Here is a 57671-nt window from a genome sequence, read left to right on the forward strand (position 1 = left end):
TTCTGCGCCTGAAACACATCTAACAGCGAATGTTGACGCTTTATTGGCCTGTGTCACCGCTAAGACAAAACTCCTTTTCTTGGCCAATCCGAATAATCCCACAGGCACCTATTTGCCCTACGCCCAGATTAAACGCCTTCACGCCGACTTGCCCGAACATGTGCTCCTTGTTCTTGATGCGGCTTATAGTGAATATGTTCTTAGCAATGATTATGCATCGGGGTTGGAGCTGGCAGGTGAGGCCAACAATGTATTGATGACGCGTACCTTTTCCAAAATCCATGGTTTGGCCGCGGCCCGTGTGGGCTGGTGTTATGGACCCCAAATTGTCATTGATGCACTCAACCGCGTGCGGGGGCCATTCAATGTAAGTGCGCCTGGCCTAGCTGCCGCAGAAGCAGCAATTTTGGACCATGCATTTTGCAATCAAAGCATCGCGTTCAATAGCCAGTGGCTGGACTGGATGAGTCGTCATATCGCAGAAATTGGTTTGGATGTTGTACCCAGTGTTGGCAATTTTATATTGGTGAAATTTCCAAGCCAAAGCTCTAAATCCGCGTCCATGGCAGACAGCTTTCTGCGTTCACGCGGGGTGATTGTCAGGCCAGTGCGTGCCTATGGGCTTGATGATTATCTGCGCATTTCTATAGGCCTTGAAACCCCCAACCGCTTGGTGGTCTCTAGTCTTGAAGAATTTATGGGCCAGCCATGAAACTTGATGCCAAGGTGAATATGGCCATCATAGGCATAGGTCTTATCGGATCCTCCTTGGCTAGAGCCGTTCATCATTATGATCTTGCTGAACGTGTTGCCCTATATGATTTGGATCCTTTAGTACGTCAGCGCGCCCAAGAGCTTGGGTTGGGGATGGTGTGTGAAACCGTGGTCCAAGCAGTTAAAGACGCCGAGCTTGTTGTCTTGTGCACCCCACCTAGTAGCATTGCAGAGATTGGAAGCCAAATTGTCGGGGCCCTAAAGCTGGGGGCCATCTTAACCGATGTTAGCTCTGTCAAAGTTGCGATGATTGATCAATTGGCACCAATCGTACCTGACCATTGTTTTTTTGTGCCAGGACATCCGATAGCAGGAGCGGAGAGGTCGGGCCCCGATGCTGGCTTTGCCAGTTTGTTTGTCAATCGTTGGGCGATTTTAACCCCGCTTAACGATAGTCGCCATGGCTATGGTGAAGCGGTGGTGCGTCTTTCACGTTTGTGGGAAGCTATGGGCGCTAAGGTCGAATTAATGGACCCTATGCGCCATGATCAGGTGCTGGCAATGACCAGCCACTTACCCCATCTGATCGCCTTTTGTTTGGTCGCGACGGCGCAGGATATGGAAACACTTACCGATAGCGAAGTGGTTAAGTATTCCGCCGGCGGATTTCGTGACTTCACAAGGATTGCCGCTTCTGACCCAACCATGTGGCGGGATGTTTTTTTATTGAACAAAGATGCGATCTTAGATCTATTGGGACGCTTTTCAGAAGATTTAACAGCCCTGCGGCGCGCAATCCGGTGGAGCGATGGGGCGACCTTGTTTTCGACATTTGAACGCGCCCGCAAAATGCGCCGAGATGTTATTGATGCCGGACAAGATGTTGATGCCCCCAATTTTGGACGCGATCGCCGCTGATTTGGTGCTGGTTTTGATCAAATGGATCCATCATGGCATTTGGAATCCTATTGCCTAGTCTTAAGCTAGGTGCCCCAAGCCTTATGGCAAAGATAGCAAAATAAACCAATCATTAACCAGTTCAGTCTTGATGTTGAAAGGTCATTCTAGCACTTTCGGGAGAAACCCGTGCAAGCCCTAGTTCACATCTTCATATTTTTGATCTACGCCATAGCGGGCATTGGACTTGGCGCTTATTCGCATTTTGTCGCTGAAGTCAGCACGGCGGTGAGTGTGTGTATGGGTGGGCTGCTATGCGTGGCTTCTGGGCTTTTTCATCTGGCTTTTGCACCACGAAGGTCGAACTTGTCTAAGGAAGAGCGGCTCGGTCTTGATCGTGAGTTACAGGCAATTAAGGACAGCCAAACGGCCACCCATCAGGAAATCGAAGCGCTAAAGACCCATGTCGTTGAAGATGCGACTACGCGCGAAGCCAAATTTACCCGCGAAGTACAACAGCTAGCTACCTTGCTCAATCATTATATTCAAGGCGGCGAGAAAAGATCCAACCCTTCTGGTCAAGACAATCCTGCCACTGCCCCCCAACGTTCAGATCAAAGCTTGCTTTCAGCGATACGCTCTGCGCTGGAAGAAAACCGGGTTGAGCTGCATTTGCAACCTATCGTGGCGCTACCTCAACGCAAAATCGTCTATTATGAGGGTTTTACACGCCTGCGCGACCCATCTGGCGCTGTTATTCTTCCAAGTGAATTCATGCGTGTTGCCGAACCATCCGGCTTGGTTGGGGAGATTGATAACATGCTTCTTTTACGCTGTGTGCAAATTGCGCGCCGTTTAATCAAGCATGATCGTCGCATGGCCATCTTTTGCAATATTTCAACCACCAGTCTGGCAGATGAGACCTTCTTTCCCCAATTCATGACGTTTTTGCGCGACAATCGAGACCTTGCAGGTTCGATAATCTTTGAACTGTCCCGTCATTCCTTTGAAAAAATTGCAATGGTGGCAGAGCGAAATATGGGCCGCTTGTTTGACTTAGGGTTCCGCTTTTCCCTTGACCGTTGTGACACGATCGATCTTGATTTGCGCAAACTAGAACGAATGGGCGTTCGCTATGTGAAAATCTCTGGCGAAAAATTAGTCCAACAATTGGTAGAAACCAAAACATTACCAGTCACTGGGCTTAATAGAGAGTTTGACCCTGCCGACGTTTCAGCAGTTTTCTCACGCTATGGTGTTGAATTAATTGCTGATCGCGTGGAATCAGAGCGTACCATTGTTGAGATCTTAGAACTTGACATTACCCACGCCCAAGGAAATTTGTTCGGCCGGCCGCGATCAAGCACAGATGTTCTCAATGCTGCAAACGAAGCACCGCGCCTTCGCATGGTGAGTTAGCCCCCTAGGCACTTGCCTAGGAGTGACCTCAAGGCAATTAAGCCTGCTTTCTGACAATGTAACGCAATCTTGCTGCTGGAATGGCTGAGGTGCCTTAGACCAAGTCTAACCGCTATTTCATTTCAGTCTAAGGATTGCGCAAGAACTGTCTGCTTGCATCAGGGCCAGTGGGCAACAAGTCAGTAAGTCACAACGGTGTTTGCTTTGCGCTTTGAAGCAAAAGCCCCTCTGCACTTGCCCCAAGACATGCGCGCCAGCCTATTGGCGCAGCTGGATCACTCCGGAGAAGATGTGTTAGACAGCTTCGCGCAAGTTTATCGAACTCAATTACATAAACACCCCGTGAAAGCAAATGCAAGATGCCCGTACCCGGCTACACAAATTGCTTGATAGCGCCAGCAAGCCGCCACCGCGCAAGAAAACCAGACCCAGCCGCGCAACCTTTAAAATGCGCTTAGACTATAAAATCTAGCACGGTAGCGTTAAACAGCTGCGTGGTAGGAGCGAGTATCAATAAAGGATGGGGCTATCTTTTACCTCGAACGTCGATACCGCCACCGATCCTGATTTATTTATAGGAGCTGGAGTTCAGAAGCTGCTGTCTTACCGCGCTCGGTCTTCAGCTCGAAACTAATTTTTTGGCCGTCATTGAGACCATTAAGCCCTGATTGCTCTACCGCACTGATGTGCACAAACACATCGCCGCCACCCCCGTCAGGTTGTATAAAGCCATAGCCTTTGGTTGCGTTAAACCACTTAACAACTCCGGTCGCCATCATGGGACCCTTTCCTTCTGTCGGGCCGCATCGCTTGCTTACAGCCACTGTGACCATGCGATATCCGGCACGGCATTCGGCATCTTAGAAGCATGGAAGGACGCCAAGATGGCCCCAATTTGGGGTAGATTCTAGGCGACGATGGTACCAGGTTCGTCGATCACAGTCTGATTAGCATAGTCAACATAATGAGACAAACTAAAAACGATCCCACTTGATCAAGTTAGTTTGAACAAGCAAATAAGCAAAGACAAACCAGATGAAACCATGTTGCAGTCTGTTTCCATATACACCCATTTTGCTTTCGTATTTGAGAAGACTAATTATCGAGGAAGCTACGAAGTTTACGCGACCTAGAAGGGTGCTTAAGCTTGCGCAACGCCTTGGCTTCGATTTGTCGGATGCGTTCGCGTGTTACACTGAACTGCTGGCCGACTTCTTCAAGCGTATGATCGGTGTTCATCCCAATGCCAAAGCGCATCCGAAGCACGCGTTCTTCGCGCGGGGTCAAACTTGCTAATACACGCGTTGTGGTCTCACGTAGATTGGACTGAATGGCAGCTTCCACTGGCAAAATCGCATTCTTATCTTCGATGAAATCGCCCAAATGGCTGTCTTCCTCATCACCGATGGGCGTTTCAAGGCTGATGGGCTCCTTAGCGATTTTCATCACCTTGCGGACTTTTTCTAGCGGCAAGCCGAGCTTTTCGGATAATTCTTCTGGCGTAGGTTCGCGGCCGATCTCATGGAGCATTTGGCGAGACGTACGCACCAACTTATTGATCGTCTCAATCATATGCACCGGGATACGAATGGTGCGCGCTTGGTCCGCAATCGAGCGGGTAATGGCTTGGCGGATCCACCAAGTGGCGTAGGTGGAGAATTTATAGCCACGGCGATATTCAAACTTATCCACTGCCTTCATCAAGCCAATATTGCCTTCTTGGATCAGGTCCAAGAATTGCAAACCTCGGTTGGTATATTTCTTCGCAATCGAGATCACCAGACGCAGATTGGCTTCTACCATTTCCTTTTTTGCTTGACGCGCCTCACGTTCGCCCTTTTGCACGGTTTGGACGATTCGTCGGAATTCATCGATGGGTACACCTGTTTCTTGCGCCAGCGCATAGATTTCAGAGCGGATTTCTTCCACACGATCGCGCTGGTCGACACCAAAACGTGTCCAGGTCTTCGATTTATCCTTGACCCTATCGGTCCAGTTAGGGTCCATCTCGTGACCTTGATACTCATGGGCAAAATCAGGGCGCGCGACGCCACAACTTTCTGCCAAACGCATCAACTTGCCTTCAAGACCGATGGAGCGTTTGTTGATCGTATAGAGTTGCTCAACAAGTGCCTCGATACGTGCATTATTGAGTTTAAGGCTTTTTAGTTCTTCGATGATGCTATTTTGCAATACGTCCATGGCGATCATGTCATCTTGGGTGATAGAGACACCACGGATACGCGCATCCAATGAGCGATCTTTGAGGGCGCGGAAAGCGTCAAAATGGGCAGCCACCGTGTCCAAAATGGTCATAATGCCTTCGCGCAATTCGCCTTCCATCGCCGACATCGAGAGAGCAGCACCCTCATCATCTTCTGCCTCTGAGCGGGCGACGCGGGCCGCACGGGCGGCGTCTTCATCCTCTTCATCTTCATTGCTGACGATGATTTCTTCTTCTTCTTCTTCCTCTTCATCAACCACAGGGGGCGCATTTTCGGCACCATAGGTTGCTTCCAAGTCGATGATTTCACGCAACAACACCCGTCCAGTTTGCAACTCATCGCGCCATACCATGATGGCTTCAAAGGTTAGCGGGCTTTCGCATAGGCCGCGGATCATCGCATCGCGACCGGCCTCGATCCTTTTGGCGATGGCGATTTCACCCTCGCGCGATAAAAGCTCAACCGCACCCATTTCGCGTAAATACATGCGGACGGGATCGTCGGTGCGATCTTGGCCTTCTTTGGTATTGCCGGTTTGTATCACGATAGCTGAACTGGACGAGGACACAGTTGTCACTTCGCCACTGTCATCTTGGCTATCATCTTCAGCTTCAATCAGATTAACGCCCATCTCACTGAGCTGGGCCATCACATCTTCAATCTGCTCAGAGGTGAAATCTTCTGAAGGCAAGATTTTATTAAGCTCATCGACTGTGACCCAGCCACGCAGCTTACCCGCCTTGATGAATTTCTTTACCGCCGCATTGTTTAAGTCCAGAAGTGGCGCATCGGGGGCCTCTGCTGATTGCGCTTCTTCAACTTTTTCTACCATGAATGTGCCGCCTCTTGGTTTCGCCATGTCGTCACATGACGCACCTAATTGCTGAAAAGGGCTTTGCTGGTTAGACATCCATCATCCAGCACGAACCCATTTTGCGCCCATCGCCGACCTCCTGCTAAGGCCCGCTTGTGGGTGCTATAAAGTGCTGCCTTAACCACAGCTATGTTGTTTGCGAACGCTCTTCGCGCCATCCATCCCATTAATCAACTGCGGGCAAATCAAGCCCGACTAAATCTGTCGCCACCCCAGAACTGTTGGCCTCTTGCGCACGTAAGGCACGACGCTCATCCACCAGTCGCTTCAGACGCGCGAATGCAGCTTCGTCGCCACCTCCCGCCGCTGAAACAGCCTCAGCAGCATCATCTGCCAATGCACGCTGAGTCTCTAACCGCTGTAAAGCCATTAGCCATGAATTTTTTGCTTCCTCGCCTCCGACGTTTGGCCGAACGTGAGGATTGATCGGGCTGGTACGTGCTTCGTCAACCAAGCGCACGCATTCGCCACGACCCAAATGTTCCAAATGGCGACGAACGCTGTCAAAATCAATAGGCGTACCCGCAAGATGCAGGTCCAAAAGGCTGTGACGCAGCACATCCAGCTCTGGATTGTCAATAAACAGTCCAGCAAAGGCTTCTTCATTGGCGTCAAGTAGCTCAGGCCGGCGCAAAGGGGCGGTTACAATGTCCACCAATGCTCGCTTCGGCCTCGAATTACCCGACTTGATCTTGAGACGCAGTTCAGAAGTTGCGGTCCCGATAGGGGCACCATCCCCCGCCTTGCCACGAAGCTTAGGAACAAAAGCTGGGCGAGCAGTCGTCGCGAAGAGTGCTTCGAGACTGCGGCGCATCTCCTCATTTAGCTCGCGCTGTAAATCGGGATCAGTCACTTGGGCGGTCAAGGCACGCAATCTTTTACGCAATCCTGCGCGCGCTTCTGCGGTCGCCAGGGGGTCGCGGTCTTGTTCGCGCTGGAACAAAAAGGTACCGAGGGAAAGCGCATGCGCCAAAACGGCCTCAACCCCAACCGCACCCTTCGACTTGATCAAATCATCTGGGTCTTGGCCTTCAGGCAAAAAACCAAACGCCAAAGTCTTTTCAGCTGAAACCAAAGGCAAAGCGCGGTCCAATGCCCGCTCTGCCGCCTTTAGGCCCGCTTTGTCGCCATCAAAGCATAAAATGGGCCGCTTACTGGCCTTCCAAATCAGGCCCAATTGATCTTCGGTTAAAGCCGTACCCAAAGGTGCCACCCCGGCAAAACCCGCGCGCTCAAGCGCGATGACATCCATATAGCCTTCCGCCACCACAATGGGCTTTTCCTTGGCAGCGACGCGGGCTTGAGCATAGCGATAGAGATTGCGGCTTTTGCTGAAAACCGGACTATCGGGGCCATTGAGATATTTGGGCTGGCCATCGGGCTCTAGGGTGCGAGCGCCAAAGGAAACCGGGCGGTCGCGGCCATCGGCAATGGTGAACATCACCCGGCCACGGAAAAAATCAAACGGCGCGCCGCCATCATCGGGGGCTTTTAATAGGCCTGCGTCCACAAGATCGGCTAAACTATGCCCGCCTTGGGTCAAACGATCCTTCAGCCACGTGCGGCTATTGGGGGCATAGCCTAAACCAAAGCGATCCCAATCGGCTTGGGATAGCCCCCGCTTGGTCAGATACTCCCTCGCTTTTGCGCCTGCTGAACTGCGCAGCGCTTGGGCAAAAGCGGCGCTGGCGGCTTCGAGCGCATGGTGAAGGCGTTTGGCTTGATCATCCTTCGCGCCAGCCTCTGGATCCCGCTCTGGTAAAGCAAGGCCTAGATCGCGCGCTAAGCTTTCCACAGCTTCAGGAAACGGCACATTCTGGGTCGCCATCACAAAGTCGATGGCATTGCCGTGCTGGCCGCAGCCAAAGCAATGATAAGTACCCTTCGCTTCGGTGGCATGAAAACTGGGTGTGGCCTCATTATGAAACGGGCAACAGGCCCACATATCGCCGCGCGCCAGATTGGATTTGCGCTTATCCCAAGACACTTTGCGCCCCACCACATCCAAAATGGAGGCGCGGTTGAGCACTTCATCGATAAAGGAACGGTCAAAACGAGACATGATGCCTAACAATGGGCCCAGATGGCTCAATCATCAAGCCCATCGCACGCGCGCGACTTTTCCTGATTGCGGCGAGACGCTATAATCAAGTTTTCATCGTCTTATTTGAATGTGACCATGCGCCCTGACCTCCTATCCATGACCACTTGGCTTATTGTGCTTGTGTGTGCCACTCCCGCTTTCGCTAAGGATCTCATCGGCACAAAATGGGTGACCGCCAATGGCAGCGGTATCATTCGGCTGGAGCCATGCGGCCCAAAACTATGCGGAAAGATCATTGGTCCTGGCCCAAAGGCCGACAAGAATGGCGCGCAAACGGACGTGAAAAATCCAAATCCGGCTTTACGGTCGCGGCCCATTGTCGGCCTAGCCATCCTGACGGGCTTTAGCGATCAGGGTAAAGGCAAGCTGACCGGTGGGCAGATTTATGACCCAATTGAGGGCAAAACCTATCGCAGTGAAGTGCGCTTAAAGCTCGATGGCAAGCTGGAAGTGAAGGGGTGCATTGGGCCGATCTGCGTCAGCCAAATCTGGACACCCCTTCCCTGACGTCCGAACCGATCGCTTAGATATGCTCGAGCATATATTCAGCGCTGGACACCTTGTATTCGGCTGGTGCCTCGACAAATAAGTGGGTGACTACGCCATTGTCGGCGACCAAGGAAAAGCGCTGTGCACGTGTACCCATGCCAAACTTGGAGGCATCCATCTCAAGGCCAATCGCTTTGGCAAAGTTACCACTACCATCAGCCAGCATGATGATGTCATCGCTCACACCTTGATCCTTTGCCCAAGCCGACAAAACAAAAACATCATTGACCGACAAACAAGCTATCGCGTCCACGCCTTTGGCAGCCAGTTCAGCAGCCTTTTCTTTATAAGACGGCAAATGCTTGGCAGAGCAGGTTGGCGTAAAAGCCCCTGGGACGGCAAATAAAGCAACTTTTTTGCCGCCAAAAATCTCAGCTGTGGTCTTGGCAGCAGGGCCGTCCTTGGTTGGGACCATGAATGTCGCTTCGGGGAGGCTTTCGCCTACTTTTAGTGTCATCTTTCTACTCCATAAAATAGCTGATAATCGCGAAGGTATCTCTAGTCCACAGGACTTCACAAACAAAGTAATATTTACCAAAATGCATGTGTTAATTTTCTTTTTGTTTGCAGTGCAGACCAAATTCTTCTAGCCTCAATCAAGGCTGGACAGATCCGCAATTTCGCAACACCATGAGCCCCATGAAAGATTATCTGGTCGGTCGATTTTTAATTGCTAGCCCTTCCATCCGGGATCGGCGCTTTAAGCGCGCTGTGATATTGATATGTGATCATGATGATACACATGCCATGGGTCTTGTGATCAACCGCGCTATGCCACAACTTACCTTACCCACCCTGTTGGACCGATTGGGGATCGATTGCGCGCTAGGACTACCGATCGCGCCGGTATTGGACGGCGGTCCTTGTCAACGAGACCGTGGTTTTGTTCTTCATAGCGATGATTGGGAAGGCGATGAAAGTACTCAAGCAATTGTACATGGTCTCAGAATGACCGCGACCCGCGACGTCTTACAAGCGATTGCCCATGGCAATAAGCCTAATCGTGCAACTTTGGTATTGGGCTATGCTGGCTGGGATGCAGGGCAATTAGAGGCGGAAATTTGCGACAATGCTTGGTTGGTTGCCGACGCCGACATTGAAGCCGTTTTTACAACCACAAATCTAGATGAAAAATGGGTCGATGCGATCAGCCGTTTAGGGTTAGAACCTTGGCAAATTTCCCAAACCGCCGGGCAGGCGTAAACCCTGTTTCTAAGTTTGGTGGTCGTGCGCCAAAATGGCGTAGAGTACGTGATCTTTCCAAGTGCCATTAATTTTTAGATAGCCCCGCGCCAAACCCTCTTCATGAAAACCTATACTTTCAAGAAGTTTGCGCGATCGGTAATTGGAGGGAATACAGGCCGCCTGGATGCGGTGCAGGCCTAATCGGCCAAAGGCATATGCGATTACAGTCTGAACGGCTGCGCGCGTGAGGCCTTGACGGGCATAGGGTTCACCCACCCAATAGCCCAGGGTACAATCTTGCGCGACACCGCGGCGAATATTGGAGATATTTACCCCACCGACCAAAATATCATCCTTAGCCCGAAATACTAAAAAAGGTGCCGCTAAGCCCAATTTCTTATCCTGGTGCCAGCCTTGCAGCCGCCATAAGTAGCAAGCGCGCGACAATTCATCAAAACGCCATTCTGGTTCCCACGGGACCAACCAAGATTGGCTCTTCTGGCGTAGATCAGCCCAAGCTTGATAGTCATTCTTAGTGGCTTCGCGCAGATATACGCCCTGCCCTTCAAGGCGAAGCCGGCTTTCAGATTGGCCTGTCAGACTTAAAAATGCCAAGGCGATGCCCCCAAATGATCTTAGCGAAAGCTTGCCGCAAAAACCTCTGCGGCGCCAAGCCCTAAAGTGGGGCCAATTGCTGCAGCGGCACCAAAGCCAGCCTGCCCACCAACGATAGCTGATGTCGCCACAGCTTGCACGTGCTCTGTTGTGACAGAACGTATACGAGACGCCACCTCGAACAAGGCCAAAGGACGACCATAAAGCAGGGTTTGACTAACCGCTACTTCACACCGGGCTGGAGGGCTTTCTGCTGCCATCATCATGCTAGCTTCTAGAATACGCAAGGCGCGCTTGAGCTCTTTTTCGCTTGGCCCCTTTTGGGCCAAATCTACCAAATGTTGGGCGCTACGGCGCGCCACTTCTTCACCAACATTAGGCGTACAGCCGGCTGATACACAGATGCGCCCGCCATCTTCATAAAGATCGCTAAAAGCTTCGACCGAATAAACGAGCCCACGTGTCTCGCGCAGGTCTTGAAAGAGGCGCGACGCCATGCCGCCGCCTAAAATCTCGCACATCACGCGCGCAGCAATAGCCTGCTGGCTACCCAGATTGGGACCGGGGAGTGAAAATGTTAAGTGAATTTGTTCAGCGTCGCGCACTTCGCTCAAAGCCTGACCGCCCAGGCTAACAGGAGCCAAAGCAGGGGCCGTAAAAGGGGCAAGGCCACCAAAGGCCTGTTCAACTTGGTCTTGGATCGCAGAAGCTTCAAACGCACCAGATACCGCGACAATCATCTGGGACGGGGCATACGTGCGCGCGCGAAAGGCTGCAATCGCAGCGTGATCAATCCCCGCCAAACTGGCTTCATCCCCTAAAATGGGTCGGCCAAGGGCATGATCGGGGAAGGCCGCTTGTTGGTGAAGGACACCACAACGGTCCTCTGGATCATCAAAAGCTTCACCGATTTCTTGCAAAATCACATGTTTTTCAAGCTCTAAATCTTCGGCGCGCAAATGGGGCTTTAACACCAAATCGGCCGTCAAACTCAAAGCAAAACCAGCATCTTCAGCTAAACAACGCGCAAAAAAGCCAGTCCGCTCATAGCCAGTTGCAGCATTGAGATAGACACCTTGACCTTCAGCGTCTTCTGCCAGTGCCCGCGCATCGCGCCCGCCAGCCCCTTTAAACACCAAATGCTCCAACAGATGAGCGCTGCCATTTTCGGCTAGGGTCTCAGCACGCGCACCGACTTTTACCCAGACCCCTACGGAGGTACTGGCCAAACCCGATATCGGATCCATGAGCAAACGCACGCCATTGGATAAGTGATGCAGGGTAGTGTCACTCATGCAGCTACACCAAGATGGCCTCGGATATAGGCTTTCACCGCTTCGATAGTGGCTGGCATATCGATGCGCACTTCTTGGCGGGCAAACAAATCGGCGCAATGGGGTGGCAAGCTGGGCACTTGGCCTAAAATCGCCTCAACCGTCTCTGGAAACTTGGCACTATGGGCAGTGGCCAACAGTACACGCGCACCCTCGCACTCACCCTGGCCATAGCGGGCGCGCCAACCTACGGCTGTATGCGGGCATAAAACTTCGCCCGTTTGTTCAAAGCAATCGGCCAAGGCCCAACGGGTTTCCTGATCATCAACGCCAAAAGCGTCATAATGGCTCCTCAAAAAGGCTTGAGCTTCGTTTGGCAAATCAAATGAGCCAATGGCACCAAACTGATCATAGAGTTGCTTAAGTAGCCCTTGCTCACGTCCTGTGGCCTCAAAAACGATGCGCTCAAAATTGCTGGCCACGGCAATGTCCATGGCAGGGCTTAAAGTCGTAATGCTGGCGGCTGACTTGGTATAAGTCCCGGTTTCAAAAGCTTGGGCAATGCCATCATTGGCATTGGTGGCGATCATGATCCGGCCAATGGGAGCACCCAGCATTTTGGCGACATAGCCTGATAAAGCATCACCAAAATTGCCCGTAGGAACGGTAAAATGTACAAGACTGCCAGCTGACAAAGCGCAAGCCGTCACGACATAATAGACGCTCTGGGCCATGATCCGGGCCCAGTTGATCGAGTTGACGGGCGAGAGGGTGACTTCCTGACTAAAGGCTTGATCGGCTAAAAGCGCTTTGACCAAGGCTTGGGCGGCATCAAAATCACCTTCGATATCGAGGGCATGCACATTGGGGGCACCCGACGCGGTCATAAAGCGGCGCTGAACTTCTGACACCCGCCCCTTTGGCATCAAGACAAAAAGGTCAACCCGATCGGTTTGTTTCAGCGCTTCGACCGCCGCCCCGCCTGTATCGCCAGAGGTCGCGCACACAATTGTCAAGCGCGCGTCGCGGCGCTCTAAAATATGGCTATAGAGCCCCGCCAAAAGCTGCATGGCAACGTCTTTAAAGGCCAAAGAAGGCCCGTGAAACAATTCTAAAAGATAGTCACCGGGGCCAATTTGTTGAACCGGCGTGATCGCAGGATTGGCCCATTGGCTGCCATAGGCTTCCTCGGTCAGACCCAAAGCATCGTCTGCACTCAAATCATCGCCCGCAAACACGGATAGGATTGCCGCAGCAGTCTCTGCATAAGGCACAAAAGCGGCATTGCGCAGTACCTGCTCAGAAAGCCTGGGCCAGCTCTGGGGCATATAGAGCCCGCCATCGGGAGCGAGCCCGGTTAAAATCGCATCAAAAAACGAAACAGAAGGAGACCCGCCACGGGTCGAGAGATAGCGCATGATCCAGCTTTATAATGAGTTGGTTTTAAAGAGAGCGACGCACAAAACGTAAGCGGCCCGTACGCAGATGCAACCCCGTATAAACCCCGATGAGCGCGAAGCCAAACCCCCACCATGTTAAAGCATAACCCAAGTGACGTTCAGGTGGGATTTGATTGGCACCCTTTGGATCGGCCCAAGGATTGGCTTGGAGCTGCCCCTTATTGAGGGGATCGACTTGGCTTATCGCGATGTAAAAGGGTGCGATATCGGCAGGCAGGTTGAGTGACCCAGCCATGGCCGCCAGATCAGGCCAAAACCACATTTGCTTGGTAGGATCATTTTCAGGGGTAAAGCTATTGGCCTTGGCCCCTTTGCGCAGCACACCGCGATACGATCTTGGACCTGCGACAACAGGGACTTTAGCCAGATCAGCTTCTGCTACAAAGCCAAGGTCAATAAAAATCCAACGGCCATTGCTTTGCATGGGCGAAAACAAGCGCCGCCCACTGACGCCATCGTGCAATGCGCGCACCCCGATCACGCGTGGATCCAAAGTTCCTTTAGCCTCCACCACTTGATACTCAAAGGGCGCGCTCGAAAAAGCAGCCTGGATTGAGACTGGCTTCGCCGCCGCGCTAACCGCCGGGGCAGCCGATTTTTCCACAAATTTGACCCATTGCCAGTGCCCCAATTGATAGAGCAGCACCAGACACAGGATGGAGATTACGGTCAAAGCCGGCATGGGCTTAAAGCCCGTTTGCCCCGATAATGGATCGGCAATTGGCTTTTGAGTGGTGGTGTTTTGCTTAGACATGGGTGTGATCAACCCTGTGGCGCCAATGCATGACAAACAGCATCGCCTTAAATGGTCGCAAAAGGGCGACGCACACCCCCGCTGTCAGGGGCAAAGCAAATAACGCCATCGCCCAGATCGGGGGATGCAGGGCAAGTTGGGCCACCAGAATAACTGGCACGCAAATCGCGCCAGCCACCAGAATCACAAACACCGCTGGCCCATCGCCACTATCTTGGCCGGAAAAATCAGCGCGGCAGTTGGGGCAGCTCTGCTTGATGGTCAAAAGCCCGTCAAACAAAGGTGCGCGCCCACAATTGGGGCAAAGGCTTAAAAGCCCCGCTTTCCAGAAACTCACACCCATTGGCCCACTCCTCGTCCTGCAAAGTGTGGACAAGCCACGAAAGCCTACATGACAAGGGCGGAAGACCAGCCCCCACCCACACCCCTTTGTTAAGGCGGGTCGCCCTTAGCTGAAAGCCACATAGATAAAGGCAAAAAGAAATAGCCAAACGACATCCACAAAGTGCCAATACCAAGCCGCAGCTTCAAAACCAAAATGTTGCTTGGGTGTGAAATGCCCAGCCATCAGGCGGAACAAGCAAACCGCCAAGAAGAGAGTACCGATCACCACATGTGCGCCGTGAAATCCTGTCGCCATGAAGAAAGACGAGCCATAAACACCAACGGTCTCACCGCCAAAGCCAAAATAATCTTCATGCAAAGCATGGTGATATTCAATGACTTGCAAGCCTGTAAAGCTGAGCCCCAAGAGAACCGTGATGATCAAGCCCAATTGCGCGCTCTTTCGATTACCTTCTTGCAAGGCATGGTGGGCCCAAGTGACCGTTGTACCCGAAAGCAGCAAGATCAGCGTATTCATCAAAGGCAAATGGAAGGCATCCAGGGTTTCAACCCCTTCTGGTGGCCATTTTGCCCAAGCGGTAGCAACTTCTGGAATGGTTGAAAGTGTGCGCGCTTCGTTGAAGAGACCAATGTCAAAAAACATCCAGAACCAAGCGACAAAGAACATCACTTCTGAAGCGATGAACAAAATCATGCCATAGCGCAGACCAATGCCAACAACGGGGGTATGATCGCCTTTATGGGCTTCCTTGATCACGTCACCCCACCAAGAAGCCATGCAATAAATGGTGAATAAGAAACCGCCTACCAGAATGATCGGGTCACCCTTACCCAGTAACCAATGCCATTGTTGGGCGGTCTTAAAATCGGCGATCGCCTTGGCTTGCAAGCTTGGGTCCAAGCCTTGGAAACCAGAATTGGCCACTAACCCAGCTTCCACCGCTTTCCAACCCCCAGCCATGGCGGCTCTGGCTGCTTCTTCATTGGCGAAATAACCCGAGATCAGGGATAGAGGATCATCGACAAAGCCCTTCATGAAAATGACAGCACCTATCGCCAAAATGAAAAGTGCAAGCGAAGAGACGACCGGCCATGGGCTTGGATCGACTAGGTGGTAATCATGTTTAACGGCGGCGTGACCCATGTTTTGGCCCTGTAGGTTGTCCGAACGCGAGGGGCGTTGGAATCTCAAAAAACTCTTGTCGTTTAGCGCGTTCTTGGCTGCTGAAGCAACCTCGCAGTGCGGTCTTAGCTCACAAGTATTGACACATTTCTTACATCTTGTTCTTACGGGTTTGCCACCGGGGGCGCAGTTAGATCCCCTTGGCTTGCTTGAATGGCTTTATCGCCGACGGCAAAAAAGGTGTAGGACAAGGTCACTTCGGTGACTTCATCGACATTACGGTCGGTCGCAAGCGCTGGATCGACATAGAAAATCACTGGCAATTCCATGCTTTCGCCGGGCTGCAAGGTCCGGTCTTGAAAGCAAAAGCACTCCAGCTTTTGAAAATAGGGGCCCACCTTGTGCGGGGTGACATTATAGGTCGCGACCGCGGTTACCGGGCGATCCGACTCATTCTTGACCGTGTAGAAGGCCAAGCCATTCTCACCCAATTTAAGCGAAACAACGGGCTTCTCAGGTTTGAAGCTCCAAGGCACGCCAGGGGCGACGTTGGCGTCAAAGCGCACTTGAATGGTGCGGCTCAGGACAGTGCTAGCAGCAGCGGTCGCGACTTGGGTGGTGCCGCCATAGCCCGTCACTTGGCAGAAGAGTTGGTAGAGCGGCACGGCTGCATAAGAAGCACCAAGCATCGCAAGCGGCACAAAAGCGGCGATTAGTCCAAAGCGTGTGGTTTTGGTCATCACCATAGCGATCCCCTAAAACGGCTTGTTAAGCGCATGACCTTGCAAGCGCACAATGGTCACTAAAAAGACGATGGCGACAAAGGCAAATAGACATAGCCCAATCGCCAAGCTGCGGCGGTTGCGCGCTGTTGTCTCATCAAGGGGTAGTTTTTCTTTCATCAAGGTCGCCTTAAGCGCATAGAGGAAGCGGGGGAAATCAGGGTCTGAACTAAGATTTTAGCCCAGCACCGAGTGATGCATATGAAACCCATGCTCAACAAGCAATGCGGCAAATAGCGCAGTCAGATATAAGAGCGAGAACGCAAACAAATCCCGCGCTGGGCGGTTATCAATCTGCTTATCTGAATAAAGTGCGCGGCCTTCTTCGCGCCCGTCTTGATCGCCGGCTCTGGAGCGATGGACCCGCCAAGCCAGAAGCAAAAACACTAGCCCAGTGGACAAAGAAACCCAAGCGTAAATCTGCCCGCCAAGCCCGCTATAACTCGGTAAAACACCAACTAGAACAAGGGCGATGGAATATATAAAGATTTGTAGCCGCGTTGAAGCTGCCCCCTTGGCAACCGGCATCATGGGTATGTTGGCGGAGGCATAGTCGCCCGCCTTATAGAGCGCCAAAGCCCAGGAATGGGGTGGGGTCCACAAAAAGATAATGCCGACTAAAAGCCAAGCATCCAAAGCCATATCCCCGGTTGCCGCTGCCCAAGCCACCAGCGGCGGCAAAGCCCCTGCAAGGCCACCAATCACAATATTTTGCGGGGTCGAGCGTTTGAGCCACATCGAATAAACCACCGCATAAAAGAAGATGGTGAAGGCAAGTAAGCTTGCCGCCAAATAGCCTTTGGCGGTTAGGGCCAGCAAAAGGACGGACAAAAAGCTCATCACAATGCCCATGGCCAAGGCTTCATCCTTATGCACAATGCCTGCTGGCACCGGGCGCATCCGCGTGCGCTTCATCAGGCCATCAATGTCGGCATCATACCACATATTGAGCGCGCCAGCGGCCCCTGCACCCATGGCAATCGCGAAAATCGACAAGGCCGCTAAAACGGGGTTATGCTCACCCGGCGCGCATAAATAGCCGACAATGGCGGTAAAAATCGCCAAGGACATGACGCGCGGCTTCATCAAAGCCAGATAGTCTGACCAATCGGCGATCCGCCGTTTAGGTTCTGAGCTCGTAAAGTGGTCAGCAGGTACTTCGGTCATGATGGCTTTCTACGCAACACGCCCCCGAAGTGGACTTCGGGAGCGTGTAATTTCACGGGTTTTACGCAGCAGATCAATGGTGATCTTTAGCTTCAACCTTAGGCAATTCAGAGAATTGGTGGAATGGCGGTGGGGAGGACAAGGTCCACTCCAACGTGGTGGCTGCAGGCCCCCAGGGGTTAGCTCCTGCTGGGCGACGGCGCAGAACGAACATGTCCAACAACATCACAAAGAAAATAGCCATGCCCGCGATTGTGATGAAATAGCCATAGGACGAGACCTTATTGAAGAAGGCCAAGGCTTCTGGATAATCGACATAGCGCCGTGGCATTTGTTGCAGGCCCAAGAAATGCTGTGGGAAGAAGATCAAATTCACACCGACAAACATCACCCAGAAATGCGCATTACCCAGCACTTCTGAATATTTCAGGCCACTCATCTTCGGGATCCAGTAATAGAAGCCCGCAAAGATCGCAAACACCGCACCCAAGGACAACACATAGTGGAAGTGTGCGACCACATAATAAGTGTCGTGTAAGACGGTATCCACGCCTGCGTTGGCAAGCACCACGCCCGTGACACCACCGACGGTGAACAGGAAGATAAAGCCAATCGCCCATAGCATCGGGGTTTTGAAATCCAAGGAGCCGCCCCACATGGTGGCGATCCACGAAAAGATCTTAATCCCGGTTGGTACCGCAATAATCATGGTTGCGGCCACAAAATAGGCCTTAAGGTCCACATCCATCCCGACCGTATACATGTGGTGGGCCCATACGATAAAGCCGATAAAGCCGATCGCCACCATGGCATAAGCCATCGCAAGATAGCCAAACACGGGCTTTTTGGAGAAGGTGGCGACAATGTGGCTGATGATGCCAAAGCCTGGCAGGATCAAAATATACACCTCTGGGTGACCAAAGAACCAGAACAAGTGCTGGTACATGATGGGGTCGCCACCTTGGGCCGGATCAAAGAAGCCCGTGCCAAAGTTTCGGTCTGTTAAAAGCATGGTGATCGCACCTGCCAAAACAGGCAAGGACAACAACAACAACCAAACTGTGACCAAAACCGACCATACGAACAAGGGCATTTTGTGCAAAGTTATGCCCGGTGCGCGCATGTTGAAAATGGTGGTGATGAAATTGATCGCACCCAAAATCGAGCTGATGCCTGCAATGTGAAGCGATAAGATCAACAAATCCATCGAAGGCCCATTATGGCCTGAGGTTGACAAGGGTGGATAAAGAACCCAGCCCCCGCCAAAGCCTGGATCTGCCCCTTGACCTGGCACAATCATGGAAAGCGCGCCCAAAGCAAAGGAGAAAGGCAAAAGCCAGAACGAGATGTTGTTCATCCGTGGGAAGGCCATATCGGGCGCACCAATATGTAAAGGCACAAACCAATTGCCAAAGCCGCCAATCATGGCAGGCATGACCATGAAGAAGATCATGATCAACCCATGCATGGTGACCACCACATTGTAATTGTGTGCGTTGCCCCAAGGCCCTTGGGCTGTTGGATCGCCGGTGACGCCAAAAAATTGCAGGCCGGGCTCCATCAACTCCATCCGGATCATTCCAGATAAGGCACCACCAAAAATGCCTGCGAAAATCGCAAACACCAGATACATGGTGCCAATGTCTTTGTGGTTGGTCGACAAAAGCCAACGGAGAGGATTGTAGACCGAAGGGCGGTCCGTCAAATCCGCCATCGCGGGGGCTTCAAGATGCGCAGCAGTGCTTGCCATGTTCACTATGTCCCTGAGATTTAATTGGCTTGGGCCGATATGGCCGTAGAAGGTGCATTTGCAGCAAACTGGGCCGCTGTAGGATTGGTTGCGCCAGTAGCAGCTGATTTTTGTGACGCGACCCAAGCATCAAACTCAGCTTGGGGAACGGCTTTGATTTCAATCGGCATATAAGCGTGCTTTACGCCGCAGATTTCAGAACATTGACCAAAATAGGTGCCAGGCTTTTCAACCTTGAACCAAGCTTCGTTCAAACGGCCTGGAACTGCGTCCATCTTCACACCAAAGGAAGACATCGACCACGAATGAATAACATCAGAAGCGGTAACTTGAACGCGCACGGTTTTATTGACTGGCACTATTACAGCATTATCGGTGCCCAAAAGATATGGCTTGCCAGCGGCTGTTGCCTCGTCCTTGGCCAAAATATTGGCATCAAACCCAATGCCATCATAGTCTGGATACTCATAGCTCCAATACCATTGGTGGCCGGTCACCTTTAGCGTCATGTCATATTTAGCGGGGGTTTGATCTTCTTTGTAGAGAAGCGGGAAGGAAAAAAGTGAGATACCGACCAGAATCAAAACCGGGATAAAAGTCCAAACCACTTCAATCGTGGTGTTATGGGTGAATTTTGCTGGAACAGGATTCGCGCGCTTGTTGAAGCGGATGATGCAATAGGCCAACAGCCCTGCAACAAAAACCGAAATCGCAACAATGACCGGCAACAATACCAGATTGTGGAAAAACGTAATATCGCGGGCCACTTCGGTAACAGGCGGCTGTAAACCTAAACCCTTATCAACCGGTTGATCGGCCCATGCTGCCTGCACGATTGTGGCCGCGCCCATAAGTGCAGCCAATCCCGCTGTTTGCCAACGTCGCATGTCATAACTCCCTTATTGCACCCATTCTACAGCGCGACTGATTGACGCTTAATTAGCGCGCATAGACCAAAAGTCACGCGTGATTGTGCGCACACTTTGTCGCAGGGCAAATCTATCCTTGCCTCAATCCGCCAAGCGCATAACACGCCACCCCCCTTCGGGGAAAGGTGGCCAACTCACAGGAAACAGGATTGCATTCAGTAGGGCATCTTTGGTGTGCTTGCTTGAGGCTGTGCTTGGCATTTGCATTGAGGCCAACAAGGCTTAATCTTAAAGGCCTACAAAAGGAAATCGCATGACCGATCAAGCCTTGGCACCCTTAAGCGAGCTGGCATTTGCTGCTGGCTCTGAAGCCATTTTAAAGGATGGCTTGCATCACGCGGACGATGGCGAACTCTTTTTAGAACGCGCGCGCGGGGAAAGCTTTGTTTGGGATGATGGGCGCTTAAAATCAGCAAGCTATGATTCCGATGGGGGCTTCGGACTGCGCGTCGTGGCGGGAGAGGCCGCAGGCTATGCCCACGCCAATGAAATCTCATCAGCTTCCCTGACGCGGGCATCCAAAGCGGCCAGCATCGCCAAACGCGGCCATAGCGGTACTTTGGCCCTGCCCCCGGTGCGCACCAATGCAAAACTGTATAGCGATGCTGACCCATTAGCGGCACCAGCCTTTGAAGCCAAAATCGCGACCTTGGCGCAAATTGATTATTATTTGCGCGAAAAAGACCCCCGCGTCGTACAGGTGTCGGTATCCTTGGCCGCCTCACGCAAAGAGATCGCGATTATGCGCCCAGATGGCGATATTCGCACCGATATCCGCCCCTTGGTGCGGGTCAATGTCTCGGTCACCGCAGAAAAATATGGGCGGCGCGAAACAGGTTCTGCCGGGGCAGGTGGGCGCACGGACTATAGCCAATGGATCGAAGCGGGCCATCTTAAAGCCTTAGCCGATGAAGCGTTACGCATTGCTCTGGTTAATCTAGACGCAGTCCCGGCACCTGTGGGTGAGATGGATGTGGTCTTAGGCCCAGGCTGGCCTGGTATCTTACTCCATGAAGCAGTGGGGCATGGCCTTGAAGGGGACTTTAACCGCAAAGGAACCAGTGCCTTTTCGGGCAAAATTGGCCAACGCGTCGCCTCGCCCGGCGTGACAGTGGTAGATGATGGCACATTGGCGGATCGGCGTGGTTCTTTGACCATTGATGATGAAGGCACGCCCACCCAGCGCACGGTTTTGATCGAGGATGGGATATTGGTCGGCTATCTGCAGGACCGCATGAATGCCCGCTTGATGGGCGTTGTGCCGACCGGCAATGGACGGCGCGAAAGCTATGCCCATAGCCCGATGCCGCGCATGACCAATACGATGATGGAATCAGGTGCGCTTGATCCAAACGAAATTATCACAAGCTTAAAGCGCGGCATTTACGCCACCCATTTTGGCGGTGGCTCGGTCGATATTACATCCGGCAAGTTCGTGTTTCAATGCACGGAGGCCTATTTGGTTGAAAATGGCAAGATCATCGCCCCGGTTAAAGGGGCGAGCCTGATAGGCGACGGGCCAACTTCGCTGACAAAAATCTCTATGATTGGCAATGACGCCACCCTCGACCATGGCGTGGGAACCTGCGGCAAAGCGGGCCAATCCGTCCCCGTCGGCGTTGGCCAACCGACCCTGCGCATTGGCGGCTTGACTGTGGGTGGCGCGGGGTAGGGTTTGGGTTGATTTGTGTACACAAATAAGATACACAAAATCAGATGCAGCATTTCTAATCGCCGGAGTTAATTGACTGAAGCGAACCACGCAGAACATCCAAGAACGCATCGTCTTTCAATGGGACGAAAAAAAGCGAGATCGGGTTCTCAAGGAACACAGCGTAGACTTGTTATATGCAGCCCTGATTTTTGAAGGCCCCATCCTTACAAAAATCGACAACAGAAAAGATTACGGCGAAGTGCGCTGGATAGCGATTGGTAAAGTGGAATTAGATTATTTCACACTTATCTACACGATCCGAGACGGCAAATACCGCCTGATCACGGCTTGGAGGTCAGGACGACGTGAAAGGGAACACTATGAAAGAAGCAACACTGGATGACCTCAAATCCATGCGCGCACGCGGGCAATTGTTGCATGATCCCGAAGCGCCAGACGGACCTGATCTTGGCTCGGCGTTTTGGGCAGACGCTGTTATACAAGAGCCGACACCACGTAAGTCTGTGCACCTGCGGCTCAATTCAGAAGTCTATGATTTCTTTCTTAAGCAGAGCGACGGCAAGGGCCATATCAAGAAAATGCAACAAGTCCTCAAAGCTTATGCTGATGCGCATAAGTAACGCGCATTCGGCCAATCCCTGAGATAGCCGCCCCCACCGTTTATCTCCAGCTATGAAATGACATGCCCCCAATGAACCAGATCGAAACCTATCTACTGCCGATGGCCCTATCCGTGGGCATGAAATTATTGGGCGCGATTGCGTTATGGGTGGGCGGTCGCTTTGTCATTGGCCTCCTCCAAAAGGCGGTGCGGCGCGCCTTGGTGCTGAACCCAATGGACCCCACGATCAAGATGTGGATCGGGGCGATTATCTCTATTGGGCTCAATATTTTTTTGGTTATCGCGATCCTCAATGTGTTTGGGATCGAAACCACAAGTCTGGCCGCTTTGGTGGCGGCAGCGGGCTTGGCAATTGGGGCAGCGTGGTCTGGACTATTGGCCAACTTCGCGGCTGGGGTTTTTTTGATCCTGTTTAAGCCATTTAAAGTTGGCGATGTTGTGACCGTTAATGGGATCACCGGCACCGTCCTTGAAATCGGCGTCTTTTCGACCACCCTTAATTCGACCGAGCATGTGCGAACCATCATTGGCAACAATGCGGTTTCTACCGCCATCATCCAAAACTACTCAGCCAATCCATACCGGGCAGTTGAAATGCGCGCTCAATTGCCAGCCACCCTTGAACCCGACAGCGCGATCACCTTGCTGCGCGCGACCCTTTTAGCCATACCCAATGTGTGTGCAGAGCCCGCCCCGACCCTTGAGGTGATTGAATTTAGTGAAGCAGGCCCCAAGCTGATCGTGCGGCCTTTTTGCCACCATGATCATTATTGGCAGGTGATTTATGACAGCCAAAAAGCCATTGCCAAAGCCTTTAGCCAAGCAGGCCTTCCCCAGCCCTTGATCACATTGGTGCCAAAAACCGCTTAAACGATCGCCTCATCCAATAATAAAGCGCGGGCATAGCGTACAGGCGGGGAACCAAAGCTTAAAATCCCATCATGATAGGCCTTAAGCGAGAAAGCACTGCCCTGCTTGGCTTTAGCCGCGGCGCGCGCCTCCATATGTTCACTAAAGCCGACAAAATAGGTCGACAATTGGGTTATGGACAGCTGGGCACGCCGCCACTTGCCCGCAGCTTCGCGTTCTTCTTGGAAGGCGGTCTGCGTCAGGAAAGTCATGACTTGGGCCTCACTCCACCCATCGACATGAATGGCTTGATCGATAATGGCATTGGAAATAGCGCGCAGAAGGATTTTTAATTGGGTGAGGTGGTAGAGGGGGTCGTCCGCCATAAAGCCTTCCTCTACCATCATCGTTTCCCCATAAACCGCCCAGCCTTCGACAAAGGAGCCAGAGCTTAAAACCGCGCGCAGGATTGAGGGATAGGCATTGGCATGGAAAATCTGCACATAATGGCCAGGCATGGCTTCGTGGACCGCAATATCTTGAATGGCCCGGCGATTATATTCGCGCGTGAAGGAGATCGCTTGCTCTTCACTCCACTCATCAGGGATGGGGGAGACGGCATAAAACGTGTCCAAATGCTTTTCGAGTGGGCCTGGGCTATCGCAATAAGCAACGGCAAAGCCACGCTGAAACTCTGGCATCAAAATGATGCGAACCGGTCCTTCGGGCAGCGTGATCAAATCCTTAGCAACAACAAATTCGCGCGCAATCTGGGTCGCTTTGGTCGAGGTTTCCACCAATGCATGACGCGCGGGCCGATCGGCTGCTGCGAGGTCAAGGGCGGCGCGAATGGCATTTTGGCGTTGCGCATCAGTTGGATTGGCAGGCGTTGGTGGCGCATCGGCGACCCCTTTGAGCGCCATGCATGCGGCATGGTACATCTTTGCACGCACCTCAATCACCGCCGCTTCGGCGCGGGTGCGAATGTCTTGACGGCTTAAGGGCGACAGCAAAGTATAGCGTAATTGTTGATCAAACCGCGCGGCCCCGGCACGAAACTCACCTTGTGCGGCAGGAACCAAAACCGTCTCAATCCAGCTTTGGTGGCTATCAATGGCCGCGCTAAACACCGCCATGGCCGCTTCCAAAGCCGCGCGATCTTTGCCTTCCAACGCCGACAAATTTGGTGTGATCATTTCTGAAAGGATCGATTTCAGCCCCTTGTTTTGCGCGGCATAGGTCACCGCATGGGGCATTGGCACGCGTGCTGGCACCAACGAAGCGCGGGTTTCTGCCAAAAACGCGGGTATGGCGTTCATGCGTGCCGTTGCACGGATGAGGCGGGTGGGCAAGGGCGCAAACTCACGCGCCATCAAGCTATAAATCGCCCCGCCTGCGACTTCCTGCCAAACCAGTGGGTTCCAAGCCCAGTCCTGACCAATTTCAGTGGTCCAAATCTGCGACTCCAAAGCATTTGCCAACATAGAGGCATCGACTTGATTGGCCCGTGACAACGATTCTGAGTCAATTGCTTTGAGCGCTCGAAGCGTCGTTTTGGCAAAATCGAGCGCGGCGGCGCGCCCCTTGGGGCTAAAGTCGGTCATTAAGGCATCAAAGCGGTGATCACCAATGGCAGTTGCCGCAACGGGATTAAACCGCATGGATTGGTCGAGCCAGCTCACTGCAAGTTTTGAAAAGGCTTGATCCGCAGCGCTTAGCGCGCCACCCATCGCATTGCCCACCACAATTGGAAGAGAGAAGCCACCCAGCCCGCCAACCAAACCACCCAAAAGCGTTCTGCGTGAATAAGCCATTGTGAAATCATCCCTCTACCAATCAATAGGCTTAACTTTATATGGTTTTACTAAGCTAGCCAACCTTGGCCAGCCAACCTTGCCTAGCGATTATAACGAAATCAATTGGGCGGTAACATCGCATGCTTGCCAGCCTTATTGGGATTACCGCCGCAATTGTCGTTTCGGTATTTTCCCTTTATGGCCTCCTCACTGCAAGCGGCATAGATAAACCGACCATCGGAATCGCAGGCATATTGAAGTACATCATCCATATCGCGTTCCCCAGCACGCCCCGTTGAAGAACCACACTCCCAAGATTTGTCTTTACTGTTGAACACGCAAAGGTGCATCCGTAGGGTTTGAGGACATATATTTTTGATTTTGACCAACAGAGAATTAGGTCGCCCGCATTCCTGGCCACGGGTTTGTTCTATAACTCGCAAACAATCGTTCCTGTCGGGAATTGGAAAATCTTGAACGCTTGAATCCGTTGAGCTACTGGTGGACGAAGCAGACGTGTCATGACCTGCAGTCGTTAATGTAGGGGATGATCCCGAGGCGCTGCCCATTGGTGGAGCCCCACTAACAGCACTTGGATTACCGCCATATCCAATCATTTTGTTAGCGCCGGCAATATAGGCGGCTGCTTCTGGATGACCGGCACAGCGGCCTTGGAATAAATCGCGCTGCATCAAGCCCAGTCGTGCCGATATGTCATTAACATTGCCGGACCATTTCTGGGAACTCAATTGTAGCTGGGTTGCCTCTTTGGTGCAGGCGGCGATCTTGTCACCTTGGTCATTCGGTGATGACTGCGAAGCGGCAATTGAAGTCAAAGGCACGATTGGCGAACAATCAGACGGGTTGCTCGACAGTTGGCGGCACATCTGCACGGAATTCTTGAAATATTCTTCAAATTCAGCTTTTGTGGAAGCATATATCGTCCCCAGACACGCGCGGTGCAGCTCGATCTGCTTGAGGTATGTCGAGGATAAGTGCATAAAAAACTGAGTTTCTGCGAGGGACGTGACGGCGTCTACTCCACCCATGGCCGGCGGCGTGATTGAGTTCTGGCGCAAGTAATCGTCCACCTCTTTTCTGACGCGTTCAAGGGTGGCGTCAGGCGAATCCGCGCACGCAGAATCGCCGCCAGAACCAGCGCCCGATTGAGCGCTTGAACCGGTGCTGATCTTTGGCGTTAAAGATACCTGTTGGGTGCCAAACGGTGTGAACGCAACCCCATCCTTCTTTGCTACCCAGATTCGCGCCAAACAGACTTGCATATACTGCTTAGCGAAATCTGGGTGCCCATTTTTGCGTTCTGCTTCGGTCGGAAGATCAAATTCCCCAGCTGCCGTTCTTCGGTTTAACGCCTCGGCATCGGGAGTATCCAGATTAAGATCAGCTGTATCGGTTTTGTAGCTGTAGCAAGGGTAAGACGACGTCTGACAATCGTCATCATCGTGATCATTCCCTCTGATGTACCATGCCATATCGCTGGTGCCGGCGGACAGATTGGCCTTGTCGGTCAGCTCACGGCATCTTGGTGCATAAAGCGAATTATCCCTCGCCTTGGCGCAAATTTCGTCCGCCGACTTTTGGCGGTAACGAATGTCTGCCCGATGAAATTCAGCGATCTCAGAACTGCACAATGCCAGGTCCTCGACAGTAATCCGTGGCTGTGCTTGAGGAGCGAGACCAGAAGTCATCAGCCAAGCTGAAGCAGCAAGAGCTGCACGCATTAACTTTCCGTTGCGTTTCATCGACATTTCCCTCCTGTCTCTATGGTTAAGCTGGTTTTCTATACTCTATTACGCAATGCGGCTCGCCTGCGCGGGCAAGTTTCTTGGTAAACCATAAGCCCATTTTGTAACAATCTACTCATTGTGTCATACATCAATACTCTTGTAGGAATTCTCTTGGATCTTCAGTTGTGATCAGGTTTTGTTACAAGAACGTGACTATAGTTGAGCACCTCATGTCGGGCTCCTAATATGTCAGATTTTTTTGCCAGAGATTATTTTTGCCAGAGATTTTCTGACTAAAAATTTTTGGAAATGCTAAAACCCGATTGGCATCGGTTTCCTATGACCCCTCAGGAAACAATGATCCCCCTTTTTTGCCAAGACCTATGGCATCTAATTAATGGCACCTTTAAATGGCGCCAATCATTGGGCGCTAATTCCTAGCGCTTATCATCGCGCGCCCAACTGGGAGATGGCTTAAGTTCTTTATTGATAGCGATCACAAATATGTTATTGTGTCAAGATAAATTGGGAATCTAATCCTCATTTTTCGTGCAAACGACACTTTACAAGTTTCGTGCAAACGACACCTTACAAGGTTTTAACTGGTCAGCCATGGCTGCATCTGGCACCATGATTTGGTTTGTCGCACCGTGGCGGATGAAGTTGTTTTTACAAGGTGATGTTATGATTAAAAAACTGAATAGGGCGTTTGTTTTTGCCCTTGCTTTGACGAGTGTTTTGGCAGGATGCATCAGCATAGATGTCAATGAGGCCGAAGTAAAAGCTGAAATCGCCCCCACTCCATCAAGCTTGATTGGCTCTTGGGACGTGTCTTTGTTTTCTCAAGCCAATAGTGAGCCGAGCAAAACCCAATTTGTGGTCAGCGAAGTAACGGCAGGCACGTTCAAAGGCACCTTTTATGGCAGCGAGATCCAGAATGGACGCTATATCGTCAAAGGCAATGATTTGATTTTTGCAGGGCGAACTTCTGATCAATCGGGGACCTATTGGCATTCCGGCCGGATCCGAAACAATTCCTTGATCCAAGGGCAAACCTTGTCGGACGGGCGTAACTTTCTAATGGCTTGGAGCGCGAAGCGAAACTAAGGTTCGGCATGATTGCATTACAAACTTGACTAAGTAGGTCAGTCAATCATGGTTGATGCTTTGTCTTTTAAAACTTAGCCCATCTTTGGGCTTGTAATGCTTGTAGCCTGATGACTTGAGATAGCTAAACACTGCCAAAATTCATGCAATTTAGGCGCAAGCATCGCCAAGCGAACAAAGCAAGTATGCATACTATCTTGGTTTTTGGACCAATCTTGACCGATACTGAGTTGTTTAAGCCAGTTTGGCATTCAAGTGGTTCACGATGGTGATCTGAATGAACAGTACCAAAAACTGTCAAATTCGTCGGCTTATATCCAATTCAATCAGTTAATTTAACGGGGTGATAACCACACTAACCCTTTGTATCTCTAAATCACAAGCCTCCAAAGGGCGTAAAGAAAAAGATCATCGGGAATAGATGGGGATAGATCATGGGCGCACGCTTGCGGATGAAAACGGAAGGCATTGGGTGGCTTCATCGCATAAGGCGCGATGTTCTGCTTGGCGCTGGGGTTTTGGGTGGTTCTGTCCTCAGTGTGGCGGCGATGACTTTCAACGCCCGTGACCCAAGCTGGAATGTTTCAGGTGCCAAAGAGCCCACCAATTGGTTAGGCCAACCCGGTGCAATCCTAGCCGACTTTGTGCTCCAGGTGTTGGGTATCGCACTTATTCCTGCTTTGCTGGCTTTGATCGCATTATGCCTCCTTGCGATACTCAAAGGGCCTGGTGGGGTTGCGCACATTAGATTGCGGAGTTGGCTCGCGGGCCTTGGTGTTTTTTTGTTTGCTGCGGCAGTTTCTGGCTTGCCTAATGCTCAAGGTTGGCCAATGCGCGCAGGCCTTGGGGGCCTGATTGGTGATTGGCTGTTAGATCTGCTGGCTTTGCCCTTTTCAGGGACACAAGGTGGCCAAGGATTTGGCGCGGTGTTAGCGCTTGTGGGCGCTTTGGTGTGTGGCGGGGTAGCCTTACAGCTCAAGCGGTCTGATTTTAATGCGGTGGTTGAAGCCTTATCATCCTTATGGGCTAGCCTACTGGTCGGTCTTAATACACTCGCGCGAAGCCTAACGAGCTCTAAACGCACCACAGCCCAGCAGCGAATAAACGCGCTCTCATCGCGCTTTGAACCGACAGATCCAAACGATATCGCAGCCATTGCCGCCCGCTTTGCTCCCCCAAATGCTAGATCAAGCCTTGCCCGTGATAAATGGCGCGGGCCTGAAGTCCATGGCGCAAGTTCCAAACAGGTTGGTCCTTTATCCGCAGATTTTCTCGATGAGGATATTCCAGTTGAACTCCCTAAAAGCCCTAAGCAATCACCACGTGCCATACGCGAGGCGCAAGGCGAATTGCCCATATATACTACTGGACCCAAGTTCCAGCTGCCACGCCTTGATCTATTGGCCAAGCCCAAGCCACGCGTTACCCATCATGATGAAGCGGGGCTGAAACAAAATGCCCGCCTGTTGATGACGGTTTTAAGCGATTTTGGCGTCAAAGGTGAGATATTAAACGTACGTCCGGGCCCAGTTGTGACGCTTTATGAATTAGAACCAGCAGCTGGGGTTAAATCAGCGCGCGTGATTGGGCTGGCCGATGATGTTGCGCGCTCCATGTCCGTGCAAGCATGCCGAATTGCCGTGGTTCCTGGCCGCAACGCGATTGGGATTGAGCTACCCAATGCACGGCGTGAAACGGTCTATCTGCGCGAATTGCTCTCGACCCATGATTATGAGAATGGCCGTCAAGAATTGCCTTTGGCTTTAGGCGAAACCATCGGTGGGGAACCTTCAGTTGCTGATCTTGCCCGCATGCCGCATTTATTGATTGCAGGGACCACAGGATCTGGCAAGTCGGTCGGGATCAATGCCATGATCTTGTCGCTTCTTTATAAGATGACGCCCCAACAATGCCGCTTCATCATGATTGATCCTAAGATGTTGGAGCTTTCGGTCTATGACGGCATCCCCCATCTGTTGGCCCCGGTTGTGACCGATCCCAAGAAAGCGGTCGCAGCCCTTAAATGGGCGGTGCGCGAGATGGAAGATCGCTACCGTAAAATGTCAAAGATCGGCGTGCGCAACATTGCGGGCTATAATCAACGCGCCGCCGAAGCCTTGGCCAATCAAGAAACCTTTTCACGCACGATGCAGACCGGCTGGGACCGCGAAACCGGCAAGCCGATCTATGAGACTGAGACCTTTGAGCTTGACCATATGCCCTATATCGTCGTGGTGATCGACGAGATGGCCGATTTGATGCTGGTGGCTGGCAAGGATATTGAAGGGGCCGTACAACGCTTGGCGCAAATGGCGCGCGCTGCGGGTATTCATCTCATCATGGCCACCCAACGTCCTTCGGTGGATGTCATCACCGGCACGATTAAAGCCAATTTTCCAACCCGTATCTCTTACTCGGTCACTTCCAAGATCGACAGCCGCACCATTTTGGGTGAGCAGGGCGCAGAGCAATTATTGGGTCAAGGCGATTTACTTTACATGGCCCAAGGCGGAAAAATGCGCCGCCTGCATGGCCCGTTTGTGGCCGATCAAGAGGTGGAAGAAATTGTCGCAAGCTTGAAAGCGCAAGGCGCACCGGAATATTTTGACGAAATCACGGCCGACGCCGATGAAGATGGCCCTTATGGCGATGGCGGTGAATTTGAGGGTCTGGCGGGATCAAATGATCTTTTTGACCGCGCAGTCGCCATCGTGGCGCGCGACCGTAAAGCCTCCACGTCCTATCTGCAACGGCGTCTCTCTTTGGGTTATAATCGCGCAGCAAGCCTGATTGAACGCATGGAGCAAGAAGGCATGATCAGCCAACCCAATCATGCGGGCAAACGCGAAATTCTATTGCCTGATCATGGGTGAATGCCGAAGCGGTGTTAGCCTTACATTTGCCGTAAGACCAGCCCAAGGTTCAACCATGCATAGACGATCATTACTCGTGGCAGCAGCCACTTTATTGCTGCCCCATGGCGCGCAAGCCCAAGCCATTGGTGCCGATCAACGTAGCGCGGTGATCGTGCGGCTGAGCCAATCGATCAATGCGATCACCCGTCTTTCTGGCAGGTTTCGTCAAACCAACCCGGATGGCAGCTTGGTGGCAGGCCGTTTCTGGTTACAGCGCCCGGGCAAAGTGCGGTTTGAATATGATGCGCCTTCACCCTTATTACTGATCAGCGATGGCAGCACCGTTAGCCTGCAAGACCGTAAGCTGCGCACAACCGATCGCTATCCCCTGCGCAAAACCCCGCTTTATTTTTTGCTCAAGTCCAATGTGAATTTAGAACAAGATGTGGCGTTAACAGGACTTGTGCGTCAGGGCAGCCTGTTGAAGGTGACGTTGCGCGACAAGGCACGCCAAGCCGATGGTGAATTGACCGTGATCTATGATGAGGCCAACGAGAGCTTGCGGGAATGGACCATCACCGACCGCCAAGGCCGTGTGACACAGGTGACTTTGTTAGATCCACAGTCCAAAGGCCCGATCGATGGCAGCTTATTTCAAGCCCCAGGTCCACAAAAACGATATGATCCGAAGAATTAGTGTTTTTGGGCAAAGATTATCATGTCGAAGTTTGAGGCTTCCTAAACCCAAGAGACTTAGACGCGCTTTTGGTGCCCATTGTGGCCCAAAACCGCTTAACAAGCATGACCGGGCGTTTTGTCGCGTCAAGTCCAGCTTTCCTTTGGAAAGCTGCCGCCCTAGGTCCGCTTCTTTTCTACTTAAAAGACGCGGACCTAAATTCTTAATTTTAACGCGCAACTTGGTTCTAAAGAACCAAACCCGCGTCAGGGGCGCGAAGCGGACTTGACCCGTCAAATCGCCCACAAATAATGGAGCTAGGCCTTTGGGGAAGGCAGGGCCTGCACCAAAGCCGTCCCAGACGAATTGGCTCCCTTGACGTCATCTCAATTCTTTAAAACTTACCCGCCAAATACCAAACCCGTGATTTGTTGTGATAAATGCATCACACGCAAGAATTAATTACTTTTAATCTTGCTTTTCTTTTTTATTGTGTCTATTGTATCACTCATGGACGTAAGATACTGGATCGGCGTCGTCCCCCCGCCTGCAGATCCAGTATTTGTTCAATTCGCTGGTTTAGTCTCCGGCTCAGACACGATGCCTTGTGCATACATTGTCTGAACGCCCGGTCCCTGGGACCGGGCGTTTGACGTTTGGGTATATTCGACTGGGTCTATTCGACAAGTGCCCCGATGGTGATTTGAAATGGATGGATCACTTGGCTTTCGAACAAACCAACTAAAGCATAGGGGTCTTGTTGCGCGAAAGCTTTCGCTTCTTCCAGATCGGCCACATCCACTATAAAGTGCGAGCCAATGGGCCTTCTTTCAGGATCCGATAGGATTGGTCCTGCCAATTTCACCCCTTGGCCACATCGTCTTATATAGGCTAAATGGTCGGGGCGGGTTGCGAGGCGAAGCTCCAGGGAGCTGGGCTTGTCCAAGCAGGTTACGATAAAGAGCGCCATTAATCTGTCTCATGCTTAAAGGGTCGCGATAGTAATTGACCAATGGCTTGGCCAACATCGACTTGACCAGACAAGACCGCAGCCACAGCTTCACATATCGGCATCGAAGTTTGGTAGCTGGAAGCAAGATCAAGCAAGGCAGGAGCCGTGGCCGCACCTTCAGCAACACTTTGCTTGCCTGCTAAGGCCGCTTGGAGTGAGTGGCCCTGCCCAAGTGCTAATCCGAGCGCAAAATTGCGTGAGTTGGTGCTGGAACACGTTAAAACCAGATCGCCAAGTCCACATAGTCCAGCTAAGGTTCGCGTGTCTGCCCCCATCGCCACGCCCAATCGGGTCATTTCGGCAAAGCCGCGCGTGATCAATGCAGCCCGCGCACTTTCACCTAAGCCTTTACCTTGCGCCATACCACACCCTATTGCCAACACATTTTTAACTGCTCCACCTATTTCTGCACCAATCAGATCAAGCGATAAATAAGGTCTAAAAGTTGCGATGCCGATCATGCGCACTAGATCGGCTCCGATCTTGGGATTTTGACAGGCCAATGTTACAGCTGTCGGCAAGCCAATGGCCACATCCTTGGCAAAGCTTGGCCCCGATAAAACTGCCCCACAAGCTTGGGGAAAAACATCCTCCAACACTTGAGTCATCAGCTTGTGAGTGCCTTGCTCTATTCCTTTGGAGCATAAGATTATAGGGAGATCAGGACGTACAAAGCCTTGCAATTCTATCAGAGCTTGGCGCATGAATTGCGCGGGAACCACCGCTAAAATTAGCTCGGCGTTTCTCAGATCGGCCAGAGTTCCTGTTGCGCTTATGGCCGATGATAAGCCAATATTGGGCAGAAACATCTGATTGGTTTGCGTGGAATTCACACTGGCCACCACCTCTGCCTCACGCGCCCAAAGCGTAACATCATGACCGGCTTGCGCAGCAACTTGCGCTAAAGCGGTCCCCCAAGCCCCTCCACCAACAATCCCAATCTTCGCCATTTAAGTCCCTATTTCGAAGTATATTTGACGCTGGCGTCACTTTTGTAAAAACTGAACATTTTGTTGATTGTTCATCATTTTAAGTCTAGACTATGGATATGGACGATAAAGAGCAGACCCGGCAAAAAATTTTAGCAGCTGCTGGGCGACGTTTCCAGCATTATGGCTATGCCAAGACGACTATGTCTGAGATCGCAGCTGATCTTAAAATGTCTACTGGCAATCTCTATCGATTTTTCCCTTCTAAACTTGACATTGCTGAAGCTTATGCCTTGGCCCATGAATCTGATGAAGAAGCGATGATGGCGTCTATTGGCGCTTTGCCAAAATCGGCAGCTGAGCGATTGATTGAGCATCACCGTGCACTTTTAGATTATACTTTCACCATGATTGACGAGAGCCAAAAGATTTTTGAGCTTGCCCAAGCCATTGGGCGAGAGCGGCCATCTTATGTCAATCGCAGGCTGGCGAATGAACGTGTGTATTTGTCAAGCATTTTGAAAGACGGCATTGAAGATGGTTTATTTGCGCCCAATGAAGATATCAACAGGCTTGCAGAGATGATACAATGCGCAACTATGAAGTTCCGCTATCCACAATTGCATAATTGCTTTTCTCTTGACACATTGCGACGTGAATTGGAAGGCACGATGGATCTGATCTTTAAGGGCCTGATCAAGCGCTAATTCCTCCAGAATATCGCCAGAGTATGAAAGCAGGTCTGCTGGCAACGGGCTTGACTGATAAATAATGAATAATATGCAAATCATTCATTGACAAGCATATTGTGTGCACTTATATAAAACAATAAGAAACAAAGAAACGGAACCTCTCCATGACCTCTCATGATTCTTTTCCATCTGCTTGGAGCCTAATCCTAGCCAGCCTTTGTGTGGCGGTGGTATTGACGCCAATCAGCCAATTAGCTGTTCGTGTTGCCGGCTATTAAGCCTATGCAATTCAAAGACTCTACCCCAAGATAGACGTAACCCAGTGCCGCCAGAACTCCCCCTCTGGCGGCATTTTTTTTGAATTCGACACCAAAGTGGCCGCAGGTCTGACGTTTCAAGATGCCTGCGGCTAAAATCTGTGTGACGGTCTTAAGTTAAAGAGCTAGAACCCGCCATAACGATCATGGACAAGTTCTATCCACGCTTGGCCATGCAAAAGGATGCAGCAACGCAATGTCTATGGCCTGATCGAAGGCCATATGGATAGGAAAGTGCGCCTGTTTGAGCAATCCTATTTGGCATTTATGGCTCCCCTCTCGTCCCCAACTATTCTCCATCTCGTCCCCTTGTGGGCACCTCACTATCGCCCTCTGAAAGACAATAAGCAACAATAGCATTGGCATGGCCATGTCCCATTCCGTATTGCTCCTTCAACATGGAGACAAGTTGCATGTGCTTGGCTGGGCGTGCAGCCCGCACCAGAGACTTCCATTCAGCAATGGGGCGCCCATATTGCTTCTCAATAGCGGGAAAGTAAGACGCAGGGCCTTTGATCTTAGCTTCATTCATCGCTAAGAAATATCATAAGTAAGAAATATCATAAAGTCGAAACCCTGAGTCAACGTGTTTTAAACTTTTGGGCCTTTACGACCCGTTTTAAACTTAGGTGCAGCATGGGCAGCATCGCCGTCGAGCGGCCAGCGTGAGCGCGCGTGTACGCCTAGGCCATCCGATAAACCAAGGGCCAAGCGCTCTGCCCCTGCCAAAGCGATCATAGCAGCATTATCCCCGCAATAATCCAACGCAGGGGCAAAGAAAGACCAGCCTTGTTCGTCACATAGTTCCTTTAAGCGCGCACGCACCGTTTCATTGGCCGCAACCCCGCCTGCCACAACAAACCGACCAGGCACTTCTGCTGGCAGAGGCAAAGACGCCATCGCTTGACGGGTTCGATCAACCAGCACGTCACCAATTGCAGCTTGAAAACTGGCGCACATATCATTGATGTCTTGCGCGCTTAAAGGCGAAAGGATTGCAGCCGCGCGTGCAACCGCAGTTTTGAGGCCTGCAAAAGAAAAGTCACATCCAGGGCGCCCTTTAAGTGGCCTTGGTAGGTCAAATCGCTTTGGGTCGCCCGATTGGGCCGCATGTTCAACCGCTGGTCCACCCGGATAAGCAAGGCCAAGAATCTTAGCGGTTTTGTCAAAAGCTTCGCCAACTGCATCATCAATGGTGGATCCTAAACGCTGATAATCCCCAACCCCTTTCACCGCCAATAATTGACAATGCCCACCTGAAACCAAGAGCAAGAGATAAGGGAATGGAACGTCAGCTTCCAGACGCGGTGATAAAGCGTGCCCCTCCAAATGATTGACCCCCACCATCGGCAGACCCTGTGCAAGGGCTATGGCTTTAGCCGTCAAAAGGCCAACCATGACGCCTCCGATCAGTCCAGGGCCTGCGGTTGCAGCGACACCTGTTAAATCAGTAAAGCCAAGCTGTGCTTGCTCTAAGGCTTTAAGGACGGTTTGATCCATGATCGCCACATGGGCGCGCGCAGCAATTTCAGGAACGACTCCGCCATAGGGGGCATGGGCTTCAATCTGACTGGCGATGATGCTAGAGGCAACGTACGCGTGCCCAGCCTCAAAGACCACCACCGCTGCAGCTGTTTCATCGCAACTGCTTTCTAATCCCAATATGATTTGGCGATCTTTGTATAAAACGGAGTGCGGCACGGTGATTTAACGCCTGATTACGATGGCCTTGAACCTAGGTGAACGCTCTAAGGTGACTGGTTCATGGAACTGGTTGCGCGTCTAGATAAATGATTTAGGGTCACATGCAACGCTTAACACTGGAACTTATCATGCGCATTGGTGCTCGTGGCTCTCCGCTTTCCTTGGCCCAGACAGGCCAGCTTCGTGCTCTATTGGCAGCTTCCATGGGCATAGAGGACGATCAGATTGAAGCCCGCCTACCCATCATTGCGATCACCACCACAGGGGATCGAATTCAGGATCGGCCTTTAAGCGAGGCAGGTGGGAAAGGCCTGTTCACTAAAGAGCTAGACGATGCTTTATTGGACGGGCGGATCGATTGCGCCATTCACTCACTTAAGGACGTACCCACCCAAGTCCCAGAGGGTATTGTGCTGCTGCCTGGACCAAAGCGAGAGGATCGTCGCGATGCTTTGGTTACCTTGACTGGATCGCGCCTTGAAGACTTGAAACAAGGGGCAGTGATTGGTTCTGCCAGCTTGCGCCGCGCTGCACAGCTTTTGCATGCACGCCCAGATTTGACCATTGTGAGTTTACGCGGCAACGTAGGGACACGCTTAGACAAACTCAAATCTGGTCATTGCGATGCAACCTTGTTGGCAGCAGCTGGTTTAAACCGGTTAGGTTATGACCAAACGCCCCATATATTACTGGACCCGCACATCATGCCCCCCGCTATTGGCCAAGGGGCCTTGGCGATCACGGCGCGAACTGGGGACATAACCACGGCCGCGGCCTTTGCCCAGATTGCTGACCCAATTACCGCCGTGGAAGTGGCGGCTGAACGGGCATTTCTAACGGCTTTGGATGGATCGTGCCGGACCGCTATTGGCGCTTTGGCTCAAGTGGATCATCATGGGCAGCTCAGCTTCGTGGGCGAGGCCCTGAGTGAAGACGGCAAATGCCGGTGGCGCAGCGATGGCAGCATAAAGCAGGCCAATGTGGAGCAGGCTGAAGATTTGGGACGTGAACTTGGTCTTAAAGTGAAAGCCATGGCCGGGTATGGCTTTGCTGGGGCGATGTCATGAAATGACAGTTTGTTTGATCACAAGGACACTGCCCGGAGCTAACACGACGGCACAAATGGTGCGCACCTTGGGGTTTGAACCGATCATAGTTCCCGCAGCACATATAGAATATACACCCAAAGACATTGATTTGGATGGTGTACAAGCCCTTTTAATGACCAGTGCAGCAGCAGCTCGGGCGCTGGTCATGACCCAAGCCCTTCAAGTCATTCCTCTTTATGCCGTTGGCGATGCCACCGCCCAAGCCGCAATATCGGCTGGGTTTCAAAACGTAATCTCAGCGGGGGGAGATGGCGCGAATTTAGCGGTGTTGGCCGCCGACAGACTCAATCCGCGCAACGGCGCTTTGGTGCATGTGCGTGGCCGCGAAGTCGCAGGGGATGTCACAGGGATGTTGCAGGCTTGTGGTTTTGAAGCCCGCCATCTTGAAGTCTATGTTACCCATGATCACCCCGAATTTAAACCACGCGTGACCGATTGCATTAGGTCAAAGGTGGGCTATGTCCTCATCCATTCCCCAGCGGGAGCCCGCCGGTTCTGCGCAGCTGTAACAAACCCCAAGTTAGATTTATCGGGCTGGAACGTGGTTGGAATGTCGCAAGCTTGTCTTAAATTATTGGATAATTTGAATTTTAAGTCATTTATTCGTGCTGATAGCCCCGATGATGCAGCCCTTCATGCTGCTTTGGTGCATCATTATGAACACCAAGGTCTTGAGTGAAATCCCATTGCAGAGTTTAACAAGATATGGCCGAAAACATTACTTCTACAACCTCAGCTGATTCGCCTGATAGGGTGTCAACCAAAACCGATCAATCACCTGCCACCGATCCTTTTTTGGACGCACAATTGCGTGCGGCTACCGCCCCTATTTGGAGTACAAGCCCCACCAACCAAAGTTCGACACATGTGCGGGTTAGGCGGGGCATTGGCTTTGGCACAGCCTTAAGCTTATCAATCGCCGCCAGTTTCTGTGGTGCTGGTGTGACCTTAAGCGCGTTGAGCCACCCACACTGGATGCGTGCACTTGGGCTTGATGCACTTATACCCCCCATTTTCTCGACGACGGCTAATACCAAGGTCGAATTGTCGATCGTTCAAGCGCGCCTGGTTGCCTTAGAAAATCGTGTGCAGGCCCTGACCCAATTTGAGCCCTTGCTGAGCTCAGGTGACGCTAAAGCCGAACCTCCCGAGACCGTTGATCGTGTCATCAACCAAATAAAGGGGATCGCTGGGCGGGTTACGGCCATTGAAACCCGTTTGGCTGCTTTGGATCCAACTGGGGCTGGGGGCGCGATTATTGCTGGCTTGCAAGCTGAAATCGCCAGTTTAAAAGTAATGGTTCAAGCACTCCAGACCCAAGCGGCCCTAACCCCCTCTGCCGGGGTTACATTCGCGGTTGTCAATTTGGTAGAAGCAGCAAACCGTCCAGGCCCCTTCTGGCCAGAGTTTGAAACCGTGCGCGCAGCTTTGCCAGGGGTTAGCGAAGTTGAAGCACTTGAGCCTTTTGCACGCACCGGCGTTCCAACCAGGGCATTGCTGCAAGAGCGCTTCGCGACTTTACCCGCAGCCTTAGCCGCGAGCAATCAAAAAGCTACCAAAGCAAAGGGAATTCTCGAATGGTTAAAAGCCTTGTTTGCCGATATGATCAAGGTAGAACGCGTCACGACAGCCAATGATACCAGTGCCGAGGCTAATCTTTTGCGTGCCAAAAGCAACTTGGATCAAGGCGATCTGGCAGCAGCACTTGAAGAAGTTAAAGCCATTAATCCAGCTCCTGAACTTATCGCCCAATGGATCAAAGGGGCCCAAGATCGGCTGACCCTTGAAAGTCGGCTCGCAGCGATACGCGGGGCTGTTGAGCGCGGCTCTAGGCCCCCTCAATCTGTCACCAACCCTACCAGCCCTACCAAGGGGCAATATCCCAACGTCGCAATACCTGCTAACCCACCTGCCATTCAAAAGGCCACACCATGAGAATGCTACGCCTAATCACTTTGATCGTTATGGGTTTGGCCTTGTTGGGCGGCTTTCTGTTTATAGCAGTTCAGCCTGGGGATATTATGTATTCCGATGGCGTTATGAAGACCACCATTAGCCCAGTTGTCGCTGCAGCGATCTTGTTGGTGACCACGGTCTTATTGGTTGCCTTATGGAGTCTTATCGCTTGGCTATTAGGTCTACCTGGACGCATGCGCCGCGCCAAGCAAGATAATGCGCGTAAAAAATGCCTAGAAGCACTTGGCCAATCCTTAGCCGCTTTTGAAAGTGGCGAAATCTCCGAAGCCCGCCGTCAAGCCCAAAAAGCATTAGGATTCGCCCCTGATACGCCTGTGGCCAAGTTTATAGCGGCAAAAGCAGCTGTGGTAGCAGGGGATGGTTCAGCAGGGGAGCGCCTCTATGGCGAGTTAACACAGAGTACCGGCTATCAAGTTGCAGCACGACGTGGACTGGCAGAATTAGCATTAAGACGGGGCAATATGGCCGCCGCGATTTCCCACGCAGAAACCGCACTTCAGTCTTCAAGAAAAGCACCTTGGCCGGCGGAATTTCTCTTTAGCCAAAGGGTTCAAGCAGCAGATTGGGATGGCGCGTTAGGGGCACTCGATGACGCTGAAAGACGTGGTCTCATGGGTCAAAAAACAGCTATGCGCCGTCGTAGCGTGGTCTTAACCGCTGCCGCGCAGCGTGCAGAGCGCCTGATGGACCCCGCAACCGCATTAGAATTAGCCCAACGGGCGGTCAAATATACACCGGGATTTGCACCCGCCGCCGTGATGGCTGCACGGCTTTTGTCCAGCGCCGGCAAACAATGGCAGGCCGCAGGGATTTTGGAGGCGGCCTGGGAAGCAACCCCCCATCCGGCCTTGGCCATCGCCTACCGGGACTTGAAAATACAGGAAGATGATGCGGCTCAGACCCGCTGGCTCGACGGCCTGATACGTCTTAATCCAGAGCACCGAGAAAGCCGCATTTTAGCAGTCGAGCAGGCCTTGTTGAGTCAAGATCATGGCGCGGCCATACAAGGGCTTGAGCCTTTGTTGGCAGAGAGGCCAACAACGCGGATTGTAAGTCTAAGGGCGGCGGCTGCCAAAGCTGCTGGCGACGAGGCTGGGGCGCGTGAATGGATGGCTAAGGGCGTTAACGCCCCACGTGAACCTGACTGGTCCGATCTTGACCCAGATGGAACGGCATTTACCTATGAGGATGCCGATTGGATACGTTTGATTGAATCCTATGGTGACCGTGGCGTTTTGGTGCATCCAAGATTAGAACGTTCTGATGGTGAGCGCCTTGCCGCTCCACAATTGGCCAGCTTAACCCAAAGCGCCATCCATTATCCGTACAATGACCAGCACGGTGTTCACCCCGTCGTACCTGATGATCCTGGCATTGGTTATGATGCGGGTTTAGACATGGATGATGAGGCCCAAGAAAGCCAAACGAAGAAGTCTTGGCTTAATTTTTAAGATTTATAATGCGTTCACGCCTGTTTCTCGGCATTTACCTGATCCAATTAGACAGCGGCTTGGATGGCTTCCAAACGGTCAAGCTTGCGCTGGGCCAAATCCTTCCCATAGCTATCCTTGGCGTCACGGAGGTCTTCGCGGGCATTGTGCAGGTCTCTTTCTAGAGCCTTCGTATCAAGGCTGGACAAATCAACCGCATCTTCGGCCAAAATGGTGAGACCTTGTGCGGATACATCCGCAAATCCCCCGCCAACATAAATACGCCGCTCATCAGCCCCATCCAAAATAAGTATTGCCCCCGATTTAATGACGGTCATAAAGGGGGCATGCAGGCTCAATGCACCAAATTGACCATCCACACCAGGAACCACCACTTGGTCAACTTCACCCGAATACAAAGAGCGTTCTGGTGAAACGAGGGAAAAGTGTAGTTTGCCTTGAGAGGCCATGATTTAACTCGCCAAATCAAAATAAGTGATAAGAGTTTAGCATGACATATATGGTTTGCAAACCATGACCAGAATCTAAGCACGTTAATGCCTAGAATTAGGGCTGCTGCCAAAATGGAGTGGGCAGAAGGGTGCAGAGGGTCGCGATTAGGCGACCTCCGCCGCCATTTTTTGCGCTTTGGCGATCGCTTCATCCATATTGCCGACCATATAGAAAGCCTGCTCTGGCAGATGGTCATAATCACCATTGACCAAGCCCTTAAAGCCACGAATGGTGTCTTCCAAGGACACTAGCTTGCCAGGTGAGCCAGTAAAGACTTCAGCAACATGGAAGGGTTGAGACAAGAAACGCTCAACCTTGCGGGCACGGGAGACCACCAATTTGTCATCCTCTGATAATTCATCCATGCCCAAAATCGCAATGATATCTTGCAACGCTTTATATTGTTGCAGGATTTCTTGAACCCGTCGGGCGGTTTGATAATGCTCTTCGCCCACTATGCGGGGTTCGAGAATACGCGAGGTGGAATCCAAAGGATCTACAGCTGGATAGATGCCCTTTTCGGCGATTGAGCGGTTCAAAACAGTGGTTGCATCCAAGTGAGCAAACGAAGCTGCAGGGGCTGGGTCGGTTAAGTCGTCGGCTGGCACGTAAATAGCTTGCACCGAAGTGATGGAGCCTTTGACGGTTGAGGTGATGCGCTCTTGCAAGCCGCCCATATCGGTCGCCAAAGTTGGTTGATAGCCCACAGCTGAAGGAATACGCCCCAAAAGGGCCGAAACTTCAGAGCCTGCTTGGGTGAAACGGAAAATGTTGTCGACGAAGAACAATACATCTTTGCCTTCTTCATCGCGAAAATATTCGCACTGGGCAAGGCCAGTCAACGCAACGCGTGCGCGTGCACCAGGGGGCTCATTCATCTGACCATAAACCAAGGTGCAGCGCGAACCTTCGGAAGAACCGTTATTCTTCTTAGGGTCAACATTCACTTTAGATTCGATCATTTCATAGTACAGATCGTTGCCTTCCCGGGTCCGTTCACCCACACCTGCCAAAACAGAATAGCCACCATAGGCTTTTGCGATGTTGTTAATCAGTTCTTGGATCAAAACGGTTTTGCCAACGCCAGCACCACCAAAGAGGCCAATCTTACCACCTTTTGCATAGGGGCAGAGCAAGTCCACAACCTTGATGCCAGTGGCGAGCACTTCTGGTGCTGGCTTTTGATCGACAAAGGCAGGCGCTGCTTGATGGATCGAGCGTTTGCCTTGAGCTGAAACAATCGGACCTGCTTCATCAATCGGCTCTCCAATCACATTGATGATCCGGCCAAGGGTGGCAGGACCAACTGGAACCATGATGGGATTGCCGGTGTCAGTAACTTCTTGGCCACGTACCAAGCCTTCGGTAGCGTCCATGGCGATGGTGCGCACGGTCTTCTCGCCCAGATGTTGGGCAACTTCTAGTATAAGGCGCTTGCCATGGTTGCTGGTTTCCAAAGCGTTGAGGATGCTTGGCAATTTGCCATCAAACTCAACGTCGACAACTGCGCCGATCACTTGGGCGATCTTGCCTTTGACATGGATAGACATAATGGGCTCCTTGGTCATTTCTGGTGTATGGCTTATCGCAGGTCTGAACTGGATAAGACTAGAATTATTTGATCGTCTGTTGGTTTAAGAACCTAATGTTACGCGATTAAGGCGTTTATAGATCGCCCGTAATCTCGTGCTAAGTGTTAGATGGTCCCCTGGTCGAAGCACAGGCTGAGCAAATTGGCCCGTGCGAATATCGTGAGGAAGGCGAATTCTGCGCTTGTTACCGCGTTGATACATCAAGGTATGATACGTGCAGTCTTCAAAGAAAAAATGGGTCACTTGGCTGTAGCGTGTTTTGAGTTCGTCGCTTCTGGGTGCACCACCATGAACCAGATTGGCAACCCAAACTATGGCTTGGCCTTTTTTGATCAATCCATGGCGCGCAGAGATTTTATTGCGAGCAATTTGAGCCGCCATCGCAGGTTCATAAAGGGTTTTATAGCTTGTTTCAGGGCTTTGATTGGGCGGCGCACCAACATCATGCAAAGTGACAACAGGCCATTTGTGGCTGCCTGGAAAATACTCTAGTGGACCTGCTTCTTCATGCACATCTTCCAAAGCCAACCACACTCCACACATGAACTCAATCGGATCAGGCGTGAAGTGCATCAGATCGGAGTGGGCTGCTTGTTGGCTGCCAAATTTAAAATTCAAGGTTTGAAATGGAATCGCCCGACGACCATAATATGTTTCCAATGGCGCAATCAGTTGTGGCAAAGTGGCAAGGCTTCTAACTGCTAAGGAGCGCTGCCATAAATCTTGGATGCGTGAACCATGTGTGTAGCCAAAGGCATCCATATCCACCCTTGCTTGGTCACACAGTGCCAGAATGTCTGGATCGTGTGATAAATCGATTAAAGCAGTGCCATTAACGTCCATATTGTCAGCAAACTCTTGGTCCTGGGCAGAGGGTGCTTCAGCGACAAAAGACTGTGAGGGTAGCGCCTTTGCCATCGCTTAAACCGCCTGTGCCCCTGCAATAATTTCCGTTAATTCGGTGGTGATCATGGCTTGACGCTTACGGTTCATTTGCAAGGTCAGTTTTTTGATCAAATCGCCGGCATTGCGGGTCGCATTATCCATCGCCCCCATTTGAGCTCCATAAAAGCCAGCCGCATTTTCCAACAAAGCCCCAAGAATTTGGCTATCGAGATACCGTGGAAGCAAAGCTTCCAAAATAGCTTCTTCATCAGGCTCATAGCTATAAATCCCGCCACCCAAATCCGCTGAGACCAAGCCTTCAGGTGCAACAACAGGGATCAATTGCTGGGTTGTGGCGATCTGGCTGATCACGGATTTAAACTTGGAATAGATTAAATGGGCGACATCAAAGTCACCAGCTTGAAACCTATCAACCAATAATTGGCTAACTTGTGCGCTTTGGGTCGCCCCTAAGGAGCGTATACCCGCAAACTCAATATGGCCGATCATACGTTCACCATAGCTGCGTTTGAGCTGATCGCGTCCTTTTTTGCCAACGGTCAGTATCTTGACAGTCTTACCCTGGGCCTCGAGCGCTAAAATCGTTTCGCGGGCTTTTTTGACAATATTCGTATTAAAGCCACCGCATAGCCCACGCTCTGAGGTTGCCACCACGACCAAATGCACTTGGTCTTGACCTGAACCACGCAGCAGTTTGGGCGCGCCATCGCCTTGAACGGTGCCAGCCAAATTCGCCACAGTCGCCGCTACCCTCATGGCGTAGGGGCGCGCGGATTCGGCGGCTTCTTGCGCACGCTTGAGCTTTGCCGCCGCCACCATCTGCATGGCTTTAGTGATCTTCTGCGTTGACTTGACTGAGGTTATTCGCGTGCGAAAGTCCTTAAGGCTCGCCATGGTTTGGTTTCCTCAGCCTGTTGCTTACGCAAATGTCTTTGCAAAATCGTCAAGGGCCGCTTTGATACGCGCTTCGATATTGTCCGCTTTGATATCAAGCTTGGCTTTGATCGCGGCAGAGAGGTCTTTGTATTTGCTCCGAAGTGCGGCCTTAAGCTCAGCTTCATAGCGCTTGATGTCAGCCACAGCGACAGCGTCTAGATAGCCCTTGGTACCCGCATAGATCAAAACGACTTGATCTTCGACGGCCACTGGCGAGAACTGGTCTTGCTTGAGCATCTCGGTCAAGCGCGCACCACGTGCCAGCAAGCGCTGGGTTGAGGCATCCAAGTCCGATCCAAACTTCGCAAAGGCCGCCATTTCGCGATATTGCGCGAGCTCACCCTTAATCGGGCCAGCCACTTGCTTCATCGCCTTAACCTGAGCCGACGATCCCACGCGCGAAACCGACAGACCCACGTTCACCGCAGGACGCACGCCTTGGTAGAAAAGATCGGTTTCCAAGAAGATCTGCCCGTCGGTAATCGAAATCACGTTGGTTGGAATATAGGCCGACACGTCATTGGCTTGGGTTTCGATGATCGGCAAAGCGGTCAAGGAACCAGACCCATTGTCTTCGTTCAACTTTGCAGCGCGCTCCAGCAAGCGTGAATGCAGATAAAATACGTCGCCGGGATAGGCTTCGCGCCCTGGTGGGCGGCGCAACAACAAGGACATTTGGCGATATGCCACCGCTTGCTTGGATAAATCGTCATAGATCATCAAAGCATGCATGCCATTGTCGCGGAAATACTCACCCATGGTGCAAGCAGCGAAGGGCGCCAAGAACTGCAACGGTGCAGGCTCAGAAGCGGTTGCCGCAACTATGATGGAATATTTCAGCGCACCAGCTTCTTCTAGCGTCTTAACGAGCTGGGCGACGGTAGAGCGCTTTTGGCCGATCACGACATAGACGCAATAAAGCTTTTCGCTTTCTGGCGCGTTGTTATCATGGGCTTCGCGCTGATAGAGGATGGCGTCGATGGCGATGGCGGTCTTGCCGGTTTGGCGGTCGCCAATAATCAACTCGCGCTGGCCACGGCCAACGGGGATCAAAGCGTCAATCGACTTAATGCCGGTCTGCATCGGCTCATGCACGGATTTGCGCGGAATAATGCCCGGCGCTTTGACGTCCACTTGCTTACGCTCAGCTTCGATACCAACGAGGGGGCCCTTGCCGTCGATGGGCTCACCCAAGGGGTTGAGCACGCGGCCCAACAAGCCTTTGCCGACAGGAACAGACACAATCTCACCTAGGCGCTTAACGGTGTCGCCTTCCTTGATTGCGCGGTCTTCGCCGAAGATCACGACGCCGACATTGTCGCGCTCAAGGTTGAGGGCCATGCCCTTAATGCCGCCTGGAAACTCAACCATTTCGCCCGCTTGGACACTGTCGAGGCCATAGACGCGGGCGATCCCGTCACCAACGGACAACACGGTACCAACATCAGCAACAGCGGCTTCGGCGCCAAAGTTTTTAATCTGATCCTTCAGGATCGCGGAAATTTCTGCGGCGCGGATGTCCATGCCTCAGGCCCCCTTCATCGCAATTTTAAGTGCGTCGAGTTTAGATTTGACAGAATCGTCGAATAGCCTGGATCCAATTTTGACGACAAGGCCGCCAAGAAGTTCAGGCTTTAGCGTGGTTTCTACATCAACCGGCCCTTTAAAGGCCCGGCCAAGTGCTTCAGTCAGGTCCTTGAGTTGCTCTTCGCTCAAGGGCTCTGCAGTCGAGACTTCGGCCAAAACAGCGCCGCGTGCTTTGGCCGCTAAGCCTAAGAACGCCGCCAACATGCCACCTAAATCGCCACAGCGGCGGTTTTGAGCGGCAAGGCCGAGAAAATTGTGCGTGATCTTTTGCGCCTTTAGATTAGCCGCAATCGCGTCAAGCGCGGCGGCCTTTTGCTCAACCCCAAAGAGCGGGCTGATCATGGCGCTGCGCAGGTCCGCGCTGGTTTGCCACGCAGCTAAGAGCGCCTTAGCGTCCTTTTCAACGCCCGCCACCTTTTTGGCTTCAGTCGCCAACTCAAACAGCGCGGCACCATAGCGCTGCGCGGCCTCAGGAATGGCAATGCGATAAGATCCGCTCAAAGGGTCTACTCACGTTTAAGACACACCAAAGCTACTAGGGTAAACAAAAGCGTGTACATTAGATTAGAGGAACAAAATCAGGCGATTCGATACCATGGGTCTCGCCGCCGCTTTGTGGTGCGTGGCGTCTAGCATGGGGTCGCTGTTACCGCAACATTGGCGGCGCAGGGAGTTGCAGGGGGGTTCCAAACTTGAGACTATGTGAAACCAATCACAAAATTCCAACCAGCCATTGCGTTGGAAACAAGAACATGTTAGGAACATTTGGCAAAACCAGACCGCTAAGCTAATTGCAATTGCGTCGGTTAGCTGCGACAACTGGCCTGCTAGGGAATCATTTTTGGTGTAATGACGTGGTAATCTTGGTTGAACCAAAAGATCAGAAGTACGACCCGCGAGGTGTTGCCAATTACATCCTCGACTGTTGCGAGATGGGTGGAATTGCGATCTCTAACTTAAAACTTCAAAAGATCATGTTTTTCGTTGAAGGGTGGCATTCTGCCACCCTTGGCCGCCAGCTTATTGATGCTGACTTTGAAGCTTGGGATTATGGTCCTGTTATTTCGACGATTTATCATTCTTTTAAGAGTTGGGGCTCGGAAGCAATTGAAGGCAGGGCGAAGGCAATAAACTTAAAGGATGGTTCAACAGCTCCCGTCAAAGTTAATCTCCCTAGTGATACTGTCGACCTGATTTCGTTTATCTTGGCGAGATACGGACGGCTAGCCCCAGCTAAACTGGTAGAGCTTTCCCACGTCAAGGATGGCCCTTGGGACCAAGTCATGCGCATCGAACCTAGCGAACGTAAGACTTCACGAATTTCACAAGATGCAATCAGAGATTTTTTTAGCAAAAAGATAAGAAGCCGAACATGCTAGTTGGAAAAGACGGTAGGCTTAGTACGCCAAACGCACAACACTTGGCTGCTCAAATCGATTTAAACCCAACGCGTACTTACGATCTTATACGTCGAAGTGACAAGGAATTTCGTTCGAAGTACCGATACTTACATGCTGACCGCTTGATGGGTCCAATACTCGCTAACGACTTTACCTATGAGTTTGCGATAAAGCAAATTGCGACTTTAGCAACAGATGGCAAGTGTTGGCCCGAGGATTTGGAAGCATGTCGAAAAATGATCGACTATCGCCAACTCAAAAGAGTTACTTGGTATCAAAAGTTCCCGGCTTTGGAGTATCAACTTCCGACCGGTTTGATTATTAAAGTAAAAGTCGCGGGACTGGCAGGCTTTGAAGGTGGCGCCGCATTAGTGGCCCCTTTGTTTTGGGCAACCAAGAGCATGGAAGAGCTTCCTCTGCAATTTTGGCTCTACATTCTCACCGATACGTTCTGTAAATATGAAATGGCTTCGGTTGATATTGACATTGTGACTATGCGTAGGCCCGTGCAGTCAAGAGTGGAAAAGGAGCGAGGTGTAAAGCCAGGTCGAGTCCTTGAAATTTTTAATTCGAAAGATTTCGAGACTCTGACAAGAGAGCGATTTGTTGAAGTGTGTCGAATGTATCATAAGCAGCTAGACAAATATCTCTCTGATACGGGCCAAGGAACAGCAGGTCCTATAGACGATCTCAAAGGCGGTGCGCTTGGTGGTAGCGGCGGATTATCTTTTTAGTAATGCGCTCCGCGCATTAGGGTGCCTTCCTTTGGAACGCAGCCCTCTTGGGTTTGTTACACAAGCTTTGTTTTGAGCCCGGACGTGTTGCATTCGAAGATGAGTGCACCCTATGTTTCTGCGCTTATCCCCACCACCGCCAAGGCCGCTTCGGATCGGTTTTGGTGAACCGCATGTTCACGCAAAACCTTGTCTCTATGGTCTTTTGCTCTTTCAAAGAGGTCAAGGGTCGCTTCGCTTCTGCCCTTGACCGCCCCAATCAGACGGCCCCCGCGATAGGTTCCAGTGCAGGCGGGTCAAGGGCGAAGAGCGAAGCGTCCCTTGAGGCGACTGGGCTGACATCAGACAATTGACGGTCGGTTTTGGTGAACCATAAGGGTCACCAAAATCGTTCCAAAGCGTCTATTCTTAATAGTGCGATACAACCGCGCGTTCCAATCACCACGTTCACAGTGTCACATCATCCGGCGAAACTAAGCCCACGCCAAAGGGCGAAAAGTCTTTCGTATTGGCCGTCACGATCATCAGATCATGTGCTTTGGCGATCCCAGCGATTGCCGCATCTGCCATGCCGGGGTTGTGACCGCTTGCTAAGCCTTGATCTGATTATGGTGGATGAGTTGGGTTATCTGCCGTTTAGCACGTCTGGGGGTGCCATGTTGTTCCACTTGCTCTCAAAGCTCTACGAACAAACAAGCGTTATCATCACCACAAATCTCAGCTTCAGCGAATGGGCAGGTGTCTTCGGTGATGCCAAAATGACTCCAGCTCTACTCGATCGACTAACACACCACTGTGATATCCTCCAGACTGGCAATGACAGCTTCCGCTTCCGCGCAAGTGCCAAAACAAGCACTAATGCGCCCAAAGTCAGAAAGGAAAAACCAACCTCGTGACCCAACACCCGCAACGCGAGACATAACTTAGCCTGGGTCAACTCGATGAAAATACCGGGTCACTTCTCAGCGACAATCAACAGACTGCACGTCTCAAGCGGGCGTTGGCCAAGCGGACTAGCGGCACCTCGCCCTCCCAACCCCGCTTGATCTGAGGGCATACGTATGACCACACGCAAGCAACTCACCCTCCATCTCGATGACACCACTGCCCGCGCCCTCGACCACGAGGCCAAGCTGCGCGGTCTCACCCTCTCACGCGCCGCCAACGATGCCCTCAAGCGCGTCCTCATCCATGACCGCGCTGACGCCATCGCCGATACTATCAAAGCCCGTCTTGATCGATTGGATCAGCGGGAGCTGGCGAGGGGGCAGGACATGGCCATCCTACGCGAAACCCTCCTCGCGTTTGTCCGCATCTGGTTCACCTACGCAGGACCTCTTGAGCGCGATGACCACGATGATCATGCTGAGGCGCTGTTTGATGCGTTTCTCGATGAGGTCGCACTTGGGGTGCGGGGGTGAGGACTTTTTGTGAAGGATCGATAATCAAAATGAAAGGGCGGACCGGAGCCCGCCCTTATCTCGTGGGGGAGAACCCCTTGTTAACGGAGGGCCCCGCCGCGTTCTCGATTAGCTTCACATAAGCTATGTCCGAACTTGACATTTTGCAAGTTGAAAATCTCAAGACATTGTTGTCCTATGGTTGTGTGCTTGTTTGAGCCGTTTAGGAGATTTTCGTTGACAGGATTTGTACGATTTTCGTTTGATATGGGCACAAACTCGCTAGGTTGGGCGGTATTTCTTGGGCAATATCCAAATGGTGTGAAATCTGCGCGGATCACTGGCGTAGCTGGTGTTAGCGGCGAGCTTACGGACATTTCATCGGCTGGCGTTCGAATCTACAGCGATGGCAGAAATCCAAAGGATGGGAAGTCGTTAGCGGAGATGCGGCGCGGACCCCGCGCAGCGCGGCGGCGGCGAGATCGATTTTTACAGCGTCAGCGTGGCCTAAATCGCTTGCTTAAGATCTATGGACTGTTTCCAACTTCTGTATCTGAAGGAAAAGCGCTTGCACGTCTTGACCCCCTAAAACTTCGTGCGGAAGCCCTCGAACGAGCTCTGACGCCATATGAGCTTGGCCGCGCGATCTGGCACTTAAATCAAAGGAGGGGGTTTAAGAGCAATCGGAAGACCGACAAGGCCGATGAGAGCGGTAAGGTAAAGTCGGGACAAGCTCGCCTCAATGCTGCGCTTGAGCAAGAAGGGTTCCATACGCTAGGCCAATGGCTGTACAATCGGCGCGCACAAGGTTCTAGATTTCGCGCGACCCCAGACCCTGAGTCAAAAGCAGTCGGCAAAACTTGGTTTGAGTTTTATCCCGAGCGCGGCATGGTCGAGGATGAATTTGATATCATTTGGTCTCGACAGGCGAATTATCATCCCAGCTTAATGACTGATGTTGCACGAGACACAATTCGCAAAATGGTCTTCTTTCAACGACCGTTGAAGAAACAACAAATCGGAAAATGCACCTTCAATTCTGACGAACTTCGCGCGCCAAAAGCTTTGCCTAGTGTGGAGGCTCGAGAAATCTACGAACGACTCAATCAGTTGCGCTTTGGCTTCGGTCCGGTCCGCACTACGACTTTGGACCGTCACCAACGCGATGCATTAGCTGCCACTTTGCTCGCCGGTGACAAAGTAAGTTGGGACAAGGTCCGTCGGACTTTGAAGCTGCCTGCTGATACCCTGTTTAATCTGGAAGACACCTTAAAGGAACTGCCTTCCTCCAAAACCGCAGCTCGTATGAAAAAGCCTGATGCATTCGGGGCCAAATGGCTGAACTTCAGCCTCGCGGACCGTGATGAAATCATGTGGCGCTTTATCGACACAGAGGACGAGGCCGAGCTTGCTGCTTGGCTAGTTGAAACGCATCGATTCGAACATGAGGTGGCGAGTAAATTGGCTGCCAGCCCAACAGCTGGCCAAGACGGTTACGGCCGTCTCGGTGTTACCGCAAATCGTAAGATACTCGAACAGTTACTCGCCGACCATCTGGCCGTGTATTCCATTGCGGCAGAGCGCGCAGGGTATCATCACAGCGATTTCAGGACGGGCGAGGTTATGGACCGACTTCCCTATTACGGAGAAGTCCTTGAACGACATATTATTGATAGTGGTCCCGAATTGCGCGAGGCGGTTGCCGCATACAAGCGCGATAAGGAAAAAAACGCCAACCGAGCCGATGGAAAAGTTCATAGCCGCAAGTTTCTGGGGGCTGGCCTAGAAGAAGCAGAGACAGGCCGTGTTCCCAATCCAACAGTGCATATTGGGCTAAACCAGCTTCGACGGGTCGTTAATCGGTTGATTGAGACTTATGGACCTCCAGACGAGATCGTCTTGGAACTCGCCCGCGAACTAAAGATGAATGATGAGCAAAAGAAAAAGGCTGATGAGGAGAATCGCAAAAACAGAAAGGCTAATGAACGCAGGCGTCTCGCGATTGAAGCGCTGAAATTACCGGTAAACGGCAAAACCTTGATGCGACATCGACTTTTCGATCTTCAAATGGTCGGAGGTATTGTTCTGTGCCCTTATTCCTTGCGTGCTATCGGACTCGAACAAGCTCTGGGCGGGGGAGAGATCGATGTCGATCACATACTGCCGTTTTCGCGTTCATATGACGACGGCGTGGCTAACAAGATCCTATGTTATCGATCCGCGAACCAACAGAAGCGCAATCGAAGTCCAGCGGAGGCATTTGAAGGCAACGCAGAATGGCCATCCATTCTTGCAAATGCCCAGACACTTGGGAGAAGCCGCGCTTGGCGCTTTGCACCAGATGCCATGGACCGGTTCAAGGACATGGGTGGCTTTCTGGAGCGACAACTCAATGAAACAAAGCATTTGGCCAGAATTGCCCGCGCCTATTTGGAATGCTTGACACCAAATGTGTGGGTCGTCACAGGGCAGCTTACAGCTCTGATGAGAGGTAAGTGGGGTCTAAATGGCCTCTTGAACGACGATAATCGCAAAAATCGCAACGATCACCGCCATCATGCAATCGACGCAATTACAATCGGTTGTATTTCTCGCAGTCTGCTTAATCGCCTGTCGACCGCTACTGCGCGCGCGGAGGAAAACAATCTAGAGCGCTTATTTGACGACTTCCCAGAACCAATGGCGGACTTTCGCGCGAAAGCAAAGAAGGCCGTTGAGGCCATCATTGTGAGCCATAAGCCTGAGCATGGTAAGGGCGGTGCCCTGCATGAAGAAACGGCCTATGGGTTGAACGTGCACGAGCATGAAAAGGCGTTGGGCAATGTCGTGCTGCGGCTGCGGTTGGATGATCTAACCGTCAAAGAAGCTGAACGGGTGCGAGATCCCGCACTTCGCAAGGTTTTTTTGGCCTTGCGCCATGACGTTCAGTCGGATCAGAAAGCATTCACCAGGGCAGTGCAGGATTGGGCTCTGAAGCAGGCCAACGATTATGCAGCAGCTTTCCCAAATCGCCCGCATCGTCAACCGATGCAGCGGGTACGGATCCTAAAGCCCGAAGCAGCTTTGGTCCCTATCTATGATGCCAATCAAAGCAGCTTCACCAAGGGTCTCGTGCCGGCAGAAAATTATTGCGTGGATATCGTCAAAATGCGCGATGGCACTTGGAAGGGATTTGGTGCGACGATCTTTGAAGTGAACCGCAAAGATTGGCGTCCAATTTGGGAACGCGAGAAGCTTGGTGGGTTGTTGATGATGCGACTTCACAAGGGCGATTTGGTGGAGCTGGAGGACAGCGACGGGGTTCGGCGGGTGAAGCGGGTGGTGCGGATCGCTCCAAGCGGGGGTCGAATGTATTTGGCAACCCATTTCGAAGCGGGCAGTTTGCAAGAGAGACATGATGCACCGGACTCTGCGGATGGATTTCGATGGGATTTGGCAAGTTTCTCCAAGTTACGTGATCGCGGCGCCAGAAAGGTAAAAATAAATGAAGTGGGATCGCCGCGGTAGAATTCTGATCTTACAAAAACTCTTTCGTTCAATTCGGCACATATATTGCGTTATCCGGCCCAACCATAGGAGGTTGTGTCATGTTGGGGATACCACGCATAGTCGAAATTACCACGCCAGGCCGTCGATTGCGCCTGGATCGCGGGTTCTTGGCTGTCAATGACGGACAATCTGACATTGGCAAAATCGCTCTCGATTCGATTACTGCCTTGCTGCTGACTACTCCCGCAGTGTCAATAACTGGCCAAGCTCTTGCGGCCCTAGCAGAGCGGGGGGCGCCGGTTGTTTCGTGTGGGCCTGATTTCTGCCCATCCAGCTACCTTCTGCCAGTCTCAGGTCATCATGCACAAGGGGCTCGACTTGAGGCTCAAGCTTCTGCAAGCCTGCCTTCCAAGAAGCGTATTTGGCAACAGATTGTCCAAGCAAAACTCACAGCTCAAGCGGATGTCTTAGCTCAGCTTGGCATATCCGATATACCCGTCCGGGCTTTGGTTAAAACCGTAACTTCTGGCGATGCCACAAACCGCGAGGCGACCGGCGCCCAACGCTATTGGCCTCTGCTTTTTGGCAAAGGCTTCAGGCGCGATAGAGAAGAGCCGGGCATTAATGCCATGCTGAATTACGGCTACACCGTTCTGCGCGCAGCCACGGCACGCGCGATTGTTGCAGCCGGGCTCCACCCGTCATTGGGCGTTCAGCATAAAAGCAAAGGCAGCGGCTTACGCTTGTCTGACGACCTTATGGAACCATTCCGCCCTACTGTTGATTTGGTGGTCCATAGCTTGGTTAAACAAGGCCAATGCCAGGTCACAACAGACACTAAAGCACGTTTAGTAGGTGTATTGCTTCTAGATTTTTCAACCGTTGAAGGTGTTAGTCCACTCTCAAATGTAATTGCGCGTTCAGCTGTTCAATTGGCGCAAACCTATCTTGGTGAGAGAAAAGCGCTTTCTTTCCCGAAATCTATGGTCCCGATTTCATTTGCGAATGATAGATCAAATTTACAGGAGGATGCCGCGTGAAAGCGCTTTCGGCATATCGCATCATGTGGGTGTTGACGATTTTTGATTTACCGGTGTTGACTGCCGCGCAGCGCAAAAAGGCCAATGCATTTCGAAAATATTTGCTCGACCTTGGCTTCAACATGATGCAACTTTCGGTCTATATTCAACATGCGGCGGGCAAAGAGGCTGCTGAATCATTGGCAAGTAAGGTTGGCGAACGTGTCCCAAGAGCTGGTAAAGTCGATGTATTGTTCTTTACGGACAAACAGTACGAATCGATCAAAGTCTTCCGCGGTGTGGCCGATGTTTTGCCGCCCAAAAAACCGAATCAACTTGAACTTTTTTGAGGTTTTCTTGGCGTGTCTCTACCATTTGATGTCCGTTTTTCGGCCTTTTGGCATCAAAAAACCCTCTAAAACCAGAGGGTTTCAGAGGGTCTAAGCTAATCGAGAACGCGGCGTGTGCCAACCGCAACCACTGATCAGCGAGCCCTTAGCGCGGCCTTAAGCTAATCGAGAACGCGGCGTGTGCCAACCGCAACGATTGGGCGGCGCAAGAGCGATGGGGCAAGAAGCTAATCGAGAACGCGGCGTGTGCCAACCGCAACCGCAGCACGTTCAAGAGTGAGCACGCCGCAAAGCTAATCGAGAACGCGGCGTGTGCCAACCGCAACCAGGTTGCCGCCGAATACGCCAATGTTCTTAAAGCTAATCGAGAACGCGGCGTGTGCCAACCGCAACTTAGCCGCAGATATGGCGTCGAACAGAGTTAAGCTAATCGAGAACGCGGCGTGTGCCAACCGCAACTATATCCGCAAATGATTTTATTTTTTTTATAAGCTAATCGAGAACGCGGCGTGTGCCAACCGCAACAAGGTCAATCCAGAGTGGTTGCTTTATGGAAAGCTAATCGAGAACGCGGCGTGTGCCAACCGCAACTACTTCTTCAAACCAGATAGTTTGAAACGGAAGCTAATCGAGAACGCGGCGTGTGCCAACCGCAACACCGCCACAATCTTCGAGCGGTCAAAGGTGAAGCTAATCGAGAACGCGGCGTGTGCCAACCGCAACAAAATCAATCCAGAGTGGTTGCTTTATGGAAAGCTAATCGAGAACGCGGCGTGTGCCAACCGCAACGGGAACCATTGTCCATAACTTTCTTTATAGAAGCTAATCGAGAACGCGGCGTGTGCCAACCGCAACAATGTTAATCATTCTAAAATTGTTAGTGCAAAGCTAATCGAGAACGCGGCGTGTGCCAACCGCAATTACGATCAACTCAATATGTTCTTGATGGGAAGCTAAACGAGAGAGCGCCAGTAAGCACCTTAAAATACGACATTAAAAATGGGTCAAAACCCGCTAGATTTTGCTTTTAGTCCGCCTCTAGAAGTGTGCGTGCAAGTTTTTCCACAACTCACCTCACCCGCCAAAGCCTCCAATCCTTGCTAGCAAATTGGTAGCAAACCAAAAATAGGTATCTAATTAGACCTATTTTAAAACTTGACTTCGGCTATAAAATATTGATTTTTAAAGAAAAAACTGGTGCCGCAAACAGGATTCGAACCTGCGACCCCATCATTACGAATGATGTGCTCTACCGACTGAGCTATTGCGGCCAATCTCCAGATCTGTGGACGGGCTGTTACACCGAGGCAGTCGATTGAGCAACTCTTTGTGATGACGCTCTTGCATCCAGACTGGAGCAGGCCATCTAATGCTAAGCACCATGTACGATGGTCCAAGTCTAGGAGCTTTACCCCATGTTCGATGCGAATAAAATCTTTGCAGCCCTGCAACATGAATTGCCTAAAGCCATTCAAGCGATCAAGTCCGAAGGTCAAGCAGGGATCGATCGGATCAGGAGTGATCAGGATGCGAAAAATCTGGCACTTGGTGCAGGGGCTGCTGGGGTATTAGGCGGCATATTCCTATCTGGCGCGGCAGGCAAATTTGGCCGACAAGCCGCAACCTTGGGCGGAATTGCAGCGCTTGGCACTCTAGCCTATCAGGCCTATCAGAAGCATCATGGACGTTCGTCTCAAGGATCAACTCCGTCGGACTTGTTTCTGCCCAGCACACCGATGGCCCAAGAACTGGTTGGCAAAGCGACTTTGCGGGCCATGATTGCCGCAATGAAAGCCGACGGGCACATTGAGGCAGGAGAAAAAGCTAAATTGTTTGACCATTTGGCCAAAATAGATCTCTCAGACGCAGAGAAATCCTTCTTATTCGATGAGCTAGCCAAACCACTCGACATTCAAGAAGTGGTGCAAGATGCCACAAGCCCAGAAATGGCAGCTGAGATATATGCAGCCTCTCTGATAGCGATCAATCCAAATGGCAAAGCGGAGAAAGTCTATTTGGCCGATCTAGCGCAGCGTCTCTCATTGAACCCAGATTTGGTTGTCAAATTGCATCAGGAAGTGGTGTAAACCTGTTAAGGTCAACATAAGCTTGATATGATAAGCTGCCATGACAAAATCTATGGTGTGTGGCCATAAATATCAATCCGTATAAAGATTACTCAGGTCAAGTTTCATGATGATCTGTTTCATGAACCTTTGGGCTGCCAATCTTCTTGAACTCTTCAACTACGATTTCAATTTTAGGAGCGCGAAGGCCGATCATACAGGTTTTGGGTTAAGGCTTTGGCCAAAGCCAGTTTACCTTTTGAGGACACGAAAGTTTATAGTCATGCTAGAAAAGACGCCGCGCTATTGCTGGATCTCCCAGAGCTAAAAAGCCCGAGTTTTTAAAGGCTTTCTCAAATTGGCCATAAAGAAATAGCTTAGCATCCAATCCCAAAACTTGCCCACCAGCAGCATTGAGTACTGCATCTCCGGCGGCAATGTCCCACTCCATCGTCGGACCAAAACGGGGGTAAAGGTCGCCGTCGCCGCGTGCAATCAAGCAGAATTTTAAGGACGACCCACGCATGATGCTTGCGCCTAGGTTCAGCATTGAAAGAAATGCCTTGGTTTCGGGGTCGCCATGGGAACGCGATAATAGGACCGTTAAAGCGGCTTTCGACTTGCGAACCCGCACAAGCTGCCACGCCCCATCCGCCGATACCTGCCACGCCTTTGGGTGTTCAGATCGACAATCTCCGATCCAAGATAGGCCCGTTTCAGGCATATGCACGACGCCTAAAATCGGGCGTCGCTGGCGAATCAGTGCAACATTCACGGTGTAATCCCCACCATGATCGATAAATTCACGCGTCCCGTCCAAGGGATCTATCAGAATGAAGTCCTGATGGGGATCCTTGAGTGCCTGGGGAATTCCTTCCATTTCCTCACTTATGCATGGCCAGTCGGGCAATTGGCGCTCTAAGCCTTGTAAGAGTACAGCATTAGCAGCAAGATCGGCTTGTGTAACCGGGGAGCCATCGGGCTTAAAGTGTGCGTGAACACCTTGGGCCTTTAC

General features: G+C 51.7%; 53 protein-coding genes, 1 tRNA gene, 1 pseudogene and 1 CRISPR repeat array (2 of these 56 cut by a window edge). Of the genes and pseudogenes, 25 read left to right on the forward strand and 30 right to left on the reverse strand.

Translation table 11 applies throughout. From position 1 onward, the window contains the following. The 3 genes from hisC to PsB1_RS06715 form a co-directional block, all read left to right on the forward strand. A protein-coding gene (hisC, locus tag PsB1_RS06705) for a histidinol-phosphate transaminase (RefSeq protein ID WP_284359941.1) crosses the window boundary here: on the forward strand, positions 1 to 712 show its 3' portion. The gene continues 380 nt to the left of window position 1, outside the view; only the last 712 of its 1092 coding nucleotides appear in the window; its start codon lies off the left edge, out of view; it ends in the stop codon at positions 710 to 712. Beyond that, positions 709 to 1632, forward strand: coding sequence for a prephenate/arogenate dehydrogenase family protein (locus PsB1_RS06710; RefSeq protein ID WP_284359942.1), 924 nt, complete (start codon positions 709 to 711; stop codon positions 1630 to 1632). Before hisC ends, PsB1_RS06710 begins: the two co-directional genes overlap by 4 nt. Positions 1633 to 1800: 168 nt before the next feature. Next, positions 1801 to 3030: an EAL domain-containing protein gene (locus PsB1_RS06715; RefSeq protein WP_284359943.1), complete on the forward strand. Its 1230-nt coding sequence runs from the start codon at positions 1801 to 1803 to the stop codon at positions 3028 to 3030. Between the two features lie 572 nt (positions 3031 to 3602). On the opposite strand, the gene PsB1_RS06720 is transcribed toward PsB1_RS06715, so the two are convergent. The 3 genes from PsB1_RS06720 to dnaG form a co-directional block, all read right to left on the reverse strand. Next, on the reverse strand, positions 3603 to 3809 hold the full coding sequence (locus tag PsB1_RS06720) for a cold-shock protein (RefSeq protein WP_320412723.1): 207 nt from the start codon (positions 3807 to 3809) through the stop codon (positions 3603 to 3605). A gap of 316 nt (positions 3810 to 4125) precedes the next feature. Next, a complete protein-coding gene (gene rpoD, locus PsB1_RS06725; RefSeq protein WP_284359945.1) occupies positions 4126 to 6087 on the reverse strand; it encodes an RNA polymerase sigma factor RpoD in 1962 nt (653 codons plus the stop codon). Positions 6088 to 6295: 208 nt separating this feature from the next. Further along, a complete protein-coding gene (gene dnaG, locus PsB1_RS06730; RefSeq protein ID WP_284359946.1) occupies positions 6296 to 8191 on the reverse strand; it encodes a DNA primase in 1896 nt (631 codons plus the stop codon). 117 nt (positions 8192 to 8308) lie between these two features. Here dnaG and PsB1_RS06735 point away from each other — a divergent pair, with 117 nt between their 5' ends. Then, positions 8309 to 8740: a DUF2147 domain-containing protein gene (locus PsB1_RS06735; protein WP_284359947.1), complete on the forward strand. Its 432-nt coding sequence runs from the start codon at positions 8309 to 8311 to the stop codon at positions 8738 to 8740. A gap of 16 nt (positions 8741 to 8756) precedes the next feature. On the opposite strand, the gene PsB1_RS06740 is transcribed toward PsB1_RS06735, so the two are convergent. Then, complete coding sequence (locus tag PsB1_RS06740; protein WP_284359948.1) at positions 8757 to 9239, reverse strand: peroxiredoxin; 483 nt, start codon at positions 9237 to 9239, stop codon at positions 8757 to 8759. Positions 9240 to 9421: 182 nt separating this feature from the next. Here PsB1_RS06740 and PsB1_RS06745 point away from each other — a divergent pair, with 182 nt between their 5' ends. Next, the gene (locus PsB1_RS06745) at positions 9422 to 9985 is read left to right on the forward strand and encodes a YqgE/AlgH family protein (RefSeq protein ID WP_284359949.1); all 564 of its coding nucleotides are present in this window, start codon (positions 9422 to 9424) and stop codon (positions 9983 to 9985) included. A 9-nt stretch (positions 9986 to 9994) separates the two neighbouring features. Here the strand turns inward: PsB1_RS06745 and PsB1_RS06750 are convergent, their stop codons facing one another. The 11 genes from PsB1_RS06750 to coxB form a co-directional block, all read right to left on the reverse strand. Beyond that, complete coding sequence (locus tag PsB1_RS06750; protein WP_284359950.1) at positions 9995 to 10582, reverse strand: GNAT family N-acetyltransferase; 588 nt, start codon at positions 10580 to 10582, stop codon at positions 9995 to 9997. 20 nt (positions 10583 to 10602) lie between these two features. After that, a complete protein-coding gene (locus PsB1_RS06755; protein WP_284359951.1) occupies positions 10603 to 11877 on the reverse strand; it encodes a M16 family metallopeptidase in 1275 nt (424 codons plus the stop codon). Further along, positions 11874 to 13274, reverse strand: coding sequence for a threonine synthase (gene thrC / locus PsB1_RS06760; protein WP_284359952.1), 1401 nt, complete (start codon positions 13272 to 13274; stop codon positions 11874 to 11876). The genes PsB1_RS06755 and thrC overlap by 4 nt, the downstream gene beginning before the upstream one ends. Before the next feature lie 25 nt (positions 13275 to 13299). Continuing rightward, positions 13300 to 14070 carry an SURF1 family protein gene (locus PsB1_RS06765; protein ID WP_284359953.1) on the reverse strand — a complete coding sequence of 257 codons (771 nt, stop codon included), beginning with the start codon at positions 14068 to 14070 and terminating at the stop codon, positions 13300 to 13302. After that, a complete protein-coding gene (locus PsB1_RS06770; RefSeq protein ID WP_284359954.1) occupies positions 14063 to 14413 on the reverse strand; it encodes a DUF983 domain-containing protein in 351 nt (116 codons plus the stop codon). Before PsB1_RS06770 ends, PsB1_RS06765 begins: the two co-directional genes overlap by 8 nt. Before the next feature lie 105 nt (positions 14414 to 14518). Then, positions 14519 to 15559, reverse strand: a complete 1041-nt coding sequence (locus PsB1_RS06775; protein ID WP_284359955.1) for a cytochrome c oxidase subunit 3 — start codon at positions 15557 to 15559, stop codon at positions 14519 to 14521. Between the two features lie 143 nt (positions 15560 to 15702). Further along, entirely contained in the window at positions 15703 to 16278 is a 576-nt protein-coding gene (locus tag PsB1_RS06780; protein ID WP_284359956.1) for a cytochrome c oxidase assembly protein, read from the reverse strand. A 15-nt stretch (positions 16279 to 16293) separates the two neighbouring features. Beyond that, the gene (locus PsB1_RS06785; RefSeq protein ID WP_284359958.1) at positions 16294 to 16440 is read right to left on the reverse strand and encodes a cytochrome c oxidase system small membrane protein; all 147 of its coding nucleotides are present in this window, start codon (positions 16438 to 16440) and stop codon (positions 16294 to 16296) included. 57 nt (positions 16441 to 16497) lie between these two features. Next, positions 16498 to 17487: a heme o synthase gene (locus PsB1_RS06790; RefSeq protein WP_284359959.1), complete on the reverse strand. Its 990-nt coding sequence runs from the start codon at positions 17485 to 17487 to the stop codon at positions 16498 to 16500. 73 nt (positions 17488 to 17560) lie between these two features. Then, positions 17561 to 19201 carry a cytochrome c oxidase subunit I gene (ctaD, locus tag PsB1_RS06795; protein WP_284360042.1) on the reverse strand — a complete coding sequence of 547 codons (1641 nt, stop codon included), beginning with the start codon at positions 19199 to 19201 and terminating at the stop codon, positions 17561 to 17563. A 56-nt stretch (positions 19202 to 19257) separates the two neighbouring features. After that, complete coding sequence (gene coxB, locus PsB1_RS06800) at positions 19258 to 20124, reverse strand: cytochrome c oxidase subunit II (RefSeq protein WP_284359960.1); 867 nt, start codon at positions 20122 to 20124, stop codon at positions 19258 to 19260. 295 nt (positions 20125 to 20419) lie between these two features. Between coxB and tldD the strand changes: the two genes are divergently transcribed. The 4 genes from tldD (at position 20420) to PsB1_RS06815 (ending at position 23333) form a co-directional block, all read left to right on the forward strand. Next, entirely contained in the window at positions 20420 to 21838 is a 1419-nt protein-coding gene (gene tldD, locus PsB1_RS06805; protein ID WP_284359961.1) for a metalloprotease TldD, read from the forward strand. Between the two features lie 109 nt (positions 21839 to 21947). Then, entirely contained in the window at positions 21948 to 22223 is a 276-nt protein-coding gene (locus tag PsB1_RS11945; RefSeq protein WP_420887890.1) for a BrnT family toxin, read from the forward strand. Next, entirely contained in the window at positions 22201 to 22461 is a 261-nt protein-coding gene (locus tag PsB1_RS06810; protein WP_284359962.1) for a hypothetical protein, read from the forward strand. Before PsB1_RS11945 ends, PsB1_RS06810 begins: the two co-directional genes overlap by 23 nt. A gap of 62 nt (positions 22462 to 22523) precedes the next feature. Continuing rightward, entirely contained in the window at positions 22524 to 23333 is an 810-nt protein-coding gene (locus tag PsB1_RS06815; RefSeq protein WP_284359963.1) for a mechanosensitive ion channel family protein, read from the forward strand. On the opposite strand, the gene PsB1_RS06820 is transcribed toward PsB1_RS06815, so the two are convergent. Both PsB1_RS06820 and PsB1_RS06825 read right to left on the reverse strand, forming a co-directional pair. Further along, entirely contained in the window at positions 23330 to 25126 is a 1797-nt protein-coding gene (locus tag PsB1_RS06820) for a DUF885 domain-containing protein (protein WP_284359965.1), read from the reverse strand. The two genes, PsB1_RS06815 and PsB1_RS06820, sit on opposite strands and share 4 nt — an antisense overlap. Positions 25127 to 25227: 101 nt before the next feature. Continuing rightward, a complete protein-coding gene (locus PsB1_RS06825; protein WP_284359966.1) occupies positions 25228 to 26877 on the reverse strand; it encodes a hypothetical protein in 1650 nt (549 codons plus the stop codon). Positions 26878 to 27540: 663 nt separating this feature from the next. Here PsB1_RS06825 and PsB1_RS06830 point away from each other — a divergent pair. From PsB1_RS06830 to PsB1_RS06840, 3 genes are all read left to right on the forward strand, one after another. Beyond that, complete coding sequence (locus PsB1_RS06830) at positions 27541 to 27963, forward strand: hypothetical protein (protein ID WP_284359967.1); 423 nt, start codon at positions 27541 to 27543, stop codon at positions 27961 to 27963. A gap of 434 nt (positions 27964 to 28397) precedes the next feature. After that, complete coding sequence (locus PsB1_RS06835) at positions 28398 to 30836, forward strand: FtsK/SpoIIIE family DNA translocase (protein WP_284359968.1); 2439 nt, start codon at positions 28398 to 28400, stop codon at positions 30834 to 30836. A gap of 55 nt (positions 30837 to 30891) precedes the next feature. Continuing rightward, complete coding sequence (locus tag PsB1_RS06840; protein ID WP_284359970.1) at positions 30892 to 31515, forward strand: LolA family protein; 624 nt, start codon at positions 30892 to 30894, stop codon at positions 31513 to 31515. Between the two features lie 655 nt (positions 31516 to 32170). On the opposite strand, the gene PsB1_RS06845 is transcribed toward PsB1_RS06840, so the two are convergent. Further along, positions 32171 to 32464, reverse strand: a complete 294-nt coding sequence (locus PsB1_RS06845; protein WP_284359971.1) for a YciI family protein — start codon at positions 32462 to 32464, stop codon at positions 32171 to 32173. Next, positions 32464 to 33456 carry an NAD(P)H-dependent glycerol-3-phosphate dehydrogenase gene (locus tag PsB1_RS06850; protein ID WP_284359972.1) on the reverse strand — a complete coding sequence of 331 codons (993 nt, stop codon included), beginning with the start codon at positions 33454 to 33456 and terminating at the stop codon, positions 32464 to 32466. The genes PsB1_RS06845 and PsB1_RS06850 overlap by 1 nt, the downstream gene beginning before the upstream one ends. Before the next feature lie 98 nt (positions 33457 to 33554). Here PsB1_RS06850 and PsB1_RS06855 point away from each other — a divergent pair, with 98 nt between their 5' ends. After that, positions 33555 to 34142, forward strand: a complete 588-nt coding sequence (locus PsB1_RS06855; RefSeq protein WP_284359973.1) for a TetR/AcrR family transcriptional regulator — start codon at positions 33555 to 33557, stop codon at positions 34140 to 34142. Positions 34143 to 34733: 591 nt separating this feature from the next. Here PsB1_RS06855 and PsB1_RS06860 read toward each other — a convergent pair. Both PsB1_RS06860 and tsaD read right to left on the reverse strand, forming a co-directional pair. Continuing rightward, positions 34734 to 34976, reverse strand: coding sequence for a DUF4287 domain-containing protein (locus tag PsB1_RS06860; RefSeq protein ID WP_284359974.1), 243 nt, complete (start codon positions 34974 to 34976; stop codon positions 34734 to 34736). Positions 34977 to 35035: 59 nt separating this feature from the next. Further along, on the reverse strand, positions 35036 to 36145 hold the full coding sequence (gene tsaD, locus PsB1_RS06865) for a tRNA (adenosine(37)-N6)-threonylcarbamoyltransferase complex transferase subunit TsaD (protein WP_284359976.1): 1110 nt from the start codon (positions 36143 to 36145) through the stop codon (positions 35036 to 35038). A 131-nt stretch (positions 36146 to 36276) separates the two neighbouring features. Here tsaD and hemC point away from each other — a divergent pair, with 131 nt between their 5' ends. From hemC to PsB1_RS06885, 4 genes are read left to right on the forward strand one after another with little or no spacing between them, the layout of a single operon-like run. Then, entirely contained in the window at positions 36277 to 37215 is a 939-nt protein-coding gene (hemC, locus tag PsB1_RS06870; RefSeq protein ID WP_284359977.1) for a hydroxymethylbilane synthase, read from the forward strand. A gap of 1 nt (position 37216) precedes the next feature. Next, positions 37217 to 37936 carry a uroporphyrinogen-III synthase gene (locus PsB1_RS06875; RefSeq protein ID WP_284359979.1) on the forward strand — a complete coding sequence of 240 codons (720 nt, stop codon included), beginning with the start codon at positions 37217 to 37219 and terminating at the stop codon, positions 37934 to 37936. A 26-nt stretch (positions 37937 to 37962) separates the two neighbouring features. Further along, on the forward strand, positions 37963 to 39192 hold the full coding sequence (locus PsB1_RS06880) for a COG4223 family protein (RefSeq protein ID WP_284359981.1): 1230 nt from the start codon (positions 37963 to 37965) through the stop codon (positions 39190 to 39192). Beyond that, a complete protein-coding gene (locus PsB1_RS06885; protein ID WP_284359983.1) occupies positions 39189 to 40685 on the forward strand; it encodes a heme biosynthesis protein HemY in 1497 nt (498 codons plus the stop codon). Before PsB1_RS06880 ends, PsB1_RS06885 begins: the two co-directional genes overlap by 4 nt. A 47-nt stretch (positions 40686 to 40732) precedes the next feature. On the opposite strand, the gene PsB1_RS06890 is transcribed toward PsB1_RS06885, so the two are convergent. The 6 genes from PsB1_RS06890 to PsB1_RS06915 all read right to left on the reverse strand — a co-directional run bounded on the left by PsB1_RS06890 (position 40733) and on the right by PsB1_RS06915 (position 46699). Next, a complete protein-coding gene (locus PsB1_RS06890; protein ID WP_284359985.1) occupies positions 40733 to 41134 on the reverse strand; it encodes a F0F1 ATP synthase subunit epsilon in 402 nt (133 codons plus the stop codon). A gap of 147 nt (positions 41135 to 41281) precedes the next feature. Next, complete coding sequence (atpD, locus tag PsB1_RS06895) at positions 41282 to 42727, reverse strand: F0F1 ATP synthase subunit beta (RefSeq protein ID WP_320412724.1); 1446 nt, start codon at positions 42725 to 42727, stop codon at positions 41282 to 41284. A gap of 84 nt (positions 42728 to 42811) precedes the next feature. Beyond that, entirely contained in the window at positions 42812 to 43687 is an 876-nt protein-coding gene (locus PsB1_RS06900) for a phytanoyl-CoA dioxygenase family protein (RefSeq protein WP_284359988.1), read from the reverse strand. A gap of 3 nt (positions 43688 to 43690) precedes the next feature. After that, a complete protein-coding gene (locus PsB1_RS06905; RefSeq protein ID WP_284359989.1) occupies positions 43691 to 44569 on the reverse strand; it encodes a F0F1 ATP synthase subunit gamma in 879 nt (292 codons plus the stop codon). Between the two features lie 24 nt (positions 44570 to 44593). Then, positions 44594 to 46135, reverse strand: a complete 1542-nt coding sequence (gene atpA, locus PsB1_RS06910) for a F0F1 ATP synthase subunit alpha (RefSeq protein WP_284359990.1) — start codon at positions 46133 to 46135, stop codon at positions 44594 to 44596. A gap of 3 nt (positions 46136 to 46138) precedes the next feature. Then, the gene (locus PsB1_RS06915) at positions 46139 to 46699 is read right to left on the reverse strand and encodes a F0F1 ATP synthase subunit delta (protein WP_284359991.1); all 561 of its coding nucleotides are present in this window, start codon (positions 46697 to 46699) and stop codon (positions 46139 to 46141) included. Positions 46700 to 47052: 353 nt separating this feature from the next. Here PsB1_RS06915 and PsB1_RS06920 point away from each other — a divergent pair, with 353 nt between their 5' ends. Together PsB1_RS06920 and PsB1_RS06925 are read left to right on the forward strand one after the other, a co-directional pair. Then, a complete protein-coding gene (locus PsB1_RS06920) occupies positions 47053 to 47577 on the forward strand; it encodes a Panacea domain-containing protein (protein ID WP_284359993.1) in 525 nt (174 codons plus the stop codon). Further along, positions 47571 to 48332: a hypothetical protein gene (locus PsB1_RS06925; protein WP_284359995.1), complete on the forward strand. Its 762-nt coding sequence runs from the start codon at positions 47571 to 47573 to the stop codon at positions 48330 to 48332. Before PsB1_RS06920 ends, PsB1_RS06925 begins: the two co-directional genes overlap by 7 nt. A gap of 447 nt (positions 48333 to 48779) precedes the next feature. On the opposite strand, the gene PsB1_RS06930 is transcribed toward PsB1_RS06925, so the two are convergent. Next, positions 48780 to 48902 carry a PIN domain-containing protein gene (locus PsB1_RS06930; RefSeq protein ID WP_284360045.1) on the reverse strand — a complete coding sequence of 41 codons (123 nt, stop codon included), beginning with the start codon at positions 48900 to 48902 and terminating at the stop codon, positions 48780 to 48782. Between the two features lie 11 nt (positions 48903 to 48913). Here PsB1_RS06930 and PsB1_RS06935 point away from each other — a divergent pair. The 5 genes and pseudogenes from PsB1_RS06935 to cas2 form a co-directional block, all read left to right on the forward strand. Continuing rightward, positions 48914 to 49228: pseudogene (locus tag PsB1_RS06935) on the forward strand (ATP-binding protein); the annotation flags it as partial. Between the two features lie 165 nt (positions 49229 to 49393). Then, positions 49394 to 49753: a hypothetical protein gene (locus PsB1_RS06940; protein ID WP_284359997.1), complete on the forward strand. Its 360-nt coding sequence runs from the start codon at positions 49394 to 49396 to the stop codon at positions 49751 to 49753. Between the two features lie 216 nt (positions 49754 to 49969). Next, positions 49970 to 53239, forward strand: a complete 3270-nt coding sequence (gene cas9, locus PsB1_RS06945) for a type II CRISPR RNA-guided endonuclease Cas9 (protein WP_284359999.1) — start codon at positions 49970 to 49972, stop codon at positions 53237 to 53239. 80 nt (positions 53240 to 53319) lie between these two features. Beyond that, a complete protein-coding gene (cas1, locus tag PsB1_RS06950) occupies positions 53320 to 54261 on the forward strand; it encodes a type II CRISPR-associated endonuclease Cas1 (protein ID WP_284360000.1) in 942 nt (313 codons plus the stop codon). Beyond that, positions 54258 to 54590, forward strand: a complete 333-nt coding sequence (gene cas2 / locus PsB1_RS06955; RefSeq protein WP_284360001.1) for a CRISPR-associated endonuclease Cas2 — start codon at positions 54258 to 54260, stop codon at positions 54588 to 54590. The genes cas1 and cas2 overlap by 4 nt, the downstream gene beginning before the upstream one ends. 92 nt (positions 54591 to 54682) lie before the next feature. Continuing rightward, positions 54683 to 55511: direct repeats of the CRISPR family, unit length 36 nt; unit sequence AAGCTAATCGAGAACGCGGCGTGTGCCAACCGCAAC. Between the two features lie 274 nt (positions 55512 to 55785). Here the strand turns inward: cas2 and PsB1_RS06960 are convergent. Further along, positions 55786 to 55861, reverse strand: a tRNA-Thr gene (locus PsB1_RS06960). A gap of 144 nt (positions 55862 to 56005) precedes the next feature. Between PsB1_RS06960 and PsB1_RS06965 the strand changes: the two genes are divergently transcribed. After that, positions 56006 to 56677, forward strand: coding sequence for a tellurite resistance TerB family protein (locus tag PsB1_RS06965; RefSeq protein WP_284360002.1), 672 nt, complete (start codon positions 56006 to 56008; stop codon positions 56675 to 56677). 265 nt (positions 56678 to 56942) lie between these two features. Here PsB1_RS06965 and cysQ read toward each other — a convergent pair whose 3' ends face one another. Then, on the reverse strand, positions 56943 to 57671 hold the 3' portion of the coding sequence (gene cysQ, locus PsB1_RS06970) for a 3'(2'),5'-bisphosphate nucleotidase CysQ (RefSeq protein ID WP_284360003.1). Its footprint extends 75 nt past the window's final position; the window shows 729 of its 804 coding nt (coding positions 76-804); its start codon lies off the right edge, out of view; it ends in the stop codon at positions 56943 to 56945.

This window comes from Candidatus Phycosocius spiralis (genome assembly GCF_030158815.1).
Classification (GTDB): domain Bacteria; phylum Pseudomonadota; class Alphaproteobacteria; order Caulobacterales; family Aquidulcibacteraceae; genus Aquidulcibacter; species Aquidulcibacter spiralis.

Bases quoted from the DNA above. Each gene is read 5' to 3' on its own strand.
- PsB1_RS06710 (WP_284359942.1), top strand. From the start codon at position 709: ATGAAACTTGATGCCAAGGTGAATATGGCCATCATAGGCATAGGTCTT.
- PsB1_RS06720 (WP_320412723.1), bottom strand. From the start codon at position 3,809: ATGATGGCGACCGGAGTTGTTAAGTGGTTTAACGCAACCAAAGGCTAT.
- rpoD (WP_284359945.1), bottom strand. From the start codon at position 6,087: ATGGTAGAAAAAGTTGAAGAAGCGCAATCAGCAGAGGCCCCCGATGCG.
- dnaG (WP_284359946.1), bottom strand. From the start codon at position 8,191: ATGTCTCGTTTTGACCGTTCCTTTATCGATGAAGTGCTCAACCGCGCC.
- PsB1_RS06735 (WP_284359947.1), top strand. From the start codon at position 8,309: ATGCGCCCTGACCTCCTATCCATGACCACTTGGCTTATTGTGCTTGTG.
- PsB1_RS06740 (WP_284359948.1), bottom strand. From the start codon at position 9,239: ATGACACTAAAAGTAGGCGAAAGCCTCCCCGAAGCGACATTCATGGTC.
- PsB1_RS06745 (WP_284359949.1), top strand. From the start codon at position 9,422: ATGAAAGATTATCTGGTCGGTCGATTTTTAATTGCTAGCCCTTCCATC.
- PsB1_RS06755 (WP_284359951.1), bottom strand. From the start codon at position 11,877: ATGAGTGACACTACCCTGCATCACTTATCCAATGGCGTGCGTTTGCTC.
- thrC (WP_284359952.1), bottom strand. From the start codon at position 13,274: ATGCGCTATCTCTCGACCCGTGGCGGGTCTCCTTCTGTTTCGTTTTTT.
- PsB1_RS06765 (WP_284359953.1), bottom strand. From the start codon at position 14,070: ATGTCTAAGCAAAACACCACCACTCAAAAGCCAATTGCCGATCCATTA.
- PsB1_RS06770 (WP_284359954.1), bottom strand. From the start codon at position 14,413: ATGGGTGTGAGTTTCTGGAAAGCGGGGCTTTTAAGCCTTTGCCCCAAT.
- PsB1_RS06775 (WP_284359955.1), bottom strand. From the start codon at position 15,559: ATGGGTCACGCCGCCGTTAAACATGATTACCACCTAGTCGATCCAAGC.
- PsB1_RS06780 (WP_284359956.1), bottom strand. From the start codon at position 16,278: ATGACCAAAACCACACGCTTTGGACTAATCGCCGCTTTTGTGCCGCTT.
- PsB1_RS06785 (WP_284359958.1), bottom strand. From the start codon at position 16,440: ATGAAAGAAAAACTACCCCTTGATGAGACAACAGCGCGCAACCGCCGC.
- PsB1_RS06790 (WP_284359959.1), bottom strand. From the start codon at position 17,487: ATGACCGAAGTACCTGCTGACCACTTTACGAGCTCAGAACCTAAACGG.
- ctaD (WP_284360042.1), bottom strand. From the start codon at position 19,201: ATGGCGGATTTGACGGACCGCCCTTCGGTCTACAATCCTCTCCGTTGG.
- coxB (WP_284359960.1), bottom strand. From the start codon at position 20,124: ATGCGACGTTGGCAAACAGCGGGATTGGCTGCACTTATGGGCGCGGCC.
- tldD (WP_284359961.1), top strand. From the start codon at position 20,420: ATGACCGATCAAGCCTTGGCACCCTTAAGCGAGCTGGCATTTGCTGCT.
- PsB1_RS06810 (WP_284359962.1), top strand. From the start codon at position 22,201: ATGAAAGAAGCAACACTGGATGACCTCAAATCCATGCGCGCACGCGGG.
- PsB1_RS06815 (WP_284359963.1), top strand. From the start codon at position 22,524: ATGCCCCCAATGAACCAGATCGAAACCTATCTACTGCCGATGGCCCTA.
- PsB1_RS06820 (WP_284359965.1), bottom strand. From the start codon at position 25,126: ATGGCTTATTCACGCAGAACGCTTTTGGGTGGTTTGGTTGGCGGGCTG.
- PsB1_RS06825 (WP_284359966.1), bottom strand. From the start codon at position 26,877: ATGTCGATGAAACGCAACGGAAAGTTAATGCGTGCAGCTCTTGCTGCT.
- PsB1_RS06830 (WP_284359967.1), top strand. From the start codon at position 27,541: ATGATTAAAAAACTGAATAGGGCGTTTGTTTTTGCCCTTGCTTTGACG.
- PsB1_RS06835 (WP_284359968.1), top strand. From the start codon at position 28,398: ATGGGCGCACGCTTGCGGATGAAAACGGAAGGCATTGGGTGGCTTCAT.
- PsB1_RS06840 (WP_284359970.1), top strand. From the start codon at position 30,892: ATGCATAGACGATCATTACTCGTGGCAGCAGCCACTTTATTGCTGCCC.
- PsB1_RS06845 (WP_284359971.1), bottom strand. From the start codon at position 32,464: ATGGCGCTCTTTATCGTAACCTGCTTGGACAAGCCCAGCTCCCTGGAG.
- PsB1_RS06850 (WP_284359972.1), bottom strand. From the start codon at position 33,456: ATGGCGAAGATTGGGATTGTTGGTGGAGGGGCTTGGGGGACCGCTTTA.
- PsB1_RS06855 (WP_284359973.1), top strand. From the start codon at position 33,555: ATGGACGATAAAGAGCAGACCCGGCAAAAAATTTTAGCAGCTGCTGGG.
- PsB1_RS06860 (WP_284359974.1), bottom strand. From the start codon at position 34,976: ATGAATGAAGCTAAGATCAAAGGCCCTGCGTCTTACTTTCCCGCTATT.
- hemC (WP_284359977.1), top strand. From the start codon at position 36,277: ATGCGCATTGGTGCTCGTGGCTCTCCGCTTTCCTTGGCCCAGACAGGC.
- PsB1_RS06875 (WP_284359979.1), top strand. From the start codon at position 37,217: ATGACAGTTTGTTTGATCACAAGGACACTGCCCGGAGCTAACACGACG.
- PsB1_RS06880 (WP_284359981.1), top strand. From the start codon at position 37,963: ATGGCCGAAAACATTACTTCTACAACCTCAGCTGATTCGCCTGATAGG.
- PsB1_RS06885 (WP_284359983.1), top strand. From the start codon at position 39,189: ATGAGAATGCTACGCCTAATCACTTTGATCGTTATGGGTTTGGCCTTG.
- PsB1_RS06890 (WP_284359985.1), bottom strand. From the start codon at position 41,134: ATGGCCTCTCAAGGCAAACTACACTTTTCCCTCGTTTCACCAGAACGC.
- atpD (WP_320412724.1), bottom strand. From the start codon at position 42,727: ATGTCTATCCATGTCAAAGGCAAGATCGCCCAAGTGATCGGCGCAGTT.
- PsB1_RS06900 (WP_284359988.1), bottom strand. From the start codon at position 43,687: ATGGCAAAGGCGCTACCCTCACAGTCTTTTGTCGCTGAAGCACCCTCT.
- PsB1_RS06905 (WP_284359989.1), bottom strand. From the start codon at position 44,569: ATGGCGAGCCTTAAGGACTTTCGCACGCGAATAACCTCAGTCAAGTCA.
- atpA (WP_284359990.1), bottom strand. From the start codon at position 46,135: ATGGACATCCGCGCCGCAGAAATTTCCGCGATCCTGAAGGATCAGATT.
- PsB1_RS06925 (WP_284359995.1), top strand. From the start codon at position 47,571: ATGCTAGTTGGAAAAGACGGTAGGCTTAGTACGCCAAACGCACAACAC.
- PsB1_RS06930 (WP_284360045.1), bottom strand. From the start codon at position 48,902: ATGGCAGATGCGGCAATCGCTGGGATCGCCAAAGCACATGATCTGATG.
- PsB1_RS06940 (WP_284359997.1), top strand. From the start codon at position 49,394: ATGACCACACGCAAGCAACTCACCCTCCATCTCGATGACACCACTGCC.
- cas1 (WP_284360000.1), top strand. From the start codon at position 53,320: ATGTTGGGGATACCACGCATAGTCGAAATTACCACGCCAGGCCGTCGA.
- PsB1_RS06965 (WP_284360002.1), top strand. From the start codon at position 56,006: ATGTTCGATGCGAATAAAATCTTTGCAGCCCTGCAACATGAATTGCCT.